This is a genomic window from Erythrobacter sp. SN6-5 (assembly GCF_057364945.1).
Map to the genome: position 1 here is coordinate 1026918 of NZ_CP200282.1, position 56173 is coordinate 1083090.

At 58.7% G+C, this 56173-nt stretch carries 51 protein-coding genes, 2 tRNA genes and 4 pseudogenes (2 of these 57 only partly in view); 29 read left to right on the forward strand and 28 right to left on the reverse strand.

The features are described 5' to 3' along the window. The 4 genes and pseudogenes from AC0V6Z_RS05095 to AC0V6Z_RS05110 form a co-directional block, all read left to right on the forward strand. Positions 1-69 carry the final stretch of an efflux RND transporter periplasmic adaptor subunit gene (locus AC0V6Z_RS05095; protein WP_472640292.1) on the forward strand. The gene continues 1080 nt to the left of window position 1, outside the view, so the window shows 69 of its 1149 coding nt (coding positions 1081-1149); its start codon lies beyond the left edge, outside the window; the stop codon is at positions 67-69. Between the two features lie 49 nt (positions 70-118). Further along, a pseudogene (locus tag AC0V6Z_RS05100) lies at positions 119-3654 on the forward strand (efflux RND transporter permease subunit). A 132-nt stretch (positions 3655-3786) separates the two neighbouring features. Continuing rightward, positions 3787-5010: a DUF445 domain-containing protein gene (locus tag AC0V6Z_RS05105; protein ID WP_472640850.1), complete on the forward strand. Its 1224-nt coding sequence runs from the start codon at positions 3787-3789 to the stop codon at positions 5008-5010. Positions 5011-5088: 78 nt separating this feature from the next. Further along, on the forward strand, positions 5089-5565 hold the full coding sequence (locus tag AC0V6Z_RS05110) for a flagellar biosynthesis repressor FlbT (protein ID WP_472640293.1): 477 nt from the start codon (positions 5089-5091) through the stop codon (positions 5563-5565). Here the strand turns inward: AC0V6Z_RS05110 and AC0V6Z_RS05115 are convergent. The 3 genes from AC0V6Z_RS05115 to AC0V6Z_RS05125 form a co-directional block, all read right to left on the reverse strand. Beyond that, positions 5562-6434, reverse strand: coding sequence for an energy transducer TonB (locus AC0V6Z_RS05115; protein WP_472640294.1), 873 nt, complete (start codon positions 6432-6434; stop codon positions 5562-5564). The genes AC0V6Z_RS05110 and AC0V6Z_RS05115 overlap by 4 nt on opposite strands. 86 nt (positions 6435-6520) lie before the next feature. After that, positions 6521-7456, reverse strand: coding sequence for an electron transfer flavoprotein subunit alpha/FixB family protein (locus AC0V6Z_RS05120; protein ID WP_472640295.1), 936 nt, complete (start codon positions 7454-7456; stop codon positions 6521-6523). Between the two features lie 34 nt (positions 7457-7490). Beyond that, positions 7491-8237 (reverse strand): electron transfer flavoprotein subunit beta/FixA family protein, encoded by a 747-nt coding sequence (locus AC0V6Z_RS05125; protein ID WP_472640296.1) that lies wholly within the window; start codon positions 8235-8237, stop codon positions 7491-7493. A 216-nt stretch (positions 8238-8453) separates the two neighbouring features. On the opposite strand from AC0V6Z_RS05125, the gene AC0V6Z_RS05130 reads away from it, so the two are divergent. After that, a complete protein-coding gene (locus tag AC0V6Z_RS05130) occupies positions 8454-9005 on the forward strand; it encodes a DUF6265 family protein (RefSeq protein ID WP_472640297.1) in 552 nt (183 codons plus the stop codon). Positions 9006-9057: 52 nt separating this feature from the next. On the opposite strand, the gene sucC is transcribed toward AC0V6Z_RS05130, so the two are convergent. After that, positions 9058-10272 (reverse strand): ADP-forming succinate--CoA ligase subunit beta, encoded by a 1215-nt coding sequence (sucC, locus tag AC0V6Z_RS05135; protein ID WP_472640298.1) that lies wholly within the window; start codon positions 10270-10272, stop codon positions 9058-9060. Between the two features lie 110 nt (positions 10273-10382). On the opposite strand from sucC, the gene AC0V6Z_RS05140 reads away from it, so the two are divergent. Then, complete coding sequence (locus tag AC0V6Z_RS05140) at positions 10383-11162, forward strand: 3'(2'),5'-bisphosphate nucleotidase CysQ (RefSeq protein WP_472640299.1); 780 nt, start codon at positions 10383-10385, stop codon at positions 11160-11162. A gap of 210 nt (positions 11163-11372) precedes the next feature. On the opposite strand, the gene AC0V6Z_RS05145 is transcribed toward AC0V6Z_RS05140, so the two are convergent. Then, positions 11373-12071 carry a YiaD family glycine zipper/OmpA-like lipoprotein gene (locus AC0V6Z_RS05145; RefSeq protein ID WP_472640300.1) on the reverse strand — a complete coding sequence of 233 codons (699 nt, stop codon included), beginning with the start codon at positions 12069-12071 and terminating at the stop codon, positions 11373-11375. A 223-nt stretch (positions 12072-12294) separates the two neighbouring features. On the opposite strand from AC0V6Z_RS05145, the gene AC0V6Z_RS05150 reads away from it, so the two are divergent. After that, positions 12295-13614, forward strand: coding sequence for a hemolysin family protein (locus AC0V6Z_RS05150; RefSeq protein WP_472640301.1), 1320 nt, complete (start codon positions 12295-12297; stop codon positions 13612-13614). Here AC0V6Z_RS05150 and AC0V6Z_RS05155 read toward each other — a convergent pair. The 9 genes from AC0V6Z_RS05155 to AC0V6Z_RS05195 form a co-directional block, all read right to left on the reverse strand. Continuing rightward, a complete protein-coding gene (locus tag AC0V6Z_RS05155; RefSeq protein ID WP_472640302.1) occupies positions 13593-14003 on the reverse strand; it encodes a DUF3035 domain-containing protein in 411 nt (136 codons plus the stop codon). The genes AC0V6Z_RS05150 and AC0V6Z_RS05155 overlap by 22 nt on opposite strands. Before the next feature lie 14 nt (positions 14004-14017). Then, positions 14018-14569, reverse strand: coding sequence for a signal peptidase II (gene lspA / locus AC0V6Z_RS05160; RefSeq protein ID WP_472640303.1), 552 nt, complete (start codon positions 14567-14569; stop codon positions 14018-14020). Further along, positions 14566-17658 carry an isoleucine--tRNA ligase gene (locus tag AC0V6Z_RS05165; protein ID WP_472640304.1) on the reverse strand — a complete coding sequence of 1031 codons (3093 nt, stop codon included), beginning with the start codon at positions 17656-17658 and terminating at the stop codon, positions 14566-14568. The genes lspA and AC0V6Z_RS05165 overlap by 4 nt, the downstream gene beginning before the upstream one ends. 137 nt (positions 17659-17795) lie before the next feature. Then, complete coding sequence (locus AC0V6Z_RS05170) at positions 17796-18728, reverse strand: bifunctional riboflavin kinase/FAD synthetase (protein ID WP_472640305.1); 933 nt, start codon at positions 18726-18728, stop codon at positions 17796-17798. Then, positions 18728-19252, reverse strand: a complete 525-nt coding sequence (locus AC0V6Z_RS05175) for a dihydrofolate reductase (protein WP_472640306.1) — start codon at positions 19250-19252, stop codon at positions 18728-18730. The genes AC0V6Z_RS05170 and AC0V6Z_RS05175 overlap by 1 nt, the downstream gene beginning before the upstream one ends. Then, positions 19249-20334 carry a 5-(carboxyamino)imidazole ribonucleotide synthase gene (locus tag AC0V6Z_RS05180; RefSeq protein WP_472640307.1) on the reverse strand — a complete coding sequence of 362 codons (1086 nt, stop codon included), beginning with the start codon at positions 20332-20334 and terminating at the stop codon, positions 19249-19251. Before AC0V6Z_RS05180 ends, AC0V6Z_RS05175 begins: the two co-directional genes overlap by 4 nt. A gap of 9 nt (positions 20335-20343) precedes the next feature. Continuing rightward, entirely contained in the window at positions 20344-20838 is a 495-nt protein-coding gene (gene purE, locus AC0V6Z_RS05185) for a 5-(carboxyamino)imidazole ribonucleotide mutase (RefSeq protein ID WP_472640308.1), read from the reverse strand. Between the two features lie 7 nt (positions 20839-20845). Further along, positions 20846-21532 carry a 2,3-diphosphoglycerate-dependent phosphoglycerate mutase gene (gene gpmA, locus AC0V6Z_RS05190; protein WP_472640851.1) on the reverse strand — a complete coding sequence of 229 codons (687 nt, stop codon included), beginning with the start codon at positions 21530-21532 and terminating at the stop codon, positions 20846-20848. A 142-nt stretch (positions 21533-21674) separates the two neighbouring features. After that, positions 21675-21833, reverse strand: a complete 159-nt coding sequence (locus AC0V6Z_RS05195) for a hypothetical protein (RefSeq protein ID WP_472640309.1) — start codon at positions 21831-21833, stop codon at positions 21675-21677. 90 nt (positions 21834-21923) lie between these two features. On the opposite strand from AC0V6Z_RS05195, the gene AC0V6Z_RS05200 reads away from it, so the two are divergent. Then, a tRNA-Thr gene (locus AC0V6Z_RS05200) sits at positions 21924-21998 on the forward strand. A 48-nt stretch (positions 21999-22046) separates the two neighbouring features. Here the strand turns inward: AC0V6Z_RS05200 and AC0V6Z_RS05205 are convergent. After that, positions 22047-22799 (reverse strand): SDR family NAD(P)-dependent oxidoreductase, encoded by a 753-nt coding sequence (locus tag AC0V6Z_RS05205; protein WP_472640310.1) that lies wholly within the window; start codon positions 22797-22799, stop codon positions 22047-22049. A gap of 267 nt (positions 22800-23066) precedes the next feature. On the opposite strand from AC0V6Z_RS05205, the gene AC0V6Z_RS05210 reads away from it, so the two are divergent. From AC0V6Z_RS05210 to AC0V6Z_RS05220, 3 genes are read left to right on the forward strand one after another with little or no spacing between them, the layout of a single operon-like run. After that, positions 23067-24113, forward strand: a complete 1047-nt coding sequence (locus tag AC0V6Z_RS05210; protein ID WP_472640311.1) for an acyl-CoA dehydrogenase family protein — start codon at positions 23067-23069, stop codon at positions 24111-24113. Between the two features lie 43 nt (positions 24114-24156). Next, positions 24157-24723, forward strand: a complete 567-nt coding sequence (locus AC0V6Z_RS05215) for a PH domain-containing protein (RefSeq protein ID WP_472640312.1) — start codon at positions 24157-24159, stop codon at positions 24721-24723. After that, positions 24720-26324 carry a PH domain-containing protein gene (locus AC0V6Z_RS05220; RefSeq protein ID WP_472640313.1) on the forward strand — a complete coding sequence of 535 codons (1605 nt, stop codon included), beginning with the start codon at positions 24720-24722 and terminating at the stop codon, positions 26322-26324. The genes AC0V6Z_RS05215 and AC0V6Z_RS05220 overlap by 4 nt, the downstream gene beginning before the upstream one ends. Before the next feature lie 76 nt (positions 26325-26400). On the opposite strand, the gene AC0V6Z_RS05225 is transcribed toward AC0V6Z_RS05220, so the two are convergent. Continuing rightward, a complete protein-coding gene (locus AC0V6Z_RS05225; protein ID WP_472640314.1) occupies positions 26401-26706 on the reverse strand; it encodes a GNAT family N-acetyltransferase in 306 nt (101 codons plus the stop codon). Positions 26707-26758: 52 nt separating this feature from the next. Between AC0V6Z_RS05225 and AC0V6Z_RS05230 the strand changes: the two genes are divergently transcribed. Further along, complete coding sequence (locus tag AC0V6Z_RS05230) at positions 26759-27778, forward strand: threonine aldolase family protein (protein ID WP_472640315.1); 1020 nt, start codon at positions 26759-26761, stop codon at positions 27776-27778. Between the two features lie 10 nt (positions 27779-27788). Further along, positions 27789-28781 carry a DMT family transporter gene (locus AC0V6Z_RS05235; RefSeq protein WP_472640316.1) on the forward strand — a complete coding sequence of 331 codons (993 nt, stop codon included), beginning with the start codon at positions 27789-27791 and terminating at the stop codon, positions 28779-28781. A gap of 41 nt (positions 28782-28822) precedes the next feature. Here AC0V6Z_RS05235 and AC0V6Z_RS05240 read toward each other — a convergent pair whose 3' ends face one another. Next, positions 28823-29629, reverse strand: a complete 807-nt coding sequence (locus tag AC0V6Z_RS05240; RefSeq protein ID WP_472640317.1) for an SDR family oxidoreductase — start codon at positions 29627-29629, stop codon at positions 28823-28825. Between the two features lie 52 nt (positions 29630-29681). On the opposite strand from AC0V6Z_RS05240, the pseudogene pepN reads away from it, so the two are divergent. From pepN to AC0V6Z_RS05280, 8 genes and pseudogenes are all read left to right on the forward strand, one after another. Next, a pseudogene (gene pepN / locus AC0V6Z_RS05245) lies at positions 29682-32346 on the forward strand (aminopeptidase N). A gap of 2 nt (positions 32347-32348) precedes the next feature. Then, on the forward strand, positions 32349-33089 hold the full coding sequence (gene pgeF, locus AC0V6Z_RS05250) for a peptidoglycan editing factor PgeF (protein WP_472640318.1): 741 nt from the start codon (positions 32349-32351) through the stop codon (positions 33087-33089). Positions 33090-33323: 234 nt separating this feature from the next. Further along, positions 33324-33869 (forward strand): ubiquinol-cytochrome c reductase iron-sulfur subunit, encoded by a 546-nt coding sequence (petA, locus tag AC0V6Z_RS05255; protein ID WP_472640319.1) that lies wholly within the window; start codon positions 33324-33326, stop codon positions 33867-33869. A gap of 43 nt (positions 33870-33912) precedes the next feature. Continuing rightward, positions 33913-35260 (forward strand): annotated as a pseudogene (locus AC0V6Z_RS05260) (cytochrome b). A 64-nt stretch (positions 35261-35324) separates the two neighbouring features. Then, on the forward strand, positions 35325-36176 hold the full coding sequence (locus tag AC0V6Z_RS05265) for a cytochrome c1 (protein WP_472640320.1): 852 nt from the start codon (positions 35325-35327) through the stop codon (positions 36174-36176). A 117-nt stretch (positions 36177-36293) separates the two neighbouring features. Next, positions 36294-36830, forward strand: coding sequence for an adenine phosphoribosyltransferase (locus AC0V6Z_RS05270; protein ID WP_472640321.1), 537 nt, complete (start codon positions 36294-36296; stop codon positions 36828-36830). A gap of 85 nt (positions 36831-36915) precedes the next feature. Continuing rightward, positions 36916-38825, forward strand: a pseudogene (locus AC0V6Z_RS05275) (cation:proton antiporter). A gap of 30 nt (positions 38826-38855) precedes the next feature. After that, on the forward strand, positions 38856-39452 hold the full coding sequence (locus AC0V6Z_RS05280; RefSeq protein WP_472640322.1) for an OmpA family protein: 597 nt from the start codon (positions 38856-38858) through the stop codon (positions 39450-39452). Here AC0V6Z_RS05280 and AC0V6Z_RS05285 read toward each other — a convergent pair whose 3' ends face one another. The 5 genes from AC0V6Z_RS05285 to panC form a co-directional block, all read right to left on the reverse strand. Further along, on the reverse strand, positions 39453-40190 hold the full coding sequence (locus tag AC0V6Z_RS05285) for a 3'(2'),5'-bisphosphate nucleotidase CysQ (protein ID WP_472640852.1): 738 nt from the start codon (positions 40188-40190) through the stop codon (positions 39453-39455). Positions 40191-40222: 32 nt separating this feature from the next. Further along, positions 40223-42151 (reverse strand): sulfate adenylyltransferase subunit CysN, encoded by a 1929-nt coding sequence (gene cysN, locus AC0V6Z_RS05290; protein WP_472640323.1) that lies wholly within the window; start codon positions 42149-42151, stop codon positions 40223-40225. Next, entirely contained in the window at positions 42151-43053 is a 903-nt protein-coding gene (cysD, locus tag AC0V6Z_RS05295) for a sulfate adenylyltransferase subunit CysD (protein WP_472640324.1), read from the reverse strand. The genes cysN and cysD overlap by 1 nt, the downstream gene beginning before the upstream one ends. 212 nt (positions 43054-43265) lie before the next feature. Next, positions 43266-43339, reverse strand: a tRNA-Gly gene (locus AC0V6Z_RS05300). A 63-nt stretch (positions 43340-43402) separates the two neighbouring features. Next, positions 43403-44293, reverse strand: a complete 891-nt coding sequence (gene panC, locus AC0V6Z_RS05305; RefSeq protein ID WP_472640853.1) for a pantoate--beta-alanine ligase — start codon at positions 44291-44293, stop codon at positions 43403-43405. 106 nt (positions 44294-44399) lie between these two features. Here panC and AC0V6Z_RS05310 point away from each other — a divergent pair, with 106 nt between their 5' ends. From AC0V6Z_RS05310 to AC0V6Z_RS05330, 5 genes are all read left to right on the forward strand, one after another. Further along, a complete protein-coding gene (locus tag AC0V6Z_RS05310) occupies positions 44400-45212 on the forward strand; it encodes a division plane positioning ATPase MipZ (protein WP_472640325.1) in 813 nt (270 codons plus the stop codon). 3 nt (positions 45213-45215) lie between these two features. Further along, complete coding sequence (locus AC0V6Z_RS05315) at positions 45216-45551, forward strand: J domain-containing protein (RefSeq protein WP_472640326.1); 336 nt, start codon at positions 45216-45218, stop codon at positions 45549-45551. 103 nt (positions 45552-45654) lie between these two features. Then, positions 45655-47070 (forward strand): phosphoglucomutase/phosphomannomutase PgmG, encoded by a 1416-nt coding sequence (gene pgmG, locus AC0V6Z_RS05320; protein ID WP_472640327.1) that lies wholly within the window; start codon positions 45655-45657, stop codon positions 47068-47070. A gap of 50 nt (positions 47071-47120) precedes the next feature. Continuing rightward, positions 47121-47963, forward strand: a complete 843-nt coding sequence (locus AC0V6Z_RS05325; protein WP_472640328.1) for a DUF2059 domain-containing protein — start codon at positions 47121-47123, stop codon at positions 47961-47963. A gap of 43 nt (positions 47964-48006) precedes the next feature. Beyond that, complete coding sequence (locus AC0V6Z_RS05330) at positions 48007-50508, forward strand: ligase-associated DNA damage response DEXH box helicase (protein WP_472640329.1); 2502 nt, start codon at positions 48007-48009, stop codon at positions 50506-50508. 67 nt (positions 50509-50575) lie between these two features. Here the strand turns inward: AC0V6Z_RS05330 and AC0V6Z_RS05335 are convergent, their stop codons facing one another. Beyond that, entirely contained in the window at positions 50576-51196 is a 621-nt protein-coding gene (locus AC0V6Z_RS05335; protein WP_472640330.1) for a TetR/AcrR family transcriptional regulator, read from the reverse strand. A gap of 124 nt (positions 51197-51320) precedes the next feature. Between AC0V6Z_RS05335 and AC0V6Z_RS05340 the strand changes: the two genes are divergently transcribed. From AC0V6Z_RS05340 to AC0V6Z_RS05350, 3 genes are all read left to right on the forward strand, one after another. Then, positions 51321-51737 carry a DUF4345 domain-containing protein gene (locus AC0V6Z_RS05340; protein WP_472640331.1) on the forward strand — a complete coding sequence of 139 codons (417 nt, stop codon included), beginning with the start codon at positions 51321-51323 and terminating at the stop codon, positions 51735-51737. Beyond that, positions 51730-52158 carry a hypothetical protein gene (locus AC0V6Z_RS05345; protein WP_472640332.1) on the forward strand — a complete coding sequence of 143 codons (429 nt, stop codon included), beginning with the start codon at positions 51730-51732 and terminating at the stop codon, positions 52156-52158. The genes AC0V6Z_RS05340 and AC0V6Z_RS05345 overlap by 8 nt, the downstream gene beginning before the upstream one ends. A gap of 276 nt (positions 52159-52434) precedes the next feature. Next, positions 52435-52989 (forward strand): GNAT family N-acetyltransferase, encoded by a 555-nt coding sequence (locus tag AC0V6Z_RS05350; RefSeq protein WP_472640333.1) that lies wholly within the window; start codon positions 52435-52437, stop codon positions 52987-52989. On the opposite strand, the gene AC0V6Z_RS05355 is transcribed toward AC0V6Z_RS05350, so the two are convergent. From AC0V6Z_RS05355 to AC0V6Z_RS05375, 5 genes are all read right to left on the reverse strand, one after another. Beyond that, positions 52986-53543: an ExbD/TolR family protein gene (locus AC0V6Z_RS05355; protein WP_472640334.1), complete on the reverse strand. Its 558-nt coding sequence runs from the start codon at positions 53541-53543 to the stop codon at positions 52986-52988. The two genes, AC0V6Z_RS05350 and AC0V6Z_RS05355, sit on opposite strands and share 4 nt — an antisense overlap. After that, positions 53540-53980: an ExbD/TolR family protein gene (locus tag AC0V6Z_RS05360; RefSeq protein WP_472640335.1), complete on the reverse strand. Its 441-nt coding sequence runs from the start codon at positions 53978-53980 to the stop codon at positions 53540-53542. The genes AC0V6Z_RS05355 and AC0V6Z_RS05360 overlap by 4 nt, the downstream gene beginning before the upstream one ends. Before the next feature lie 368 nt (positions 53981-54348). Then, the gene (locus AC0V6Z_RS05365) at positions 54349-54807 is read right to left on the reverse strand and encodes an ExbD/TolR family protein (protein ID WP_472640336.1); all 459 of its coding nucleotides are present in this window, start codon (positions 54805-54807) and stop codon (positions 54349-54351) included. 29 nt (positions 54808-54836) lie between these two features. Beyond that, positions 54837-55364: an ExbD/TolR family protein gene (locus AC0V6Z_RS05370; protein ID WP_472640337.1), complete on the reverse strand. Its 528-nt coding sequence runs from the start codon at positions 55362-55364 to the stop codon at positions 54837-54839. A 136-nt stretch (positions 55365-55500) separates the two neighbouring features. Further along, positions 55501-56173, reverse strand: partial view of a MotA/TolQ/ExbB proton channel family protein gene (locus AC0V6Z_RS05375; protein ID WP_472640338.1) — the 3' portion only. 98 nt of this gene lie beyond the right edge of the window; the window shows 673 of its 771 coding nt (coding positions 99-771); its start codon lies beyond the right edge, outside the window — the gene reads right to left on this strand; its stop codon occupies positions 55501-55503.

A 56173-nucleotide genomic window follows, 5' to 3' on the forward strand; every position in this document is an offset into this window, starting at 1 on the left:
GGCATCGTCGTGACTGAAGGGTTGAATGGCAGCGAGCAGATTGTGCTGCGCGCCGCAGCGGCTTCCTGACCGAAGGCGAAGCGGTCTCGCCCAAAATGCTAGAGGATAGCTAATAGCCATGGGTTTTCGGAACATCTCTGCTTGGTCAATCCGCAATCCAGTGATCCCGCTGGTTGCGTTCACCGCAATGTTCTTGGCGGGCCTGCTCAGCTTCAACAAAATGGATGTGGTGAACAACCCGGATATTGAGTTTCCGGGTGTGAACGTCACCATTTCTCAGCCCGGCGCGGCCCCGACTGAGATCGAAAACCAAATCACCCAGCAAGTCGAATCGGCTGTGCGTTCGCTTAGCGGCGTTCGCAACATTTCTTCGACCGCGCGTGAGGGCAGCTCAAACACTTTTGTCGAGTTTGAGCTAGGCATTGACCCCAATGTGGCCGTTGCTGAGGTTAAAAATGCGGTCGATAGCACGCGCGGGAACCTGCCCGATGGGATTTTAGAACCGCGGGTTAGCAAGGTCGACATTGCCGCGCGGTTTCCTCGGCATTTACGCCGTTGAAGCGGACGATATGACGATTGAACAGCTCAGCTGGTTCATCGATGACACCGTTTCAAAACAATTGCTGTCTGTCGAAGGCATGGCTGAGGCTGGCCGCTGGGGCGGGGTAAACCGCGAAATTGAGGTCATTCTTGATCCGGCGCGGCTGTCCGCGCTCGGCGTCACAGCCAGCCAAATCAACCAAGTGCTACGTCTCGACAATGTTGATGCGGCTGGCGGCATGGCTGAGATTGGCGGCGCGCGGCAATCGGTGCGCGTATTGGGCAATACCGAAAGCGCGTTCGAATTGTCGCAGCGCCAGATCCGTCTGAACAATGGCACGTCGATCAAGCTGGCCGACGTGGCCCGCGTGCGTGATGGCTATTCTGAGCGGACCACGATCAGCAAGGTGCGTGATAAGGAGGTCGTGAACTTCTTCATGTCGCGCGCGAAAGGCGCATCTGACGTCACCGTCTACGAAGAAGCGCTGACCATCATCGATCAGATTGAGGCGGAGAACCCCGGGGTGAAATTCATCCCGCTGTTCAACACCGTCAAATACACGAAGGACCAATACACTAGCTCGATCTCTGCCATGGTGGAGGGGGCTGTACTGGCTGTTGTGGTGGTGTTCTTCTTCCTGCGCGATTGGCGCGCGACGATGATTTCGTCGATCGCGATCCCACTGTCGGCGATCCCAACCTTCTGGTTCATGGATCTGATCGGCTTCAACCTCAACCAAATGTCTTTGTTGGCACTGGGCCTAGTCGCGGGGGTCTTGGTTGATGATGCCATTGTTGAAATTGAAAATATCGTCAGACACATGCGAATGGGCAAATCCGCCTATGAGGCATCAATTGACGCGGCGGATGAAATTGGCCTGCCGGTTGTCGCGACCAGCTTTTGCATTATCGCGGTGTTCTTCCCCGTCGGCTTGATGCCGGGCATTACCGGGCAGTTCTTCAAAAACTTCGGCCTAACGGTCGTGATCGCGGTTTTGATGAGTCTTGCTGTGGCGCGGATGATCACGCCGATGCTTGCTGCCTACTTCCTGCGCGCAGAAGGGCATGCCGCGCATGGCGAAGGCAAGTGGATGGACCGTTATATGCGGGTCCTCAACTGGTCGCTTGATAAGACCAAGATGCTGGAGCGCCGCGAAGGTGTGGATGCTCCGCGTCATCGTTGGCTCTACATTCTATCGTTGCTACTAACGGTCTTTGCGTTGCTTGCTGCGACGGCATTTGGCTTGTTCATGAGCTTTGGCGTTGTTTCGGGCCTCGAAATTCCGGCCAAGGTTGGTGCGCTCGTTTCCAGTGATCCAAACTCATTCGCATTCGGGCTGGTTTCGAAGGTCTTTGAACTGCTGTTCCTTACCCTGGGACTTGCGGTCGGCTTCTTCGCCGGTTGGCTGGTTTTCAAATGCATTCAATTGCTCAGCCGCGTTAGCAGCGGACAGTTCTCGCACAGCGTAAAGTACATGGCTGCGCGCTTCTTTGACCACAGAGTTTGGATGCTCGGTGTTGGATATTTCGCCCTTCTGTTGACGGTTTTGTTGATGCAACAAACACCGTTTCAGGCGTTTCCAGACATTGATGACGAGAACGTTCGGGTTGAGATCGAAATGGTCCCAGGCACCACGCTGGCGGATACCGAACGCGTAACCGACCAGGTTTCCGCCTTGCTTTATGCGCAAGATGATGTGGAGCTGGCGCTAGAACGGGTGCGCGAAGGCGAGGCGACTATGTTCGTCACCCTGAAGGATGATCGCTCAAAAACCTCGGTCGAATTCACCCGCGACCTGGCTCCCGAGCTTGCCCGTATTGCGGATGCGCGTGTGCGTTTCCAAAACGATAATGGGCCCGGTGGCGGCGGCAGCGGCCGCGACTTTACCATTATGTTGGCGGGTTCTGACCCGGCCTTGCTCAATGCCACTGCTGCGCAGGTCGTCGAGGATATGCAAAAGCTCGACTCGGTCGTTGCTCCGCGTATCAGTGCTGACATCCCTCGCCCGGAAATTATCATCCGTCCGCGCCAGGAACTGCTTGCGGATCTAGGTGTATCAACCGTTGCGCTCAGCCAGACCATCCGAATTGCAACGATGGGCGAGATTGAGCAGAACTCCGCGAAGTTCTCACTGTCTGATCGCCAAGTGCCGATTTCGGTTCGATTGCCTAGCCTCTTCCCGCGAAGATTTGACAACACTTGAAAACCTGCCTGTTCCGACAGCGAGCGGCGGATCGGTGCCGCTTGGCACTATTGCTGATATCTCGTTTGGTTCGGGGCCAACCTCTATTCAACGCTACAATCAGAACCGCCGTGTTTTCATCGGCGCTGACTTGGCCTCTGGCTTTCTACGCGGCGATGTGAATGCGCAGATTGAACAGCTGCCAACCCTGCTGGACTTGCCAACTGGCGTCATCCGCGATTCCATTGGCGCAGCAGATGTTGAGAACGAACTCGCTGAGAACTTCAGCACGGCAATCCTCGCGGGCGTTCTGCTTGTCTTTGCGGTTCTGGTATTGCTGTATAAACGTTTGATGAGCCCGCTGGTGAATATGACATCACTGGCCCTTGCGCCATTGGGCGGAATTTTCCTCGTTTGGATCGTGGGTCAGCCGCTCTCTATGCCGGTGATGATCGGTATTCTGCTCTTGCTTGGAATTGTGTCGAAAAACTCGATTCTCTTGATAGACTTTGCGATTGAGGAAATGGCCGACGGCACCGATCAATTCAAAGCGATCATGGAGGCGGGCCATAAGCGTGCGCAGCCGATTGTGATGACGACAGTCGCAATGACCGCTGGCATGGTGCCAACGGCCCTGTCGCTGTCGGGTGATGGCGCATGGCGCCAACCCATGGGCGTTGTGGTGATTGGCGGCCTGATCCTGTCGACGGTCCTGACGCTGCTGATCGTTCCAGCTGGTTTCAGTTTGGCTGATAGCTTTGAGCGGCGCGCTGGGCCTTGGATGCGCCAACGCTTCCTTACCTATCGCCCCGGGGATGAAGATAGCAGCAACACCCAAGCGGTGCCTGAAGCGTCTGATGTCGGCGGCGAGCCTAAGCCTTCGGCTACTCCGGCAACCCGCTTGCCGCCCGGGGCAGAGCCTGCCGAGTGAGTTATCTCGCGCTAATGCCAGCCAATGTCCCGCAAATCCCAGCGGCATGCTAAGCACGCGGCCATGTCTGATGCTCAGCCAATTCCACTAAAGTTCGGCGGTGAAGCGCTGACCGAGGACCGTGCGCGGCGTATGCGCTGGACAGCGACCGGGCTGCTTGCGGCGATGGCGCTGCTGTTTTTTACGACGCATCCCTATGTCGAACTGCATCCGGCATGGGGCTATGTGAATGCCTTTGCTGAGGCTGCAATGGTCGGCGGCTTGGCCGATTGGTTCGCGGTCACCGCTCTGTTTCGCCACCCGTTAGGCCTGCCGATACCTCACACGGCGATTATCCCTGAAAACAAAGATCGCATCGCCGACACTATGGCGCAGTTTCTCCAGGAGAATTTTCTGACTCCGGCGGTTGTGGCGCGGCGCATGGCGGGCATGAATGTCGCGCGCGCGGTGGGCGATTTTCTGGTGGCTCCGGCGCGCACGGAGGACGGCCCTGATCCGCGCTCTCGCATCACTGGCGGTGCGGCGGAATTGCTGGCTGAAGTGCTCGAATCGCTCGATCCCGACCGGCTCGGCAATCAAGTGCGTAGCGGGCTGGGCAACCAATTTGCCAAAATTGATATTTCGCCGCTGGTGGGCCGAATGCTCGAAAGCGCAATCGCCGATGGGCGCCACATGCCTTTGATGGATGGCTTTATCCGATGGGCGGGTCTGACGCTGGAGGATAATGAAGAGACGGTGCGCGAGGTGATCCATGCCCGCGCCAATGCGGTGCTGCGCTGGACCGGCCTTGACGAGCGGATTTCTGGCTCTGTGCTGGACGGCCTCTACAAACTGCTGGCAGAGGTTCTGGTTGACCCGGAACACCCACTGCGCAGTAAGATTGAAGAGGGACTGGCGAAGCTTTCGCAAGACTTGCAGCATGATCCCGACACCCGTGAGCGGGTCGAGAGCATGAAGCGCGACCTCATCGAAAATCCGGCGGTGGCCGAATGGTGGATGGGCGTGTGGGAACGCATCCGCAGGTCACTTATCCGCCGCGCGCGTGAAGCAGACAGCGAACTTGGCAATGAAATGCGTAAAGGCCTGTCCGAGCTTGGCAGCGCGCTTAAACGGGATGAGCGCTTACAACTTCAGATCAATCGTTTCGCGCGGCGCACTCTGGTGGGCGTTGCGACCCGCTATGGCGGTGAAATTGTGACTCTGGTATCTGACACGGTGAAACGTTGGGATGCGACAACGATTACCGGGCGGATCGAAAGCGCGGTCGGGCGCGATCTTCAGTTCATCCGCATCAACGGCACTTTGGTGGGTGGGCTGGTCGGTATGACGATCCATTTCATCATTGGCTTTATGTAAGAAGAACTTTGCCTCCTGCGGGGAATTACGCAGGCCCCTCGCAGTTCTCAGTTTGGCAATAGGCGCTAGCAGCAGTGCATGCCTATCCAAGAACCAGCACCTGCCCCAAAAACGATCTCCCTCGCCGCCGGAGCGCAGGCGGTGATCAATGGCGCTTTGGTGACTGCGCAGCGGGCGTGCCAGCTTGAGGTTGGATCAGGTGCTTATGTGCTCACTGGCCGGGCGCTGTGGCGCAGTCAGCGTGAACGCTCTAGCAGTGCGGATGCGCTGTATTATGCGACGTTAGAGGCTTGCACGACACCGCAAGCCTTTGAGCTTGGGCGTTTCCAGTTGTTTGCCGCCCTTAGCGAGGTTGTAGCGCAGGATCGCACCCACCAGTCGCAGAAAGAATGCGCAGCCTGCGCCGCGGCTCTGGTCGCTGGCGATGCGGAGGCTGCGCTGGCGAGCGCGCGCCGATTGGCCGATGTTACCGCGACCAAAGCGAAGCGCACGCCCGGCTCCCGCAGGGCGCCTGCTAAGCGGCGGGAGCAGATCGTATCGAACGTTACGGTTTAGTTGTTCACTTTGTATGTGATCGAAGTCAGATAGTACGATGCCATCGGCGCACCATTGGCATCTAAGGTCGACTCAAAGCGCGCTTTGGTCATCTCTTTGCATGCGGGGGATTCGAGTGATTTGTTGAGCGTCGTCTCGTTGATGACACAACTGGTTACGCTCCCGCTCCGGTCGACATTTACACGCAGTCGGACAATGCCTTGCTCGCCTTTGCGCAACGCTGTTCTTGGATAATTATCGGCAATTCTCTGAACAACCACATCTTCGTTTATCCATTCAGGGGCCTTTGTAGCGCTCTTATGCTTCTCGACGTCCAGTCCCCATTCGCTTACAAGACTTTGCGTGCACTGGTTGAGCACTTTGAAGACTTCACCGAGTTCGCCCGTTTTGAACATCACGCTTCGGTTACGTTGCTTGAACTCCACGAATTCGACGGAGCTTGCTTTTTCAGTGTTTAACTGTGGGAGGATGCCAAGCATGTAGCCTTGATCTTGGTCTTCAAGTGTCATTGTGGAGTAGATGATAGCGTCGCCCACGCTCTCGATTGTGCCCATGAATGGCTGCGTTTCACGCGGCTCTTGGGCGTTGGAGAATTTCACATCGACAGGCTTATAGGCACGGAAACGATCAAAGCCCGGTCCTGATGCGGTGAAGCCAAAGGTTGCCTTCGGTCCCCATTGCTCAAAGAACAGGACATGGCGGTTCTCCCCATCGCCAAACACGCGGGCAAGGCGGCATTTCTCGGCGGCAAAATCAACATTCCATTTGGAACTTGGCTCAAGCACGACCGGCTCTGCCTTGGCATACGCTGGACTCGCGGCGCCGATACCCAAAGCGGCCGCCACCAACACTTTCAATCCTAACCGCATATATGCCCCCACAAAGCAAAACCTCCGCCCCACAATAACGGGACGGAGGTTAGCTTCAACCTTAAGTCTTTATGCAGGGCGGCTGGTTAGCCGAGCTTTTGCGTCAACTCCGGCACTGCATTGAACAGATCGGCGACCAGACCGATGTCCGCCACCTGGAAGATCGGTGCATCTTCATCTTTGTTGATCGCGATGATCACTTTGGAGTCTTTCATGCCCGCAAGGTGCTGGATCGCGCCGGAGATACCGATCGCGATATAGACCTCTGGAGCGACGATCTTGCCGGTTTGGCCGACTTGATAATCGTTCGGAACATAGCCCGCATCCACCGCAGCGCGTGATGCGCCGATGGCCGCGCCAAGCTTGTCAGCCAGCGGAGTGATGACGCTTTCGAAGGTTTCGCTGTCTTTCAGCGCACGCCCCCCAGAAACGATCACGCCAGCGCTGGCGAGTTCTGGACGGTCGCCGCCATCAGCGATTTCGCTGCTGACAAAGCTGGAGATGCCCGCATCGCCAGGGCCGCTTGCGTCTTCAACCGCGGCTGATCCGCCGCTGGTCTCTGCCTTGTCAAAGGCCGTGCCGCGAACGGTGATCACCAGTTTAGGATCGGCGCTCTCGACAGTGGCGATGGCGTTGCCGGCATAGATCGGACGGGTGAAGGTCTTGCCGCCTTCAACCGAAAGAATGTCGGAAATTTGCATTACATCAAGATGCGCAGCAACGCGCGGAGCGATGTTCTTACCGCTCGTCGTCGCAGGGGCGAGGAAGGCGTCATAGCTTTCCATCAGGCCCGCCACCAATGGTGCAATGTTTTCAGCGAGGCCATTGGCGTAAGCGGCATCATCCGCCTTCAGCACTTTTGAAACGCCAGCAATTTGCGCAGCGCCATCAGCAACGGCGCCGCAATTGTGGCCCGCGACCAGCGCGGTCACATCGCCCAGCTTGCCAGCAGCGGTGACGACAGCCAGTGTGGCGTCATTGACGGATGAATTGTCGTGTTCGACGAGAACCAGAGTGTTCATGGTCTTTGTTCCTTATCCTGCTCAGGCGCGCGCTTCACGCGATACCCAGAGCCTTGATCTTTTCAACCAGCGCATCGACGTCGGCGACCTTTTCACCGGCCTGACGAACGGGAGGCTCAGCGACATTGGTGGTCGTGAGGCGCGGGGTCACATCGACACCGAAATCGGCTGGGGTTTTGCTGTCGAGCGGCTTCTTCTTCGCCTTCATGATGTTCGGTAGCGAAGCGTAGCGCGGCTCGTTGAGACGCAGGTCAGTGGTGACAATTGCTGGCAGCGTCAGCTTGACGGTTTCAAGACCGCCATCGACTTCGCGCTTCACTTCTACGCTGTCGCCATCAACTGCGACGGTGTTCGCAAATGTGCCTTGCGGGCGTCCCATCAGGGCGGCGAGCATTTGGCCGGTTTGGTTCGAATCGTCAGAGATCGATTGCTTGCCAAGCAGCACGAGACCGGGCTGTTCTTCGTCCGCAATCGCTTTCAGAATTTTCGCAACGGCAAGCGGCTCAACTTCTTCATCGGTTTCGACCAGGATCGCGCGGTCTGCGCCCATGGCGAGCGCGGTGCGCAGCGTTTCCTGAGCCTTGGCTGGACCAATCGAGACAGCGACGATCTCTTCGGCTTTGCCTGCCTCTTTGATGCGAATCGCCTCTTCGACAGCGATTTCATCAAATGGGTTCATGCTCATTTTGACATTGGCCAGATCAACGCCTGTGCCGTCGGCCTTAACGCGCGGTTTCACGTTATAATCAATCACCCGTTTGACGGGGACGAGGATTTTCATCGCAGTTCCTTCCTTATGGCGCCCAGGCGCAAATCTACTGAAAACCACCCTAGCTTGCGTTTACGTAAACGTCAAGTTGAGTGGGCGGCCGAATCTTTTTCCATTTATTTGTCGAATTGCGGTCTCGCGCTACGTCTTTATCACGTCAACCCTCTGCTTTGAGGCATGATGCGCTAATGTTGCAGATGGGCGGACGTTCTGGATGGGAGACATGCAATGTTTGCAATTGGACGTGTGATTGGAGCAGTATTAGCGGCGGTCGTGTTGATCTCAACGGCTGCGGCGACGGATTTAGTATCAGAAACGCGTTTGGGCGAGGAGGGATTTATCTCACCTCCCGCCGCATTGGCGCAAATGGATTGGCTAGTCGGGCAATGGCAAGGCGAGGGCATTCAGGGTGCGCCCGCGATGGAGAGCTGGCTTCCCGCAACGGGGCCGACCATGGTCGGAACCTTCGTCCAGCAGACCGGTGAAGGTGACATCATGTTCACCGAGCATCTCTATCTTATGGAGGAAGAAGGCTCTCTGGTTTTGCGGCTGAAGCATTTTAATGCAGACCTCACCAGTTGGGAGGAAAAGGACGATATGCTCACCTTTCGCCTGGTTGCGATGGAGAAGTGTGCAGCGTACTTTCGGGCTCTGACCTTGCGCTGCGCGGATGCTGACAAGCCGGGCGAGGGTCTAGTGGCAGCTGTGCGGATGCAGTCGGGAGCGGAATTGGTGTTTCGGTTTAGCCCCGCGAACAAGGCACGGCGGACGGGGCAATAAAGAAGGCGGGGTTTTGGCCCCGCCTTCGTTGCGATCTTGAAAGATCAAGCGGTTAAGCCGCCTGTTTAACCTCAGCGACGATCTTCTTCGCCGCGTCGCCCAGATCATCCGCAGCCACAATTGGCAGTCCGGAATTGGCAAGAATGTCTTTACCCTGCTGAACATTGGTACCTTCGAGACGGACCACCAGCGGGACAGACAGGTTCACGTCTTTTGCCGCTTGCACGATGCCGTCGGCGATGATGTCGCATTTCATGATCCCGCCGAAGATATTGACGAGGATGCCTTCGACCGCTGGATCCTTCAGGATGATCTTGAAAGCTGCAGTCACTTTCTCGGTGGTTGCGCCGCCGCCTACGTCGAGGAAGTTTGCCGGGAAGGCGCCGTTCAGCTTGATGATATCCATTGTCGCCATGGCAAGGCCCGCGCCATTGACCATGCAGCCGATGTTTCCATCGAGCTTAATATAAGCAAGGTCATATTCTGACGCTTCAACTTCGGCTGGATCTTCCTCGGTTTCGTCGCGCATCGCCTCGATGTCTTTGTGACGATAGAGCGCATTGCCATCAAAACTCATCTTGGTGTCGAGCACGAGCAGGTCGGCCTTGCCCTCGGCGTTCGGCTCGGTCTCAACCAGCGGATTGATTTCCAGCATTTCGCAATCGCTCGCCATAAAGGCGGCATAGAGCTTGGCCGCGAGCTTCTGACACTGCTTGTTGAGATCGCCGGAGAGCTTCAGGGCGAATGCAACGGCGCGGCCATGATGCGGCATAAAGCCTTGCGCGGGGTCGATTGTGATTGTCGTGATCAGTTCCGGCGTGTTGTGCGCCACGTCTTCGATATCCATGCCGCCTTCGGTGGAGGCGACCATCGCGACCTGACCGCTGGCCCGGTCGACCAGCATGGCGAGGTAATATTCGCTTTCGATATCAACGCCGTCGGTCACATAAAGGCGGTTGACCTGTTTGCCCTCGGCCCCGGTTTGAATGGTGACGAGCGTGTTGCCGAGCATTTCCTTCGCGTGGCTCTCCACTTCATCGAGCGAAAATGCCAGGCGTACGCCGCCCTTTGCATCTTCTGGCAGTTCCTTGAACTTGCCCTTGCCGCGTCCACCAGCGTGAATTTGCGCCTTTACGACATAGAGTGGCCCGGGCAGTTGCTTCGCGCCAGCGACGGCTTCTTCCACGCTCATCGCGGCATGGCCTGCTGGCACGGCAATCCCGTGTTCCTTAAGCAATTCCTTGGCCTGATACTCGTGAATGTTCATCGGTGGCTGTCCTTAATTCGTAAATTCGGGGAGATAATGTTGCTACGTGCCTAAGCATGGATTCACCGGCTTGAAAAGTGTGGTTTGTACGGCCACGACTAAACGCTCACATGATTGATCGAACTCGCCTTCAAGAAATCGTCCGCGAAGCGGGCCGGATCGCGCATTCGCGCTGGCCGGGTGATGGCCACGCGCTGAGCACGTGGGAGAAGACGCCGGGCGATCCTGTTAGCGAGGCTGACCTTGAGGTTGATGCCTTTTTAAAGCGAGAGCTGGGCGCGCTTCTGCCCTCGGCGGGCTGGCTGTCAGAGGAAACCGCCGACGATCCGGGTCGGCTCGACAATGATTTGATTTGGCTGGTGGACCCGATTGACGGCACGCGCGATTTCATTCGCGGACGGCCTGGATGGGCGGTGTCCGTGGCCTTGATCAGTGCTGGTCGGCCCTTGATTGGAATGCTCGCTGCCCCTTCACGCGGAGAGGAATGGATCGCGGAGGCGGGCAAAGGCGCGACGCTTAATGACCAAGCGATCACCGCTTCACGGCGGACCGAATTTTCCGGTGCGCGCATTCCGATTGATCAATTGCCTGGTCCCGATTCTGATCTGGTGATTGTCGAGAAGCCCAATTCGATCGCGCTGCGCATTGCGATGGTGGCGGCAGATATGGCGGATTTGGTCGCGACATTGCGCTGGGGCTATGAGTGGGATGTCGGCGCGGCGACGCTGATCGCGCGTGAAGCGGGCGCGCAGGTCTCCGATGCGTTTGGCGTGCCGCTGGGCTATAATAAACGGGATCCGCGCGCCTTTGGCGTGTTGGTCAGCTCACCTGAAATTCACGGCGCAGCGGTTGAGCGGATTGCCGAGCGGGCGGAGTCTCTCTCCAAATAGACTTAGGAAAAAACAACAGCGCAAGCCTAGAAAGTTCGGGTGGCCGAAGGCGCAGCCCGCAAGGGCCTTGCGCCCGCCCGTAGCGATGCGATCTTTGATCGCGTGAGCGAGGATAGCCAAGCGAGCGGATGCGAGCGCTGAGCGCTTGAGACGAAAAAGAAAAAGGGTCAGGTTTCCCCGGCCCTCCTCGTAATATTGAAAGACGAATGTTTATGAGCCAGCGCGGGCCGCGTTCACGTCGTCTTGGCTGATCGGTACGATCTTGATCTCGACCCGGCGGTTCAGCGGCTCGTTGACATTGTCGCCGGTCTTCACGCGCAGATAATCATAGCTTTCACCAAAGCCCTGGGTTGCCATCCGGCTGCGTGCAACACCGCGCGACCCAAGGTAATCGGCAACCACCTGCGCGCGCTGTTCTGACAGGCGCTGGTTCAGTGCATTCGAGCCGGTGGTGTCGGTAAAGCCGTACACATCGACCAGACTGTTGGGATATTTGATCAGGCTGTCGGCCACCGTGTTGAGCGTGTCGTAGAACCCGGGATTGATATCGGCTGATCCGCTGGCGAAGGTGACACCATCTGGCAGGCGCACCAGAATCGCGTCTTGATCGCCGATCTCTTCGACATCAACGCCGCTGCCTGCGGTTTGCTCGTCAAGTTCCTTGATCTGGTCGTCAAATTGCTTGCCGAAAACCGCGCCGGCAGAACCGCCGATGCCTGCGCCAATGATGCGGGCCGTATCGCCGCCGACCACGCCGCCGAGCAAATAGCCCAAAGTGCCGCCCAGAACCGCGCCAATACCGGTCCGCGAGACCTTTTGCTGTCCGGTGTTAGGGTCCGTGACACAGGCGCTGGTGCCGAGCAGCGCGATGGCCGCTGTGCTCGATAGGAAAATTCTTGCTGTTTTCATTGTCGTTGTCCTCCTCGACGGCTCAAAGCTCGCACAGATCGTGCTTCGCGCGCAAGTGTCAGCGCCCAAAGCTGCGCTGATCTGGCGTGCATGTGCCTTGGCCTGCTTTTCGGCAAGCTGAATAAGGTTAATTCTTGTAAACCATAGATCGCGGAAGCGGTTTTTGAGCGCATGGATACGAGACCGGCTGGCAAGGCCGAACAATTGTGCTAGCGGATAGGGTGTGACCCCCTTTCCTTGGCCAGACTTGTTCATCATTTTTGGATTGATCGTGCTCAACGGCGTATTCGCCATGTCAGAGCTTGCGATTGTTTCGGCGAAGACCGCGCGCCTCAAGGCGAAGGCGGAGGACGGATCTTCGGTGGCCAAGACCGCGCTGGAGCTGGCGGCTGATCCGGGCAAATTCTTGTCCACCGTGCAGATCGGCATCACTTTGGTGGCGATTATCACCGGGGCGTATTCCGGAGCCAGCCTGGAGGAGCCTCTGGGTGAGCGTCTGGTCCCAATGGGCGTGCCCGCAGACATGGCCGGTGATGTCGGGTTTGGCATTGCGATTGCGGTGACCACCTATCTCAGCCTGGTGATCGGGGAGTTGGTGCCAAAGCAGCTGGCGCTGCGATCCTCGGTACCAATCGCGCTGGTTATGGCGCGACCCATGGCCTTGATCGCTCAGATCGCCGCCCCGCTGGTCTGGTTGCTGGATAAATCGTCCGCCGGGATCATTCGCCTGTTCGGCATTCGCAAGGGCAGCTCCAATTCGGTGACCGCTGAGGAATTGCAGATGATTTTCGCTGATGCGACTCGGTCCGGCGTGATCGAGGCGGAGCAGCATCAAATTCTGACCGGCGTTGTGCGCCTGGCCGAGCGGCCTGTGCGCGAAATGATGACACCGCGCACAGAGCTCGACTGGATTGATATCGGCGCGGATGAAAAGGCGATTAAGGCCGCGATTGAAGACAGCCCGCACTCGCTGCTGCCGATCGCCGACGGCTCGCCCGACAATGTGCTGGGCGTGGTGAAAGTGCGCGAAGTTCTGGCCAAGATGGTGGCCGGAGAAGAGGTCTCGCTCAAGGATATGATGCGCAAGGCGGAGGTTGTGCCGGATCAGCTTGACGCAATGGATGCCCTGCGGGTTCTTCAGCAGGCGGATATTGCGCTCGCCATGGTGCATGACGAATACGGCCATCTCGACGGCATCGTAACGCCGGTCGACTTGCTCACCGCAATGGCGGGCAATTTTGTGAGCGACAAGGACGAAGGCGATGAGCCTGATCTGATCGAGCGGCCCGATGGCTCTCTGATCATCTCCGGCGCGATCTCAGCGGATGCTTTGGCTGACCGGCTTGGGTTGGACTATGATGACAGCCGCGAATTCGGCACAGCCGCGGGCTATGTCTTGTCAGTGCTCAAACGCCTACCGGTCGCGGGCGACATGTTCAGCGACCAAGGCTGGCGCTTTGAAGTTGTGACAATGCACCGTCGCCGGATCAGCAAGATCCTGGTGCGTAAGGACGCGGAGGCTCAGCCCGGTACAACCGTCTGAGCCGACGCGCCGTCACCCTCTGGCGCAGCGATAATATCCCGCGTCACGCGTCCCTTGGCGACTGTATTGGTGCCTTCATCGCCCACTTGTGAACGGATGCCCGGTGCCGCGGCCCCGGCGCGGTCAAGCGCGCTGGTTTCCACCTGGCTGCGTGCAGCAGGACCGCCAAAGATGGCTTCCAGCGCTTGCTCAGAGGCGGTGCCTTCGGCTGGACGCGGCGCGCCCGGCGCAGGCGGGGCAAGGTTGAAATCTGGCGGAACCACCAATGGTGCCTGGCGCTGAACGGCGAATTCATCAGGCCGATCGCGGTTGAAAATGCCCGAGCCTCCGCACGCGCCCAGCATGGCACTGGTCGAAATCAGAAGGATAGCAGTTTTGTAGGCACGCATTGCAAATCTCCGAGTCAATTCTCAGCTGGCCGCTCAGCGTTAAGCTCGCCGACTGGCTCTTCAGCGGTTTCTGTATCACTCTTATCGCTCGCAAAAAAGCTGCGAATAAGGATTAAGACCACGCCGATGGTGATAGCGGCATCGGCGACGTTGAAAACAAGGAATGGGCGAAACGTGCCGATATGCAAATCGGCATAATCGATCACATAGCCAAATTCATAGCGGTCGCGGATGTTTCCGATGGCTCCGCCCAGGATCATGGCAAGGCCAATGATGTCCCCCATCAGCCTCTCTCGCATGATCCAAACCAGCACGACCAGCGCGATCAGCGCGGTCATCCCGACCAGCGCCCAGCGCATTTCCATACTGTCGGCCTGCAACATCCCGAGCGAGACGCCGCGGTTCTCCACATAGGTGAGGTCGAAAAACGGCAGCAGCTCGATATTGCGCACTTCGCGCAGGGCCAGCGGACCGATCACATACCATTTGATCAACTGATCCACACCCGCGATGATGATCGCCAGCACCAGGCCGATTATTCGGTTGCGGGTGAACAGGCCGCTCATGAGGCCGCATCCAGCTCAGCAATCACATCGTCACAGCGCCCGCACAGCGCGCCTTCCTCAGGCACGTCAGGCAGCAAGCGCCAGCAGCGCCCGCATTTCGCATGAGATGTTTTGACGACGGTCACTTCGTCCCCTTGGCTGCGGCTGACTGTCGCAGTGATGAACAATTCGGCGAGCTGTTCGTCGCTCACGCCTTCCGGCACTGCGCTGGCGGGCACGGTTACCTCGGCCTCCAGGCTGGAGCGGATGGTCTTTTCTCGCCGCAAGGGCTCAATTGCTTCGGTCACGCGCTCGCGCAGAGCTCGTAAGGCCTCCCATTTGCCAGTGTCGGCGGGCACGGTGGGAATGCTCGGCCAGTCGAGCAAATGCACGCTGCCGACATTTCCGTCTTCATCTGGCTCGCCATCTTCGGGATAGCGGCTCTGCCACACTTCCTCAGCAGTGTAGACCAGCACTGGCGCGGCGTAGCGGACGAGCGCATGGAACAGTAGGTCGAGCACTGTGCGATAGGCGGTTCGGCGAGTCGAGTTTTCGCCGTCGCAATAGAGCGTGTCTTTGCGAATATCGAAGAAGAAGGCGGAGAGGTCTTCGTTGCAGAAATCGACCAACAGGCGGGTGTAGCTGTTAAAGTCGTATTCTTCCGCCGCCTTGCGCAGCTTGGCGTCGAGATCACCCAGCAGCGAGAGGACATAGATCTCCAGCTCAGGGATTTCGCCGCCATCCGACATATCGCCGATAAAGCCGTCGAGTGCGCCGAGCATATAGCGGAATGTGTTGCGCAGGCGGCGATATTGGTCGCCGACGCCTTTCAGGATTTCATCGCCAATCCGGTGGTCTTCGGTGAAGTCTACGCTGAGCGCCCACAGCCGGATGATATCTGCGCCATATTGCTCCATGACCTTTAGCGGATCGATGGTGTTTCCGAGCGATTTCGACATTTTCTTGCCGGCCTTGTCCATGGTGAAGCCATGGGTCAGCACTTCGTCGTATGGCGCGCGGCCGCGTGTGGCGCAGCTTTCCAGCAAGGAGGATTGGAACCACCCGCGGTGCTGGTCGCTGCCTTCGAGATAGAGGTTGGCGGGCCATGTGAGGTCCGGCCAGCGGCCCGATTCCAGCACAAATGCATGGGTGCAGCCGCTGTCGAACCACACGTCCAGAATATCGGTGACCATTTCATAGTCATCCGGCTTGTGATCCGGCCCGAGGAATTCGGCCTTGCGGGCCTCTTCCCAGGCATCGACGCCCTCTGCGGTAACGGCGGCGACAATGCGCGCGTTCACTTCCGGGTCTTGCAGATAAGTGCCATCGGGGCGCACGAAGAGCGTGATCGGCACGCCCCAGGCGCGCTGGCGGCTGAGCACCCAGTCGGGGCGTCCCTCGACCATGGAGCCGATGCGGTTCTGGCCCTTGGGCGGGACAAAGTTCACCCGCTCAATTTCCGACATGGCGCGGGCGCGCAAAGTGTCGCCTTCGCCCTTGGGCAGCGCGCTGCCCACGGCTGCGTCCAAGTCTTCCAGAGACGCGGAATGCAGCGAAGACAATGGCTCCAGCGGCTTGTCCATCGGCACAAACCATTGCGGTGTGCAGCGATAGATCACCTTGGCTTTGGAACGCCAGGAATGCGGATAGGAGTGTACGTAATCGGCGGAGGCGCTGAGCAAAGCGCCCGCTTCGCGCAGGTCATTGCAGATCGGGCCATCGGGCGCGTTGAACGGCTTGTTGATGACCGCGCGGCGGCGCGCCTTGCCATCCGCATCGAGGTCATCCGCGCCGAGCCACGGCCAATCATCACGGTACCGGCCATCGTCCATCACCGCGAAAACAGGATTGATGCCATTGGCCTTGCACAGCTCGAAATCATCCTCGCCATGATCGGGCGACATATGGACCAGGCCCGTGCCGCTCTCGGTGGTGACGAAATCGCCTTCGAGGAAGGGGCGCGGGGTGGCGTAGAACCCGCCGAGATGATGCATCGGGTGGCGGGCCTTGGTTCCGGCTAGATCGGAGCCTTTGATCGAGTGAAGCATTCGCTCGAATGGTGCCGAACGTCCTTCACCAAGCCATTCGCCCGAAATCTCGAATATGGCTTTCATGGCACCGAGATCGCTCACATCGACCTTGGCGGCCATCGCATTCAATCTAGCCATGAAATTTGGCACAAGGTCTTTTGCGATCAAAAGCCGCCTGCAATCAAAGGCCAGACCTGCTTCGTCCAACCGCTTCTCTGCTTCGTTTACATCGCCTGCGATTTCGCTGCCGGACTTTCCGTCTTCGATACCGGATAGATCTACTACCAGTGAGAAGACCGAATACTCAACATCCGGCCCATAGGCCAAAGCCTGATTGACCGGGATCGTCCAAGGTGTCGTCGTCCAGATCACCGCATGCGCTCCGACCAGTTCTGGGATGGCGCTCTCGGTGATCTCAAACGCCACATCGATCTGGGGGCTGTCGGTTAGGTCTTCGTACTCAACCTCCGCCTCAGCCAGAGCGGTCTTTTCAACCGGGCTCCACATGATCGGCTTCGACCCGCGATAGAGATTGCCCGCCTCCACAAACTTCATCAGCTCGGCAACAATCGTGCCTTCTGCCTGAGGGTCCATGGTGAGGTAGGGGTTGTCCCAATCGCCCATAATGCCAAGGCGTTTCAGCTGCTCACGCTGGGCATCGACCCATTTTTGCGCATAGGCGCGGCATTCGGCGCGGAATTCCTTTGGTGGAACCTCGTCCTTGTTCTTCTTTTTCTTGCGGTACAGCTCCTCAACCTTCCACTCGATTGGAAGGCCGTGGCAATCCCAGCCCGGCACATAGGGCGCATCCTTGCCCATCAGGTTTTGCGTGCGGCACACCATGTCTTTCAGGATATGGTTCAGCGCATGGCCGATATGCATGTCGCCATTGGCATAGGGCGGGCCATCATGCAGGATGAACTTCTCACGCCCCGCGCGGGTGTCGCGCATGGTGCGGTACAGGTTCGCATCCTGCCAACGCGCGAGAATGCCCGGCTCCTTCTGCGGCAGGCTGGCTTTCATCGGAAACGCGGTCTTCGGCAGGAAGACGGTGTCCTTGTAATCTCGCTGTTCAGTCATCGGCTTTGCATTATTTCCTAGCCAAGACCCGCTCGTGCTGAGCTTGTCGAAGTATGGGCGGGTCGTTCGGTTAACCCTTCGACAGGCTCAGGGCGAACGGCCCGTGGGAATCTCGTGTTGGGCCTCTAGGCAAAAGCTCAACTTGCGGCAAGAAGCCTTCGCGCTTCCTCGCAATCCTTGTCCATCTGAGCGATCAGATCATCTAGGCTGTCAAACTTCGCCTCGCCGCGCAGGAAGTGGTGAAAGGCGATTTCGATTTCCTGGCCATAAAGGTCGCCGGAGAAATCGAAGAAATGCGGCTCCAACAATTCCTTGGGCGGCTCAAACTGAGGGCGAATGCCGATATTGGCGGCACCTTTCAGCTCCTCGCCGGTGGACAGCACTTTGCCGGTCACCGCGTAAATTCCGTATTTGGGGCGCAGATATTTGTCGATCGCCAGGTTCGCGGTGGGATAGCCAATCTCGCGCCCGCGTTTGTCGCCATGTTCGACAATGCCTCGAATTGAGAAAGGTCGGGTGAGCAACTCTGCGGCAAGCTCTGGTTGGCCCTCGCGCAAAGCTTCGCGAATGCGGCTGGAGGAGACAATCGCGCCTTCTCCCTCGACCGGGGATACGACCCGGCTTTTGAGGCCATGCTCGCCGCCAAAGCTGCGTAGCAGATCGACATTGCCCTTCGCGCCCTTGCCAAAGGTAAAGTCCCCGCCGGTCACCACGCCATGCGCGCCAAAGCGCTCAATCAGGATCTCCGTGATGAAGTCCTCTGCGCTGGTGCCGGACAGCTCGGCATCGAAATGAAACACCAGCATAGCGGTCGCGCCCGCGCCTAGGTACAGCTCTTGGCGCTGCTCCAGCGTGGTCAGGCGAAATGGCGGCACGTCTGGCTTGAAAAAGCGCACCGGATGCGGATCGAATGTGGCGATGATCGAGGGACGACCTTCGGCGTGCGCCCAGTCTATCGCCTCACCCGCCACGGCTTGATGCCCGCGATGGAAGCCGTCAAAGTTGCCCAGCGCGATGATCGCACCGCGCAGGGCCTTTGCCACAGGTTCACGGTGATCGAGCCAGCGCATTATGCCTCTGCATCCTGCGTGTCTTTGCGCCCTTGCCGGTGGTAGGTGAGGAAGGAGTAGGCGGGATGGTCGCCCTCGGCGGGGTAGTCTTCGCGGGCGGTGACTTCCCATTCCGCACCAATCGGTTTCATAAAGGTGTCGCCGGAATATTCCGCGTGGATCTCGGTCACTTCGATCCTGTCCGCCAGCGGGCGAAAGACGTCATAGATCGCTGCGCCGCCAACGACCCCGATCTCGCCGGTTTCATTGCCGTCGCGGGCCAGCTCCAGCGCTTCGTCGATCGAATGCACCACCTCTGCGCCGCTGCTGTCCCAGCGATCGCGCCGGGTCAAAACGATGTGGCGGCGGCCAGGCAGCAGGCCAGGCAGGCTCTCAAAGGTCTTGCGCCCCATGATCATCGGGCGGTTCATGGTCAGCGCCTTGAACCGCTTAAGGTCGGCGGGCAGGTGCCAGGGCAGCTTGCCATCCTTGCCAATCGTGCCGTTCCCAGCGCGGGCATAGATCAGGAATATCTCTTCGCTCACGCGCTGGCTTGTCCCGCATCATGGCTCACCCGGGTGACATGGCCCATCTTTCGGCCCTCGCGGGCCTCGGCCTTGCCATAGAGGTGCAAATGCGGCTCCCCCTCTTCGGCCAAGAGGCTGTGCGCCTCCAGCGCGTCTTTGCCGATGATGTTGCGCATTTCGATGCTGGCAAAGCGGGTTTCTGTGCCGCCCAGCGGCAGGCCGCAAATGGCGCGGATGTGGTTTTCAAACTGGCTGGTGGCCGCGCCCTCGATGCTCCAATGGCCGGAATTGTGCACGCGCGGGGCCATCTCGTTGAACACGGGGCCAGCCTTTGTGGCGAAAAATTCGAGCGTCAGGACGCCGACGTAATTCAGCGCATCGGCAACCTGCCCGGCGATGCCGCGCGCGGCCTCAACCTGAGCCTCGACCAGAGGGCCTGCGGGCAGGATAGAGCTGCTCAGCATGCCGCTGTCATGGGTATTGGCGGTGGAATCCCAGAACCGCACTTCGCCATCATATCCGCGCACGAGGATCACCGAAAACTCGGTTTCGAAATCGACCATGCCCTCATAAACGCAGGCGACGCCGGGGAAGCGGATGCCATCCGCGTCATGCGCGGAGGCGACACGCCATTGGCCCTTGCCATCATAGCCATCGCGTGCGGTTTTAAGGATGCCGGGCGCGCCGACCATCTCAAGCGCTCTGGCAAAATCCGCATCATCTTCAACGCGTTTGTATGGGGCTGGTTGTGCGCCTAACCCTTCGACAAATCTCTTTTCATTGAGGCGATCCTGCGCCACCTCGAGCGCCTTTGGGCTGGGGGCCAGCATCGTCTCTGGCAATGCGTGAACCGTGCTGAGCGGGACGTTCTCAAACTCCCACGTTATCACATCGCATTTTTCCGCAAAGGCGGCGAGCGCGGCGGTATCACTCCAATCGTTCTCGAAGAAATCCGTGCAGACATCGCGCGCGATATTGTCGCCTTTGGGCGCGTAGCCAATGCAGCGATAGCCAAGCTGGAGCGCGGCAACCGCCAGCATTCGGCCCAGCTGACCGCCGCCCAAAATGCCAATTGTCGAGCCGGAGGGAAGCGTTCTCATTTCGCCCTTTTAATCCTGCGGTGTTTCAGTGACGGCGGCGCTGCGCGCGGCACGCCAATCTTGCAGCCGCTGCGATAAGCCTTCGTCAGACAGCGCCAGAATGCTGGCGGCAAGCAGGCCAGAATTGGTTGCGCCTGCCTCGCCAATCGCCAGCGTTCCAGTGGGTACACCGGCGGGCATTTGCACGATTGAGAGCAGGCTGTCCCAGCCCGACAGAGCCTTGGACTGAACCGGCACGCCGAGCACCGGCAGATGGGTCATCGCCGCTATCATGCCGGGCAAATGGGCCGCCCCGCCAGCGCCAGCGATAATCACGTCAAAGCCTTCGCCTTCGGCGCCTTTGGCAAAGGCGGCCATCCGGTCAGGTGTGCGGTGGGCCGAGACGATCCGCGCCTCATGCTCCACTTCCAGCTCTTCGAGCACTTCGGCGGCGCGTTTCATGGTCGGCCAGTCAGACTGGCTGCCCATGACGATGGCGACTTTGCCGGTGGTTTCTTTGCCCATACGCCCCTCAGCTGTCCTTCAAATAGTACCGCTCGCCCGGGACCATCGCATCATCAAAGTCATAGATGATCGGCTCACCGGTGGGAATCTCGAGGCCAGTGATGTCCTCATCTGAGATATTCGAAAGATGTTTCACCAGCGCGCGCAGCGAATTGCCATGCGCTGAAATGATCACCGTCTCACCACTGGCCAGCACCGGCAGGATCGCGCTTTCCCAATAGGGTAGCACGCGTTCAATTGTCAGCTTCAGGCTTTCGGTTTGAGGCACATCAATCCCGTCATAGCGTGGGTCTGCGCCGGGATCATATTCACTGCCCGGCTCGATCGGTGGGGGCGGTGTGTCAAAGCTGCGGCGCCAGATATGCACTTGCTCATCGCCATGCTTATCGCGCGTTTCTTGCTTGTTTAGGCCGGTTAGGCCGCCATAATGCCGCTCGTTGAGCTGCCAGTTCTTGGTCACCGGCAGCCACAACAGGCCCGCTTCTTCAAGCGCGAGGTTGAGCGTTTTGATCGCGCGGGTTTGCAGCGAGGTAAAGCAGGTGGTCGGCACCACGCCCTTTTCGCGCATCAGCGCGCCTGCGGCCTTGGCCTCGGCGATGCCTTGCTCGGTCAGGTCAACGTCCCACCATCCGGTGAAACGGTTCTCCAGGTTCCACTGGCTCTGGCCGTGGCGCACGAGAATAAGCTTAGGGATGGTGTTTCTCCGGATTTCCGCTTTGCTGTTCCGAGCCACCCGCTCCCTCCGCCCTTCCACCCGGACACTTTCGGATACGATCCGGGTGGAAGGGCGGAGGGAGCGGGTGGCCCCGGTTGCCCATAAATTTAAGTCAAACGCACTAGCCCCCGGCGTCGTCCTTGGAAACCCTGCTTTCGCCCGATTCGTCCACGCCGCTCGCAAGATCACGGCCTTGCGCTTTGCGGCGGCGCAGATTCTCTCGCAATTTCGCGGCCAAACGCTCCTCGCGCGACAGATTATTGCTTTTGCTGTCATTCATACGAAACGCCTTGCCGATATCGGGCCTCAGGTTCAAGCGCCGCTTGACATTGGCGCTGCACCCAACGATAGGCGCGCGTCTTGAACAGGCGCCGCGGTAGCTCAGTGGTAGAGCGCGTCATTGGTAATGACGAGGCCGAGAGTTCAATTCTCTCTCGTGGCACCATTTTCTTTGATTTGTGTTCCGCATCCCATCCGGGATCCGAGTGCACCCTTACAAACATTGCCCGTCATCCAGCACGAAATCCGCGCCGGTGATAAACTCCGCCGCGTCAGAGCACAGCATCAACATCACGGCATCCAGCCCCTCGGCGCCCATCAGGCGCCTGCGCGGAAAGCCGTTCATCTGCCGCTTGCCAGCTTCGGTCTCAAACCAGTCATTGTTGATATCGGTGCGGATATAGCCGGGCGAGATCGTATTCACGCAAATGCCAGTGCGCGCCCATTCCTTTGCCATGCTGCGTGCGGCCTGGACGACGCCTGCCTTGCTGGCGGCATAGGCGACGAGGCCCGGTGCTGGCTCAAAGGCGGTGATGGAGGCGATCATGACAATTCGGCCATTCATTGTGCCCGCATCAATCATCCGCCGCGCACCTTCACGCGCGGTCAGGATCGCGCCTTTTAGATTGATGTTCAGCGTTCGCTCTATCTCTTCTTCGCTGGTCTCGATCGCCATGCCTTGACCATCAATACCGGCATTGGCGATGACAGTATCAACAGTACCAAACGCGGCCTCCGCCGCGTCGAACCCTGCGACAATGTCCGCCTCTAAGCCGACATCCATCGTTATCGCGGAAGCTGCGTCACCGATTTCGCTGGCCAGGGCCTCGAGCCGGTCCTTGCGCCGCGCGCCGAGCGCAACATTCGCGCCGCTGGCCGCCAATATGTGGCCAAAGCGCATGCCCAAGCCTGAAGAGGCCCCTGTGATCAGCGCATTGCGCCCACTCAAATCTGCAGAAATGCTCATGCAACGGACTATGGCGATGGAAGCGGATGGCCGTCTACAGATTTCTTTAGGGTGGCCGCATGTTTGCAAGGCCCCCTTGCGCAAGGCCCACTCACATGCGCTAGGATGCGGCAAGCAGCGAACACCGCCTTTTGGGGACAGCCATGGATTTTAACCTGACCGATCAGCAGCGCGAGCTGCAGGAAACCGCGCGCAAATTTGCCCGTGCTGAACTGCCAGAACTTGCGCGCGATATGGAGACGAACGACTTTCCAGTGCTTAGCCGATATGCTGCGGACCTATGGCGAGATGGGGTTTCTTGGCGTCAACCTGCCAGAGGAATATGGTGGTCTGGGTCTGGGCCATATTGAGGCGCTGATCGTGCTGGAGGAATTTGCGCAAGTTTCCAACGCGGTCGCCTTTCCTGTGTTTGAGGCGCTGACCGGACCAGTGCGCACCATTGACCGGTTCGGCTCCCCAGAGATGAAAGCGCGCATCCTGCCTGAGGTAATTAAGGGCGAGAAGATTGTGGCCGTCTCAATGTCGGAGCCTGATGCCGGGACAGCTCTGACGGACCTTACGACGAAGGCGGTGGCAGACGGAAGTGACTACATTGTCAATGGTTACAAGCGGTGGACCAGCGGCGGCGGGCATTCTGATTATTACGTCACCTATTGCCGTTTCACCGACGATCCGGGCGCAAAAGGGATCGGTGCGATCCTTCTCGAGAAAGACATGCCGGGCATGCAGTTTGGCAAGCGCGAGGAACTGATGGGCTTTCGCGGCATCCCCACCGCCGACTATGCCATCGAGGATGTGAAAGTGCCGGGCGAGAATGTGATTATCGGCGCTGGCGGGTTCGGTAAGCTGATGAGCGCTTTCGGACTAGAGCGCTGCGGCAATGCGACCCAGAGCCTGGGCGTTGCGGCGGCGGCGCTGGAACAAGCGCTCGCCTACACGCAGGAGCGCGAGGCGTTCAGCAAACCAATCGTCGATTTTCAAGCCGTACAGATGAAGCTGGCTGAGATGGCAATGAAGGTCGATGCGGCGCGTCTGCTGATCCACCGTGCGGCGGTGAATGCGTCCAGCAATCCTGATGGCCTGCCCAGTGTTTATGAGAGCAGTCTCGCCAAATGTTATGCTAATGAAATTGTGCGTGAGGTTGCGGCGCTCGGCATGCAAGTGATGGGCGGTTACGGCTATCACAAGGATTACGGGATGGAACAGCGGCTGCGTGATGCCTATGCTTGGGGGATCGCAGGCGGCGCAATCGATGTGCAGAAGACCAATATCGCCAGCGCAATGGTGGGCCGCCGATTCAACCAAAGGGCGTAATTGGGACTTGTGCGGCGCGGCTGTATTGCGCATCTAAGGCACTATGGACACACCCGAGACAAATCCGACCCCTGCCACGCCTGTAACGGACAGCAAGCCTGCTTCGCCTGCTGCCGCCCACGAGGCCGCTCCGTATGACGATGCGGCGCTGACGCAGCTGCATCCGAATTATGTCCATTCCCTGCGTTTGACCGCAATCCTCACAGCAATTCCCGTTCTGATCGGCGGCCTGGTGTTTGAGGCTGTGATTGTTGAGGAAACGCCAATCCCTGCTGGTCTGGTGATGAGCGTTTTGCTCGTCCTATCGCTTATCTTTATCATTCGCGTGCCGATGCGCCGTTTCAACGCGCGCGGATACAATATGAGTGTAGACCGGCTGCGCGTGGTGCGCGGCATCTTGTGGAACTCCGACACGGTTGTGCCGTTTGGCCGGGTTCAGCACATTGATGTGGATCAAGGCCCGATTGAGCGGTTCTTCGATCTCGCCACTCTTACCGTGCACACGGCGGGCAGTCACAATGCCTCTGTGCATTTGCCGGGTCTCAATAAGGCACTGGCCGACGACATGCGCGAGGATATTCGTGCGCATATCAAGCGGGATACGATGTGAGCATCGAGGTGGGCAACGAGGTGAGCGCTGAGGCCAGCGGAGCTTCTGCGACTGCGCCAAGCGCTGGGCCAGCGGATGCGCAATCTGCCGAGATAGCGCCTCAGCGTACGGCCCCGCTCAGCGTTGCTTTGGGCGTAGTTAGCGGGCTGAAGAACGCCGTCATTCCGGCGGCCTTTGTCGCATTCAGCAGTAGCAGCAATTACGCCATTCTTATCGCGCTCGGGATCGCACTACTCATCTTCGCGGTCAGTTTTGCGCTAGGTTACATCCGCTGGCGCAAGCTGACGTACACCGTTGGCGCGGAGGACATTCGGGTGGAAAGCGGGCTAGTGTCGCGCACCGCGCGCTCGGTCCCGTTTGAGCGTATTCAAGACGTCAGTCTGGAGCAGAGATTGCTGCCCCGCCTGTTTGGCCTGGTCTCGGTCAAGTTTGAAACCGGTGCTGGCGGCGGTGAGGATTTGTCGCTTTCCTTCCTGACCGAAGATGAAGGCGAGCGATTGCGCCAGGTGGTGCGCGAACGCCGCGCCGCTGAAACCGCACAGCCAGCGGTGGAAGGCGCAAGCGAGGTTGTAGCCACGCAAGAGGTCTCACAAGACGAAACCGCTGAAGCGCTCTTCACCATGGGGCCGCGCCGCATTTTCATCTTTGGATTGTTCAGCTTCTCTCTCGCTGTCGTTGCCGTCCTATTCGGTTTGACCCAGCAGTTTGAGTTCTTCCTACCATTTGACCTGTGGGATTTTGAGGCTTGGGAAGAGCGTCTGATCGGCCAAAGCGATGCGCTCTCCAGTCTTGGCCGCAGTGCGCAAATCGTTGGCGGCGTTATCGCAGTGCTTTCTCTGATCATCTTGGGGATTGCGACCGGCCTGATCCGTACGGCCCTGCGCGAATGGGATTTTCGGCTGGAAAAGACGCCTCGCGGGTTTCGCCGTCGGCGCGGTCTGCTGACCAAGACTGACGTCGTGATGCCGGTTCACCGGGTGCAGGGCATCAAGATCGACACGCGCTTCATACGTTATCGGTTCGGCTGGCATGGCCTTAAATTCATCAGTCTCGCGCAGGATGCGGGCGCTTCGAACCATGATGTTGCGCCCTTTGCGCAGATGGACGAGATCGCGCCAATCGTTGAGGCTTCCGGCTTTCATTTGCCGCGCGAAGATGCGGAATGGCACCGGGCCGCGAAGAAATACCGATTTGACGGCGCGCTGATCGATGGCGGTGCATTTCTGCTCATCGCTGTACCGGTGGCGATCTTTGCGCCGCCCTTTTTCGTGGCCATCCCCCTTGCGCTGGCGGCGCTTTTTGCTTTTGCTGCGCTGTATTCTTGGCAGTTTAAGCGCCACGCGCTGGACGCCAGTCAAATCATGTCGGTCAGCGGGCTATTCTCACCCAGCAGCATGATCGCCAACCGTGTGAAATTGCATTCGGTTGAAATCAGCCAAGGCCCGATTGCGCAAAGGCGCGGCTATGCGAGCCTGGATTTCGGATTGGCAGGGGGCAGCTTTTCGATTCCTGGCGTCCCATTGGAACGGGCCCGAGAAGTGCGCGCCGCTGTGCTCGAAACAATCGTCAGCAGAGACTTCTCCCAGCTCGAGAGTGCGTAGTTATTTGGTCCTAGCCACCCGCACCCTCCACCCTTCGACCCGGATGGCTGCGGTTCGCCTTACAACACGCCCAAAACTAAGCGAGTAAGTCGCTCCAATCGGGATTCTTCTCAAATTTTGCGGCGACATAGGAACATTGCGGCACAATCTTGAACCCTTTTGTCCGGGCATCAGCGACCAGGCGCTTCACCAATTCGCCCGCGACACCGCGGCCGCCAATGGCTCGCGGAACAACGGTGTGGGTCGCGATGCGTACGCCCTCTTCGCGCGGTTCCCATTCAAGGTATCCGGTTGCCGTCTCGCCCTCTAGCTCAGCGACATACTTCCCGCCGGTATCTGTATCGTGGTGATTGATGGTGAGAATGTTTGTGATGTCAGTCATTTGCCATGCTCCTTCTTGCCAAGAACGCTGCTCGCACTAAAGCCGCTTTGTAATGACGAGTCCTAAGCCTTTCCTGTCCGACAATGCCGCGCCGGTCCACCCCAATGTGTGGGAGGCGATGCGAGCGGCGGATCAGGCCGATAACCCCTATGATGGCGATGCGCTGTCGGTGCAGCTAGACGAGCGTTTCAGCGACCTGTTTGGGCGCGAATGCTCAGCGGAATGGATCGCGACGGGCACTGCGGCGAATTGCCTGGCGCTTGCCACTATGGTTCAGCCGCATGGCGGCGTTGTATGCCATGAAGAGGCGCATATCGAAGTCGATGAGGGCGGCGCGCCCGGCTTTTACCTCCACGGTGCGAAGTTGATGCTGGCGGCGGGCGAAGGCGCGAAGCTGACGGCGGAGGGCATCGCCGCTTTGATCGATCCGATCCGCGACGATGTCCACCAGGTGCAGGCGCATGCCATCGCGATCACGCAGGCGAGCGAGTATGGCACGACCTATTCCGGCGAAGAACTCGCCGCGCTCAGAGAATTCGCGACGGTGCGCAAGCTCGGCCTGCATATGGACGGCGCGCGCTTTGCCAATGCCGCGGCGAATGCTGGCGGCTCGGCTCGGGAGGCAGCGCGTGCGGCATGCGGCCCGGTTGATAGCCTGGCCTTTGGCTTCATCAAAAATGGCGGCATGGGCGCAGAGGCGGTGGTGCTGTTTGACCAGAGCCAAGCCGATCTGGTGCGCTATCGCCGCAAACGGGCAGGGCATTTGCAATGCAAGGGCCGCTATCTCGCGGCGCAAATTCTCGCGATGCTCGAAGGTGATCTGTGGCTGGCCAATGCGAGCCATGCGAACGCGGCGGCGGCTGAGATTGCCGGTGCTTGCGGTGACCGTTTGATGCACGCGGTTGAGGCCAATGAGCTATTCGTGCACCTAACCAAGGCCGAGCGTGAGACGCTGCGTGCGCAGCACTTTGCCTTTTACGATTGGGGCGCCGATGCGGCTCGGTTTGTGACCGCCTGGAACACACGCGATGAGGATGCGAGCGCGCTGGCCAAGGCGATTGCTGCGCTATGAGCCGATTCCCTTGAGCGCGACCCAAACGCCGATGCTGAGCTGGCGTGTCATCCTACCGTTTGTGCTCACCGGATCGATCTGGGGATCGACCTGGTTTGTGATAACCGGGCAGATCGATGGCGTGCCTGCGGCATGGTCGGTCTTCTACCGCTTTGCTCTGGCAACCCCGGCCTTGTTTCTTGTCGCATTCCTGATGAAACGACGGCTGAAGCTAACCCGGCCAGAACATATGCTGGCCGTGATTGTCGGCATTTTCCAATTCAGTGGCAATTTTCTGTTCGTCTATCACGCCGAGCTTTACGTTACCTCTGGCATTGTCGCGATGATGTTCGGCTTGCTGATGGTGCCCAACGCTTTGTTCGGCAGGTTATTTCTCGGCGAGAAGGTGCAGGTCGGGTTTGTGCTGGGCAGTATGATCGCGATCATCGGCGTCTCCTTCCTGCTCGTGCATGAATGGCGCGCAAATCCTGATGCTGGAGTTGTCGGAGGCAATGTCGGGCTAGGCATTGTGCTGGCTTTATTTGGGATTCTGGCCGCCTCTGTGGCCAATGTGATCCAAGCGAACCCAACCGGCCGCGCGGTGCCAATGGTCAGCCTGCTCGCATGGGCAATGCTTTATGGGACGGTGTTTGATCTTGGCTTTGCCGCGCTAACCTCAGGCCCGCCGCCATTCCCATCAGACACCGGATATTGGCTGGGCATCGTCTATCTGGCGGTGATTGGATCGGTGGTGACTTTCCCGCTGCATTACAATCTGGTGCGCGAGATTGGGGCTGGGCGGGCCGCCTACAATTCGATCCTCACGATCTCGGTCGCGATGCTGATCTCGACTCTGTTCGAGGACTATCAGTGGACGTGGCTGACCGCCGCGCGGAATGGTGCTAGCGGTGGTGGGGATGGTCTTGGCGTTAAGGGCCAAGCAAAAGAAGTAGTTTTCGTCATTGCGAGCCGCAGGCGAAGCAATCCATCGCCTGGCTTTGCGACTTGGTGCGGCGGCGCTTGATGGATTGCCGCGTCGCCCTTCAGGCTCCTCGCAATGACGCGCTAAAGAAGACTTTGGATGCCCTCAACATAGGTTGGATATTGCGGCTGCCAGCCGAGAACGCGCTTGGCCTTGTCATTCGCAACTCGGCGGTTCTCTGTGTAAAATCCGCGCGCCATTTCGGACAGATTTGCTTCCTCCAGCGTTTCCAGTGGCGGAGGCTCGATCCCTAGCAATTGGCAGGCATGCTCGGTCACGGCATTGCCGCTCGCGGGCAGATCATCAGCAAGGTTGTAAGCCCCCGCTGGCGCGTCGCTACTTAGCGCGACAACCACGCCGCTGACGATGTCATCGACATGCACCCGGCTGAAGACTTGATCCGGCATATCAATCCGGCGCGCGCGGCCATCACGCACGCGGTCGAGTGCGCTGCGACCCGGCCCATAGATGCCGGGCAAGCGGAACACCCGCGCGCCCAGCTTCACCCATAGAGCGTCAGCCTCTGCTCGCGCATTGCGGCGGCCTGCGCCCGTTTCGGCAATAGTGGGCGTGCTTTCATCGACCCATGCGCCCCGCTGATCGCCGTAAACGCCGGTGGATGAAAGATAGCCGTACCATCGTTGACTTGGGGCCTTACTAAAATTGCGGCCATAGGTGTCCAGCACAGGATCAAGCCCGGCCTTGCGATCCGGCGGGACGGAGGACAGCACATGGCTCGCGCGTCCTAGCGCCTCAGTCACAGCGTCGTAGTTGGCAAAATCCACATTGCCAGCGCTGCCTGTGGCGTCCACTTGCCAGCCGCGTGCTCGCATGTCCTCAGCGATGCGTTTCGCGGTGTAGCCAAGCCCAAAGATCAGCAAATTTGTCATGCGCGCCACCTAATCGCTGGACGCTGAGGCAAATCAACCTAAATCTGAGCGCATGGATATTGCAACGCCCCCCTCGACCCCGGATGGCAACCCTCAACTGGCGGATGCGCCGCCGGTCCCGGCCGAACCGCCGGTGATCTTGCGCGAGGACTATCAGCCGTTCGCCTGGCTTGTGCCGGAGACGCAGCTGAGTTTTGAATTGGGCCTTGAAAAGACACGGGTGCTGGCCAGCTTTAAGGTGGAGCGCAATCCTGCTGCCGAGGCCTCCAACGAGCTGCGGCTCAATGGTGACAGCCTGACACCAGCGCGCGTTACCGTCGATGATGTGACGGTCGACAATTTTGTGATGGACGGGTCGGACCTGATCCTGACGCTATCGGGAGACAGCCACACAATCATGATCGAGACCGAAATCGATCCAAGCGCGAACACGACCCTGATGGGCCTCTACGCCTCAAACGGCATGCTGTGCACTCAATGCGAGGCAGAGGGCTTTCGCCGGATCACTTTCTTCCCGGATCGGCCCGATGTCCTTTCGACTTACCGCGTCCATATGAGCGGGCCGAAAGACCTGTTTCCGGTTCTGCTATGCAACGGCAATAAGGTCGCCGAGGGCGGGGGCAACGGCCAGCACTTTGCTGAATGGCACGATCCATGGCCTAAGCCGAGCTATCTCTTCGCTCTTGTTGCGGGCGATCTGGTCGCCAATTCTGCGCCGTTCACCACGATGTCTGGCCGTGAGGTTGAGTGCAACATTTGGGTCCGCGCAGAGGATCTAAGCCGCACGGACCATGCGCTCGCATCGCTTCACCATTCGATGAAATGGGACGAGGAGACCTTTGGCCGCGAGTATGATCTCGACCTCTACAACATCGTTGCCGTGTCAGATTTCAACATGGGCGCGATGGAGAACAAGGGCCTCAACGTCTTCAACACCAAATATGTGCTGGCCGATCCCGACACCGCAACCGATGCCGATTATGACGGCGTTGAGGGTGTGATCGCGCACGAATATTTCCACAATTGGTCGGGCAATCGCATCACCTGCCGCGATTGGTTCCAGCTTTCCTTGAAAGAGGGCTTTACCGTACTGCGCGACCAGTTGTTCAGCCAGGATATGCGCGGAGAAGCGGTGAAGCGGATCGAAGATGTGCGGATCCTGCGCGCGGCGCAATTTCCGGAGGATGCAGGGCCACTCGCGCATCCGATCCGCCCGGACAGTTACCGCGAAATCAGCAATTTCTACACCGCCACCGTCTATAACAAAGGCGCCGAAGTCATCCGGATGATGCGCAGCATGGCTGGGCTAGAGCGGTTCCGCGCAGGCACCGACCTGTACTTTGATCGCCATGATGGCGAGGCGGCGACCTGCGAGGATTTCATCAAATCCGTCGAAGACGGCGCGGGCCTTGACCTTGAGCAGTTCCGCTTGTGGTACCGTCAAGCTGGCACGCCGCGCGTAAAAGTTCGCCAAGAGGTGGCAAGCGATGGCCTGACCCTGACGCTCTCTCAAACCGTGCCGCCTACGCCGGGCCAGCCGGACAAGCAGGCGATGCCGATTCCGCTGCGGATCGCTGTGCACAGCCGCAGGGCAGGTCAGCTCGGCGAGGAGCAGTTGATCGTGCTTACCGAGGGTGAGCAGAGTTTCACTTTGCCAATGGCCGGGCCAGACCCTGTGGTTTCGATTAATCGCGGCTACACCGCGCCGGTGGTGATAGAGCATGAGGTGCCGCTCGAAGACCTCGGTTTTCTTGCCGCGCATGATGATGATCCCTTTGCGCGGTATGAGGCGATGCAGCAGCTCAGCGTGGGCTATTTGGTCGCGGCGGCCTCTGGCGAGCTGGACGAGGCGCAGCGCGCAGCGGGCAAGGCCGCGATTGGCGATGCGCTGGCCGCGATCCTGACTGATGATGCGCTGGACGACAATATGCGCGGCGAGCTGATGATGTTGCCGAGTGAGACCTATCTGTTTGAGCAAATGGCAAGCGGCACTCGTTTGGCCGATCCGGGCGCGATCCATGCTGAGCGTGAGGCGCTGAAGGCCGCGCTGGGTACCGTGCTCAAACGGGAGCTTGAAGGGCTCTACACGCGCACGGCCTCGATTGGCTTTGACGATCCTGCTGGGCGCGGTGCGCGTAAAGTGAAGACTCAGGTCCTCGCGCTACTGGCAGCGAGCGATCCAGAGCAAGCGGCGGAAACGGCGGCGCAGCAATTTGATGCGGCGGACAATATGACCGACCGCCAAGGCGCGCTGATGGTGCTATGTGGTCTTGAAAGCCTAGCAACGCGCCGATGCGCTTAAGGCTTTCTATGATCGCTACACCGGCAATGATCTGGTGATCGACAAGTGGTTCACGCTGCAGGCGCTCGCGCCGCACAAGGATGTGATCGAGCATGTAAAAGAGCTCGCCAAACATCCCGATTTTACTATCAAGAACCCGAACCGCGTTCGCTCGCTCTACATGGCCTTTGCTGGCAATCCCTCGGCGTTCCACGCGGCCGATGGTTCCGGCTATGGCCTGATCACGGACCTCATTTTGGCGCTTGACCCGATCAACCCGCAAACAGCGGCGCGGTTTGTCTCGCCGCTGGGCAAATGGCGGCGGATTGAAGCTGGACGAGCAGCCATGATGAAGGCCGAGCTGGAGCGCATTGCCGCGGCATCCGGCCTGTCACGCGACACATCCGAGCAGGTCACGCGCAGTCTGGAGGGCTGAGCGTGGGCGCGTTCGACATCACCCGGGCTGATGCGCTTGGGCGCATTCCGCACGGCTTTTTCGGACATGCAAATGGCGCGCATCAATTCGGCTATGGCGGGGAGGGTGATAGCGCATTGATCGCGCGGGACCGTCAGGAAGCGGCGCAAGCTCTGGTGGAGGGCGGCAAGCTCGCCGCCCCGCATCAAGTCCATTCGCCTGATGTTGTAACCGTGGGCCAAGCCTGGGCTGACGATCCCACTGGACGCCCAGTGGGTGATGCTGTCGTGACGTCAACGCCTGGCATCGTGCTTGGCATTGTGACGGCGGATTGTGCGCCGGTCCTGTTTGCGGACCGGCAGGCGGGGGTTGTTGGCGCGGCCCATGCGGGATGGCGCGGCGCGGTAGGCGGCGTGCTCGAAAACACGCTCACCGCGATGGAGGCTCTGGGCGCAGCGCTTCAGAATATCGCCGCCGCCATCGGACCCACGATTTCCCAGGCGAGTTACGAGGTGGATGCGCCCTTTAAGGCCAATTTCACGCATGAGGATGAGCGCCATTTTTCCGTGGGTCGCGACGAGCATTGGCAGTTTGATTTGCCCGGCTTTGTCGCCGCGCGGCTCGCCAAATCTGGGTTGAAGACGGTCCAATTGCTCGATCTGGATACTTTTTCGCTATCGCAGCGTTATTATTCCTATCGCCGTGCGTCCGGGCGCGGGCAGGCGAATTATGGGCGTCAAATCAGTATGATCGCAGCTCCCTGATGTGGTTTGGCCATAGGCTTGCAGGAAAGCGAACAGGCAATGCTGAAAACAGTGTTGGAATCCCCGGCCATTGGGGCTAGGAGCGCGCACGAGTTGTAATCCGGCATGGGGTGAATGCAGGTTTGGGCTTTTGCCGACTGCGTAAATTCCCGCTGGACTGGCTAGACAAACAATCAACGTTGCCGCCGCATGGGCACATATCCAGAGCGGCAAAGAAGACAGGGTTTTTGAACGATGGCTGATGCAAACGAAGCAAATGAGGGCGTACGGCGGCGTGATTTCATTCACGTGGCAGCACTCTCGACCGCTGGCGTTGGTGCCGCGGCCAGCGCGCTGCCGCTGGTTTCCCAAATGGCTCCATCGGCCGATGTGCTCGCTGAAAGCACCACCGATGTGGACGTATCCGCAATCGAAGCGGGCCAGAGCATCAAGACGATCTTTCGCAAGCAGCCGCTGTTTGTAAAGCGCCTCACCGCGGAAGAAATTGCCGCCGCGAATGAAGTCGATGTGGCCAGCCTGCGGGATCAGCAAACGCTTGCTGAGCGTTTGGGCGAAGGCAATGAAGACATTCTCGTTACGATGGGCGTTTGCACCCATTTGGGCTGTGTGCCTCTGGGCGCGGCTGAGGGTGAGAATAAAGGGGAATATGGTGGCTATTTCTGCCCGTGCCATGGTTCCCACTACGATACCGCTGGCCGGATCCGTAAAGGCCCTGCGCCAACCAATATGATCGTGCCAGAATTTTCATTTACGTCTGAATCGGTCATCCGCGTCGGATAATCGATCTAGACAGATTACTGTTGAACACTCACGAGAGAACGCCATGAGCTTCGCCTGGGCAAAACAATACGAACCGAAGAACGACTTCACCAAATGGATTGATGAAAAGCTGCCATTGCCGCGGTTGGTCTACAATGCAGTTGGTGCGGGCTATCCGGTGCCGCGCAACCTCAACTATATGTGGAATTTTGGTGTTCTCGCCGGATTCTGTTTGATGATCCAGATCATCACCGGCGTGATTTTGGCAATGCACTATGCGGCCAATGCCGAAGTGGCCTTTGCCACGACAGAGCACATCATGCGCAACGTCAATTCCGGTTGGCTGATGCGTTATGCGCACGCCAACGGCGCGAGCTTCTTCTTCATCGTGATCTATCTGCATATCTTCCGCGGGTTCTACTATTCTTCTTACAAAGCGCCGCGTGAGATGATCTGGCTGCTGGGGGTGGTCATCTTCCTGTTGATGATGGCGACTGCCTTTATGGGGTATGTGTTGCCGTGGGGCCAAATGAGCTTCTGGGGCGCGAAAGTGATTACCGGCCTGTTTGGTGCAATCCCGCTGGTCGGGGAATCGCTTCAAACCTGGCTTCTGGGCGGATTTGCGCCTGATAATGCTGCGCTGAACCGTTTCTTCTCGCTGCACTTCCTGCTGCCATTTGTGATTGCAGGCGTTGTTATCCTGCATATCTGGGCGCTTCACATTCCTGGCTCGTCGAACCCAACCGGGATCGAAGTGAAGAAGGAAAGCGACACCGTGCCGTTCCACCCGTATTACACGGCTAAGGACGGCTTTGGCCTGGGCATCTTCCTGCTGGCGTTCACTTTCATGGTGTTCTTCCTTCCGAACACGCTGGGTCACCCGGATAACTATATCGAGGCGAACCCGCTTTCGACACCTGCTCTGATCGTTCCGGAATGGTACTTCCTGCCGTTCTACGCGATCCTGCGCGCATTCACCTCCGATCTGACGATCCCGTTCACCGGCATCATTCTGGTCCCGGCGAAACTGCTCGGTGTGATCGCGATGTTCGGCTCAATCCTGATCTGGTTCATTCTGCCATGGCTCGATAAAAGCCCGGTTCGCTCCGGCCATTATCGTCCGATGTTCAAGAAGTTCTTCTGGTTCGGCCTCATCCCTTGCATGGCTTTGCTGACCTATTGCGGAGGTGCGCTTAGCAGAGGAGCCTTACGTGCTGCTAAGCCAGATCGCGACGGCCTATTACTTCCTGCACTTCCTGGTGATCCTGCCGATCGTCAGTCAGATCGAAGTGCCAAAACCGCTGCCTTATTCGATCACCGAATCGGTGCTTGGATCGGATGATGCGGCTCCTGAAAACTCCGCAAGTTCGGATGCAAAGGGTGCTGGCGAAGCCAGCTCCTTGCAGCTCTAGCCGAATAGTCCGCCATTGGCAACGCCGCCCGTTTGGCCCAAGTTTAAGTTGAAAGTCTAAGCGTATGAGCATTCGTCTCGGAGCGATCATTGCAGGTTTAGGGATCGTGGGGATCCTGTTTTTCTGGTCCCTGCTGCCAGGCGCGATCAATTATGCACCCGCTGAAAAACCTGACTATTATGCCTTCAAGGAAAAGCCCATCGCGCCTGAAGGTGGGTTCTCGTTTGAGGGTCCGTTCGGCAAATGGGACAATGCTCAGCTGCAGCGCGGCTATCAGGTCTATAAAGAGGTCTGTGCGGCCTGCCACGGTCTGAAATTTGTCGCATTCCGTAATTTGAGCGAGCTTGGCTATTCCGAAGCAGAAGTGCAGGCCGAGGCAGCCAATTGGATCGTTCCGGGTATCGATCCCAACACCGGTGAGGCGACCACGCGTCCGGGCAAGCCGACCGATCAGTTCCCATCACCGTTCGCAAACGATGTTGCGGCCGCTGCGGCCAACAACAATGCGATCCCACCTGATCTCTCACTGATGACCAAGGCGCGCAAAGACGGCACAAATTACGTCTACTCGCTGCTTGCTGGTTACGGCGAACCAGATCCAGAGATCGCCGCGAGTGTGTCAGAGTTTGAGACCCCGACCGGCCTGTATTTCAACAAGTACTTCGCCAATGTGAACATTGCGATGGCTCCGCCTATCGCGGCCGACGGCCAAGTCACCTATGCAGACGGAACCGAAGCGACGGTCGATCAGATGTCTGCTGATGTTGCCGCGTTCCTGACCTGGACCGCTGAGCCAACTTTGGTGAAGCGCAAGCAAACCGGTTGGCCAGTGCTTGGCTTCCTGCTGTTCGCAACGATCCTTGCTTATCTCTCGAAGAAGCAGATTTGGGCCGGGCTTAAGCCGAAGAAGAAATAAGCAGACGGGCATCTGCCCAATGTTTGAAACAGCGCCTCTCCATCCACATGCGATGGCGGGGCGCTTTTCGTTTGAGGCCTATGCCAAGTGGGCGCGGTACGAGATGAGGAACTGGATATGACCCCTGAAGAACTGCGCGCGCTGATCCGTACGGTCCCAGACTTTCCCAAGCCAGGTATCCAGTTTCGCGACATCACGACATTGATCGGCCATCCTCAGGGCCTGGCGGCCAGCGTTCGCCATCTGGCCGAAATGGCGCGTGCCTGCGGCGCTCAGAAAATCGCCGGGATGGAGGCGCGCGGTTTTATCTTTGGCGCGGCGGTGGCGGTTGAACTGGGCATTGGCTTTGTGCCGGTGCGCAAGCCGGGCAAGCTGCCAATTGAGACCATCGGCGTCGACTACGCACTCGAATATGGCACCGACCGGTTGGAGATGGACCCTGCCGCCGTCAGCGATGGCGAGCATGTGGTGATCGTCGATGATCTGATCGCCACCGGCGGTACGGCCATTGCCGCGGCAGAGCTGCTGCGTATGGCCGGCGCGCGGATTGATCACGCGCTGTTCGTGATCGATTTGCCTGACCTTGGCGGAGCGGCGAAACTGACCTCGGCGGGCCTAGAAGTGCGTACATTGCTGGACTTTGAGGGCGATTGAGGCCGCTGCCCGCAAGCTCGCGGCGCTGTAAACGATTGTCTTAAGCCTTGATTTCGCCCCCGTAAGCGCGCACCCGAACGCGGGTATGGACTCGCAAGCTCTTGTAATCGCCACGGTCGGCGTGCTGGGTATCGGCGCGCAATGGGTCGCTTGGCGAACCGGTTGGCCTGCGATTGTCCTGATGCTGGCGGCGGGCTTTATCGCTGGCCCGATTACCGGACTGATCGATCCCGAGGCAGCCTTTGGCGATTTGCTCGATCCTATGGTCAGCATTGGTGTTGCGCTGATCCTGTTCGAAGGGGGCTTAGCCTCGACTACCGAGAGCTTAGGCATTCCGGTCAAGCGGTGATCCGCCTCGCCACCATTGGCGTGTTTATTGGTTGGGCGCTGGGCGCGGCGGCAGGGTATTATATTGCCGGTCTCGTGTGGCCGGTCGCGGTGCTGTTTGGCGGTATTTTGATCGTCACCGGGCCAACGGTTGTCATCCCCCTGCTGAGGCAATCCAAGATCCAGACGCGGCCCGCCTCGATCCTCAAATGGGAGGGGATTGTAAACGACCCCACTGGCGCGCTGTGCGCGGTGATCGCGTATGAATATTTTCGCAAGGTCGCCGATAGCCCTGGCGCATCCCTGATCGAAGTGGTGCCGCCGCTAATCATCGCTGCGATTATGGCGGGACTGATCGGCTATGCCGCTGCGCGCCTGATTGCCTTCCTGTTCCCGCGCGGCGCGATCCCGGAATATCTAAAAGTCCCCGTGCTGTTCAGCGCGGTGATCGGCGTGTTCGTCCTGTCGAATAATATCGAGCACGAAGCAGGTCTGGTCGCGGTTACGGTGATGGGCATCACGCTCGCCAACCTTGGCGTCTCTAGCCTGCGCTCGATCCACCCGTTCAAAGAGAATATTGCGGTGCTGCTCGTCTCGGGCATCTTTATCCTGCTTTCTGCCTCGCTGAAGTGGGAAGAACTAACCTATCTGCAGACGAGCTGGCGCCCGCTCGCATTCTTGGTCGCGCTGCTGTTCCTCGTGCGCCCGGCCACTGTTTTGCTCAGCCTGCTTGGCACTGCCGTGCCGTGGAATGAGCGTCTGTTCATTGCCTGGATTGCGCCGCGCGGCATTGTGCTGGTGGCGATCTCTGGTCTGTTTGCGCTGCGGCTTGATGAGCTTGGGATTGAAGGCGGGCAATTGCTCACCGGTCTCAGCTTTGCCGTTGTGGTTATCACCGTCATTGCCCACGGCTTTACGGTCGAATGGGCGGCCAAATTGCTGGGCGTGAAAGGCGAATCGCGACCCGGCTTGCTGATCGTTGGGGCGACCCCGTGGACTATTGCGCTCGCGCGCGAGATGCAGGCGCTCAAAACTCCGGTGATGATCGTCGATCCCAGTTGGCAGCGGCTTGGCGCGGCGCGGCGCGAAGGCTTGCCGTTCTACCACGGCGAGATCTTGAACGAGGCGACTGAGCACAATCTCGACCTTACCCCATTCCAGGTGCTGGTCGCGGCCACTGATAACGAGGCTTACAATGCACTCGTCTGTAATGAATTTGCGCATGAGGTGGGGCGCGATTCCGTCTATCAACTAGGCGAAAGCGCGGATGAGGACGATAAGCACGCGCTGCCAGAGAGCATCCGGGGGCGCGCATTGTTCGAATCGGGTTTTGGCGTGTCCGACACCAATGAGCGCCAGGAGCAAGGCTGGGTATTCCGCAAGACCAAGCTGTCTGACGAGTTCAATTTTGAAGACGCGCAGGAGATCCTGCCGCAAACCGCAAATATGCTGATGCTGGTGCGCAAGAGCGGCACGCTGAGGTTCTTCACCCATGCCGCCCGGCCAGAACCGCGCGCGGGCGATACGATCATTTCCTTCACCCCGCCTTCATTGAAGAGCGCGGAAGATCACGCGGCAAAGCGCGCCAATAAAGAGAGCGGAAAAGAGCGGGCGAAGGAAAACTCCAAACCCAGCGGCGAGGGCGACACAGGCCCGCAAACGGCCTGATCGAGGCGGGCAAAGGTAAACGAGGAAGTGATGAGAACGACGACAGTCTTGATCGCAGCATCATTGATGATGGGCCTATCCGCCTGCAGTGCCGAGCGCGATGCTGTGGATGCGGGCGAGGACGTCAGCATTGCGGATGGCGCCGATGGCGAGAATGCCGAAGACGGGGCGAGCGAAGAAGAAACCGTCTCAATCCTGCGCAGCGATATTGAGCAACCCGAAGTGGAGGCTCCGCTGGAGCCGCTTAACGCCACGATTGGTTTTCCCGATGGCGGATCGGAGCTTAGCGGAGAAGCCTTGACGGCGCTCAAAGAAGTGCTCGCCTCAGAACAGGTGGCGCGTGGCCTGCCGATTGTCCTGCGCGCTCACAGCGATGCTGGTGGCAGCGATGCGGTGAATGCGCGAGCGTCCGAGGCGCGCGGTCTGGCGGTCGCCGCTTGGCTGATCGAGAACGGTATTGCTGATGACCGCATTCGTGTGATCGTTTTCGGGGAGCAAAACCCGATAGAGCCCAACGCTCTGCCCAATGGCGCGCCGAATGACGCAGGGCGGGCGGCGAACCGCCGGGTGGAGGTGCTGGTCGGCTCCGCGCGGCCTGCGCCATCGCAAGATGCCGCCGCAGACTGATCAGTCGAGGCTAGCGACTAGCTCAAGCGCGGACTGCGCATATTCCGGGCGGCAGATCAGCAGGTCGGGCAAGTATGTGTCCGCTTGGTTATAGACCATTGGTGAGCCATCGATCCGGCTGCAATGCAGGCCGTGGGCCGCCGCTACCGCAATCGGTGCGCAGCTATCCCATTCATATTGCCCGCCGGAATGCAGGTAAATCTCAGCCTCGCCGCGCACGATTGCCATGGCCTTTGCGCCCGCGCTGCCCATGGGCAGCAATTCGCCGCCAATCGCGTCAGCTAATGCGACCGCTTCCTTAGCGGGCCGAGTGCGGCTGACGACCAGAAGCGGTTTTGCCGTCGGTTCGGGCAGGGCGACCGGCTGATCAGAGCGCAGCACGATGCCGCCATTCAGACCGGGCAGAGCGACCGCGCCGACACTGGCTGCGCCATCCACTGACAGGCCGACATGCACTGCCCAATCGCTGCGCTCCTCGCCATATTCGCGCGTGCCATCCACCGGATCGACGATCCAGACGCGGCTCATGGAGCAGCGGGCGGTGTCGTCCTTCTCCTCTTCAGATAGCAGGCCATCGTCAGGCCGCGCGGCGCGGATCGCATGGCACAGGAATTGGTTCGCCGTGGCATCGCCTGCCGCGCCCAGCGCCTTGCCAGTGAACATACCGCTGCTGCGGACATCCAGTAGGATGCGCCCTGCGACCTCTGCCAGATGTGCGGCCAATTCCGCATCGGACATTGCGGCCGGATCGGCGCTTAGTACTTCGCCTGTCATTTCAGCGGCAGGATCGCGGCAATGATGTGGTCGGCGGCTTCTTCAATCGTCATCTCCACCGTGTTTACGCGGATTTCCGGGTTCTCTGGCTCTTCATAGGGGCTGTCGATCCCGGTGAAGTTCTTAAGCTCTCCATCGCGCGCCTTTTTGTAAAGGCCCTTCACATCGCGTTGTTCGGCGACTTCCAATGGCGTGTCTACGAAGATCTCGATGAACTCACCTTCCGGCATCATTTCGCGCACCATTTGGCGCTCAGCCCGGAATGGCGAGATAAACGCGGTCATCACGATCAGCCCGGCATCCGTCATCAGCTTCGCCACCTCGCCAATGCGGCGAATGTTCTCAATCCGGTCTGCCTCGGTAAAGCCCAGATCCTTGTTCAGCCCGTGGCGCACATTGTCCCCGTCGAGCAGGAAGGTGTGGCGGTTCATCAGCGCGAGGCGCTTCTCCACTTCATTAGCGATGGTCGATTTGCCCGAGCCAGAAAGCCCGGTGAACCACAGCACGCGCGGGCGCTGGTTCTTCAGGCCAGAATGATCATCGCGGGTAATCGTGGTCGGTTGCCAATGCACGTTTTGCGCGCGTCGCAGGCTGAAATGCAGCATCCCGGCGCCCACAGTCGCATTGGTGAACTTGTCGATCAGGATGAACCCGCCAAGCGCGCGGCTGGTTTCATAGGATTCGAATGTGATCGGCCGATCCGTGCGCAGCTCCGCCACGCCGATGCCGTTGAGCTCCAGCGTTTTTGCCGCCAGATGCTCAAACCGGTTGATGCAGATCTCATATTTCGGTTCAGCGATGGTCGCGCTGACCATCTGGCTGCCGATTTTGAGCCAATAGGCGCGGCCAGGTTTGAGCGCCGCCTCGTCCATCCACACGAGCGTGGTTTCAAACTGGTCTGAGGCTTCAGGTGGATTGTCCGCCGCCGCGATCACATCGCCTCGGCTGCAATCAACTTCATCCGCCAAAGTGATGGTGACCGATTGACCGGCGACGGCCTCATTCAGCTCTCCATCGAAGGTCAGGATAGATTTGACGGTGCTGGTCTTGCCCGCGGGAACAATGCGCACCTTATCGCCGGGTTTGATCGTGCCGCTCGCGATCAGGCCGGTAAACCCGCGAAAATCCAAGTTGGGCCGGTTCACCCATTGCACGGGCATGCGGAAACTGCGCTCCTGCGCGGCGGTGTTGGCCAGCTCAACCGTTTCCAGATGCTGGATTAGGGAGGGGCCGCCATACCACGGCGTGTTAGCTGAAGGGGCGCCATCGGCTCTTGGGGTGATGTTGTCGCCCTTAAAGCCGGAGATCGGGATCGCGGTGAAGCCTTCTATGCCGATCTGCCCGGCAAACTGGCTGTAATCGGCCAGGATTTCCTCAAATCGGGCCTGATCGTAATCGACCAGATCCATCTTATTCACTGCCAGCACCAAATGCTTGATGCCCAGCAGGTGGACGAGGAAGGAATGCCGCCGCGTTTGTTCAAGCACACCTTTGCGCGCATCCACCAGGATCACCGCCAGATCGGCGGTTGAGGCCCCGGTGACCATATTGCGGGTGTATTGCTCGTGCCCCGGTGTGTCGGCGACGATGAATTTGCGTTTCTCGGTGGTGAAGAACCGGTAGGCAACATCGATGGTGATGCCCTGTTCGCGTTCCGCCGCTAGGCCATCGACCAACAGCGCAAAGTCAATCTCATCGCCTTGCGTGCCAACCTTTTTGCTGTCGCTTTCCAGCGCGGTCAGCTGATCTTCGAAGATCATCTTGGAGTCGTACAGCAGTCGCCCGATCAGGGTCGATTTGCCATCATCCACGCTGCCGCAGGTGATGAACCGCAGCAGGCTCTTATGCTGATGCTGGTCGAGATAGGCGTCGATATCCTCCGCGATCAGTGCATCGGTTTGGAAGCTGGAGTCCTGCGTGTTCATCAGAAATACCCCTCTTGCTTCTTGTCTTCCATCGATGCGGATTGCCCCTTGTCGATCGCGCGGCCTTGCCGTTCAGATCCGGTGGCGAGCAGCATTTCCTGAATGATCAGGTTCATATCGGTCGCATCGCTCTCCGTCGCGCCAGTCAGCGGATAGCATCCCAGCGTGCGGAAACGGACGGACCGCTCAACCGGCTCTTCGCCCGGCTCTAGGCGGAAACGGTCGTCATCCACGACCAGCAGCATCCCGTCACGCTCCACCGTGGGGCGCTTTTGGGACATATAAAGCGGCACGATATCGATCTTTTCCAGCGCGATGTATTGCCAGATGTCGAGCTCGGTCCAATTGCTGATCGGGAACACGCGAATGCTCTCATCATCGGCCTTTTTGGTGTTGTAGAGGTTCCACAGCTCGGGCCGCTGGTTTTTGGGGTCCCAGCGGTGCGATGCGGTGCGGAAAGAAAACACGCGCTCTTTCGCGCGGGCCTTTTCCTCATCGCGCCGCCCGCCGCCAAAGGCCGCGTCGAACCCGTGCTTGGTCAGTGCTGCCTTCAAGGGGTCGGTCAGCTGCGCCTGGGAATAGAGCGCGCTGCCGGTGTCGAACGGGTTGATGCCTTGTTCCTCGGCATGCTCGTTCTCAGCCACGATCAGGTCGAGATCATATTCCTTCACCGTCTTGTCACGGTGATCCAGCAGCGCCTGAAAGTCCCATCCAGACGCCACATGCAGCATCGGGAAGGGCGGCGGCGCTGGGTAGAACGCCTTTCGCGCAAGGTGCAGCATGACCGAGGAATCCTTGCCGACCGAATACAGCATAACCGGCTTTTCAGTCTCGGCCACGACTTCGCGGAAGATATGGATGCTTTCGGCTTCGAGCCGCTCAAGATGGGTAAGGCTTTTCATGGTTCTGGGCAGCTAATAGCTGAAAGCGCCGCATCAAACCTAGAAAAGCTATGGCGCGGGGAAATTTTGTTGTGCGCGCTGCGAGTTTTGTAACGGTCTGGGCCACCCGCTCCCTCCACCCTTCCACCCGGATCATACTCCGGTGTGACAATCCGGGTGGAAGGGTGGAGGGAGCGGGTGGCTTGGGAATGAGCGTGAACGAACAAAAAATCTGGAGCGGGTAAGGGGAATCGAACCCCTCTAGCTAGCTTGGAAGGCTAGAGCATTACCACTATGCTATACCCGCCCACGTTTTTGCCGTTGGGCGCAGCGCCATTGCCACGGTAGATGCGTGTCCGTCAAATAAAACCTAATCCACTGGCATATTGTCGATCAACCGCGTGCCGCCAATTCGCGCGGCCACCAGCAGGCGGGCGGGCCCGCTGTCTAGGGCAGTGATCTCTGCCAACGTGCTCGCGTCCGCCAGCGACGCGTAATCCACGCTGGAGAAGCCGGCACCCAGCAGTGCGGATTTGAGCGCGCTGAGTGCCGCGTTAACAGGCGCGCCGCTCTCGATCTCTGCAATCGCTGTCTTCATTGCCGCAGGCAGGGTCGCGGCCGCTGCTCGGTCACTGGGTGAGAGATAGCGGTTGCGGCTGCTCATCGCGAGGCCATCTGCCTCTCGCACGGTTGGCACGCCGATGATCTGCTCTGCAGGCGGCTGGGTCAGATCAAGGTCGCGGGCCATGGTGCGGATCACCGCAAGTTGTTGAAAATCCTTCTCGCCGAAGAACGCCATATCGGGTTGGACTTGATTGAAGAGTTTGCACACGACCGTGGCGACCCCGTCAAAATGACCCGGCCTGTCCGCGCCGCAAAGGCCTTCGCTCACCCCGCGTACGGAAATACTGCTGGCAAAATTTCGCGGCCCGCCGGGATACATAGCCTCGACTGTTGGTGCCCACAGCAGTGACACCCCGACGCTTTCCAGCATGGCGGAATCCTCGGCCAATTGCCGGGGATAAGCGTCCAAGTCTTCACCTTCGCCAAATTGGGTCGGGTTGACGAAGATCGAGGCTACCACATGGTCGCATTGATCACGCGCAGCCCGCATCAAAGTGAGATGCCCCTCGTGCAGCGCGCCCATGGTCGGGACCAGGCCAATGCTGGCGGGTGCGCTGATGCTACCCTCTGCCACCGGTTCCCGGCGCAGCGCCGCGATGGATTTTCTCAACATCTCGAGTGTGCTTACGGTTTGCAGTGGTTTGCCCTTTCGGTATGCGCTGTAACTCATCTTTAGCCGCGCTGGGCGAGCGGAGACAAGATCGCCCCGTTCGCACCGACGTTCGCAATGAAGGACACGGCCCATGGCCCAGAAAAGCGCGCACCGCATCGTCTTTGCGAATGAAAAAGGCGGTACGGGCAAATCCACTACCGCGGTGCATATTGCGGTTGCGCTGTCCTATCTGGGCGCGCGGGTGGTGGCGATTGACCTTGATCCGCGTCAGCGCACGATGGACCGCTATATGGAAAACCGCGCAGCCACCGCAGAGCGGCGCGGGATCAACCTGCCCACGCCCCAGTGCCAGGTTTTCAGAGGGCGCAGCGATTCCGCACTGCTGGTGGCGATAGATCGGTTGGAGAAGGACGCCGATTTCCTGATCATAGACAATCCTGGGCGTGACGATCCTTTGGCCCGTACGGCGGCGGAAAACGCCGACACTTTGGTCACACCTATGAATGACAGCTTCGTCGATTTCGATTTGATCGGCCAGGTTGATTCGGAGACCTTTAAGGTCAAGAAATTGTCCTTCTTCGCAGAGCTGATCTGGGAGGCTCGGGTGAAGCGCAGCCGTGCCACTCTGGCTGACAAGCGTCCTGAGATGGATTGGATCGTGGTGCGCAACCGGACCGGCCACGTTGAGGCGCGCAATATGGCCCGGATTGAGCAGGCGCTTAATGAAATGTCGAAGCGCGTCGGTTTTCGGGTCGCCCACGGTCTTTCCGAGCGGGTGATTTATCGGGAACTGTTTCCCTCCGGGCTCACTTTGCTTGATAAGGGGCACTTGGGTGAGCTGGGCACCAGCCATCTGATCGCGCGGCAAGAGCTGCGTTCGCTTTTAAAGGCCCTCAACCTGCCCGATTTTGAACGCGGGCAATCGCAGATGGAGCTCGCCTGAGCCATGCTAAAGATCGCGGTTATTCTTGTGCTGATATGCGTCCTGTTCCGCTGGGCGCTGGGCAAATGGCCGTGGGATATGGCGAAGGGCCCCTCAAGCAGGAACCAGGAGCTGACGAAGGCGCGGCAATTGCTGCGCGTACCTCAAGATGCAGATTACGCAGAGATTGCGGCGGCGCATAAGCGCCTGATTGCAGTCGTGCATCCCGATAAAGGCGGCTCGGCTGAGCAAGTGTATGAGGCGAATGCGGCGCGCGATCTGCTGTATGAAGAATTGCCCGGCCCCGCACCGGCGAAGGCGCGCGATGATGATGACAATGCAGGCGCTCCGCCTGAGTGATGCGGGCTATGATGGAGCCGCATATTAGGACGATAGGCTTTGGCGTGCGTCGCGGCCTTCGATTCAATCAACCACCCCAAACCCCATTCAGGATGATCTTATCATGAGCCACCAATTTCACTCCACGGTCCTGCGTGAATATGACATTCGCGGGGTCATTGGTGAGACGCTGGGCGCGGATGATGCGCGGGCCATCGGGCGCAGTTTTGGCACCATGCTGCGTGAGGCAGGTGGCAAGACGGTGGCGGTAGGCTACGATGGTAGGGTCAGCTCACCCATGCTCGAACACGCCCTTTCCGAAGGGCTCACAGCCAGCGGCTGCGACGTCGTAAAGATCGGGATGAGCGCCACCCCAATGCTTTACTATGCTGAGGCGTCATCCGAACAGATTGATGGCGGCATACAGATAACTGGCAGCCACAATCCCGCCAATTACAATGGCTTCAAAATGGTATTTCAAGGGCGTCCGTTCTTTGGAAAGGACATCCTGGCGATCGGCGAAATGGCCGCCGCTGGCCGGTGGGCCGACGGCAACGGGGAGGTCAGCGAGCGCGATATCCTGAGTGAGTATGTCGAGCGCTTGCTCAAGGCTCTCACCGGGATTGAGGGGGAAGCTCTCGCCGACCTCAAGGTCGGATGGGACGCTGGCAATGGCGCAGCTGGACCTGCTTTGGAGGCGTTGGCCGCGCGGCTGCCCGGGGAACATCATCTGCTGTTTACTGACGTTGATGGACATTTTCCCAATCATCACCCTGATCCGACTGTGGAAGCCAATCTGACTGATCTTCGCGCGCTGGTCGCGGAGAAGAACCTCGACTTTGGTGTGGCTTTCGATGGTGATGGGGATCGGATCGGCGCGATCGATGGTTCGGGCCGGGTGATTTGGGGCGATCAATTGCTGATGATCTATGCTGAGGATGTCCTCAAAACCCACCAAAACGCGACGATTATTGCCGATGTGAAGGCCAGCCGCGCTTTGTTTGATCACGTCGCGGAGCATGGCGGACAGCCGCTGATGTGGAAGACCGGGCACAGCTTGATTAAGTCCAAAATGAAGGAGACGGGCTCTCCCTTGGCCGGTGAAATGAGCGGCCATGTGTTCTTTGCTGACACATATTACGGCTTTGATGACGCTCTGTATGCTGGATTGCGGCTGATCGCGGCCTCTGCGCGACTCGGCAAATCGGTGACGGAGCTGCGCGGGGCGATGCCCGACATGCTGAATACGCCAGAGATGCGGTTCCAAGTCGATGAAGTGCGCAAATTTCCGGCTATGGCCGAAATCAGCGAGCGGATGACGACCAATCCTGGCCCCGGCGTCGAAGAGGTCAATGCGACCGACGGCGTGCGGGTGAACACCGCCGATGGCTGGTGGCTGCTGCGGGCTTCAAACACGCAGGACGTGCTGGTCGCGCGCGCAGAAAGCGATACCGCTGAAGGGCTGGAGCGCTTGATCGCACAAATTGACGAGCAATTGGCCCTGTCCGGCCTTGAGCGCGGCGAAAGCGTGGGGCACTAGAACTAAGAGCACACGAATTTGCATCCGAATAATCGCACAAGGACAAAGAGATGAAGCGTCCGTTTAAGCACATTGCTCTCTCACTCAGCGCGGCCGCCTTGGCGTTTTCCGCGCCGCTTGCGGCTCAGGATTCTGCCTCGTCAGAGCCGACGGCCGAAGAGCTGGAGCAGGTCATGGGCGCGCTAACGGGCATGTTCCAGGCAGAGCCGCTGACGGCGGAGCAAGAGGCGCGTCTGCCCGCGGCTGAGGCGATTGTTGCGACGATGATGCCGGAGGGTTTCTACGCCGAGCTCATGGGCGATATGATGGGCGATACCTTCACCCCGATTATGGCGATGTTTTCTGGTGAGACGGGTGCGCAAATGATGCTGTCCACTCGGCTGGCGACCGATCCGGCTAAAGTTGAGGCCTTGAGCGCCGAGGAACGCAGCGAGCTGGTGGCCTTGCTCGATCCTGGATTTGAGCAGCGCGGTGAGGCGATGGGCGGCGTGTTTGGCGAGATGATGACCGAGGTTGCCACCTTGATTGAGCCGGGCTTTCGCCAAGGCATGGCGCGCGCTTACGCAGTGCGCTTCACCGCAGAGCAACTGACCGATATCTCGGCCTTTTATGCAACACCAACTGGCGAGATTTATGCGCAGCAGACCATGGCATTGTTCACTGATCCGCAAGTGATGTCCGCTAGTATGGAGGCGATGCCGGCGATGATGGGACAGTTTGCCGACATGGAAACGCGCGTATCTGAAAAAATGGCGGAGCTGCCGGCGGAGCGCGCCTTTGAAGATTTGAGCGCGGATGAGCGTGCGCACATGGCACAATTGCTCGGCCTGTCCGAAGGGGAGCTAGCGGATATTGTTCAACCTCCAAGCGGAGGCGGCGGTTCACCGTTCTGATCTGCGCTTGCGAGAGGCTGCGCCGATCTCCATTGTGTGAGGCGTGACAGCCAGCGCGCCTTCCCCAAATCTTCCATCTGAGATCCAGGCGTGGTTCGATGCGCGCGGCTGGCGCGTGCGGCGGCATCAGCTCGACATGCTGGCTCAGGCCGAGGCGGGCAATCACGCGCTGCTGGTGGCGGATACTGGCGCGGGCAAGACGCTGGCCGGGTTTTTGCCGACATTGGCCGCCTTCGCGCCCTCGACCCTGCAAGGTGCAAAGCCGCCAGAGGGCCTGCACACGCTCTATGTTTCGCCGTTAAAGGCGCTGGCCCATGATGTGCAGCGTAATCTGCTGACCCCGGTGGAGGAGATTGGCCTTGATATTCAGATTGAGACGCGCAGCGGCGACACCTCCTCTGACAAGAAGAAGCGCCAGCGAACCAAGCCACCACATGTGATGCTGACCACGCCAGAGAGCCTATCTCTGCTGTTGTGCTATCCGGAAAGTCTGGAGCTGTTTCGCGGCTTAAAGCGGGTGGTGATTGACGAGGTCCATGCCTTCGCCACGGGCAAGCGCGGAGACCTGCTCGCATTGGCGCTCGCGCGGCTTCAGAAGCTTGCGCCCGATATGCAGCGGGTCGCTTTGTCAGCAACGCTCGCCAACCCGCTGGCCTTTCGCGAATGGCTGGCCCCGCAGGCCGATGATGGCACGGGCGAGATTGCGGCGGCGGAGCTGGTGCTGGGCGAGGATGGCGCACCGGCGGAGGTTGAGATCCTGCTGCCGATTGATGCGCGTGTGCCGTGGGGCGGGCATGCCGGGCGCTGGGCGGTGGATCAACTTTATGAGCAGATCAAAGCCAATAAGACGACGCTGGTCTTCACCAACACCCGCTTTCTGGCGGAGTTCATTTTCCAATGCCTGTGGGATGTGAACGAGGACAATCTGCCCATCGGCGTCCACCACGGCAGCCTGTCGAAAGAGGCGCGGCGCAAGGTCGAGGATGCGATGGCACAGGGGCGTCTGCGCGGCCTCGTATGCACCGCCAGCCTCGATCTGGGCGTCGACTGGGGCGATATTGACTGCGTGGTGCAAATGGGCGCGCCCAAGGGTAGCTCTCGTCTGCTGCAACGGATTGGCCGCGCCAATCACCGGCTGGATGCACCCAGCCGTGCGATCCTGGTCCCCGGTAATCGCTTTGAATTTCTGGAGGCGACCGCCGCCAAGGATGCGGTGGATGAGGGGCAGCGTGATGGCGAGGATTTTCGTAGCGGCGGCCTCGATGTGCTGGCTCAGCATGTGATGGCCTGCGCCTGTGCGGGCGATTTTTGCGAAGCCGAATTGCTGGCTGAGATTCGCAGTGGCCTGGCCTATGCCTGGGTCGACGAGGCTGCATTCCAGCGTGTGCTGAGCTTTGTCGAAAATGGCGGCTATGCGCTCAAAGCCTATGACAAGTTCAAGCGGATCACGCGCGATCGGCCGCTTGCGAAATTGCCCTTTGGCAAGGGCATATGGCGGCTCACCCATCCCAGCCACGCGCAGCGCCACCGGATGAACGCCGGGATCATTGTCGATAGTGAAATGCTGATGGTGCGGTTCAAGAATGGCCGCAAGCTGGGCAAAGTGGAGGAACGCTTCGCCGCTCAGCTCTCGCCCGGCGACACGTTCTTCTTTGCGGGCATCAGCCTGGAGGTGGAGAGCCTCAAGGATATGGATGTGATCGTCCGCGCGGCGAAAAAATCGGCGACCATCCCGAGCTATGGAGGGCTGCGCCTGCCGCTCACCACCCATTTGGCGAGCCGGGTGCAGCACATGCTGAGCGACCGGCTCAGCTGGGCGCGTTTTCCCGATGATGTGCGCGAATGGCTGGAGGTGCAGGATTGGCGCAGCGAAATGCCGGGGCCGGGCAAGCTGCTGGTCGAGAGCTTCCCCCACGCGAAGAAGCATTACAGCGTCTATTATACGTTTGAGGGATGGAACGCGAACCAGAGCCTGGGCATGTTGATCACGCGGCGGATGGAGGATCTGGGCCTCGCGCCGGGCGGATTTGTGGCGAATGATTATTCGCTCGGCGTGTGGGGATTAAAGCCGGTTGCGAACCCAGTGCCGCTGCTCTCGCCCGATATTTTGAATGATGAGTTCGTGGATTGGGTGCAGGAATCCCACCTGCTGCGCCGTGCCTTTCGCGAGGTTGCCGTGATCAGCGGGCTGGTGGAGCGGCAGCATCCCGGCAAGCGCAAGACCGGCAAACAGGTCACGTTCTCGACCGACCTCATTTACGATGTGCTGAAGAAATACGAGCCAGACCATGTGCTGCTGGAGGCGGCCTGGGCCGATGTCCGCGCGCGGATGACGGATGTCGGGCGTCTCGCTGATTTGCTGGAGCGCTCAGAACGAGAATTGGTGCATGTCGAGCTCGACCGGGTCAGCCCGCTGGCCGTGCCAGTGATGACGATGATCGGGCGCGAGGCTGTGCCGCAAGGCGCGGTGGATGATGAACTGCTGCTGGAGGCAGAGACGCTGGCAGGTGAAGCGATGCGGGTGGATGAGCCGCTGGAGGATTAGGGAGCGGCGGGGCAGGGGCAAAGGCGGACCGTCCGATAGCGACCCACAAGCAATCGTTGATGGTGGACTAGAACAAGCGCTCTAAAAGCAGATCTATTGTATCGTTTGCGTCCGACCATGGATATGCGCTGATAGTGATCTTGTTATGCGCAATGCCATGAAGCGCTCCCAGAATTAGGTCCGTATTTAGTTGGAGCGATTCCTCGGCAATACCGCCCGCAGCTAGGGCGATTGCCTGCGGAAATAGTTCAAAGTCAGCCAAAATCTCAGGGTTGTCGACGAACAGGCTGACGTCTGACTGAGTCACTCCGTCCGCCATAAATACGAGACGATAGTGTTCCGGGTTTGTCAGCCAGTATCCAACATAGAGCTTGCAAGCGAGCCGAAGCCGCTCTTTGGGATCAGTGACTGACTCCAATCTCGCTCTAATCTCACCAAACACCGCTCGGAACACGACCGTCCATAGCGTCTGGAGTATTGCGAGTTTGCTGTCGTAGTATTTGTAAAGCGTCATCGGAGAGCAGCCGACCTCGTTCGCCAATCGGCGGATCGAGACGTTGGCATAGCCTTCTTCCTGGAAAAGGCTCTCCGCGGTTTTCGCAATCAACTGCCGCGTCGCTTCGTTCTGGCCAGGCGTCTTGGACGGCCTTCCTCGTGGGCGGCGTTGGCTGCTCGGCAACTTAGTCATTGCCACGTTAGACCCCATTGACACGGCAAATGCAACTATATAATTATAACGCGTATAATTAAATATCGCCCGATATGTTTTCTGCTCTCACTTGGGTGCAGATGCCAACGACGAGGATGCCGAAATGACGAACCTACTACGAATTGTCCTGGCGCTGTGCGGGATCGGAATTGTCGCGCTTGGCCTGAACGTCAGTCTTGGCGGAATTGTGACGATGGGTTGGCAGGGTTCGACCGACTTCATCTCGGTCACGGACGCTGCTGCTTTTAGGGTTCAAGACAACCATGTTCGCTTTATCGCTGGCGTTTGGACCGGAGTGGGATTGCTGTTCCTTGCAGGATCGGTTGCACTTGAGCGAATGCGATCAGTGCTGCTCGCTTGCATCGCGATGATCGTAATCGGCGCTTTTGCTCGGCTTGGTTCAGGTGATTGGGATCTTGTCGCAAGCGCAGCGATCCTGCCCTCCTTGCTGGCTGAGCTACTCGTTTTCCCAGCGATTGGCCTTTGGATTGTGCGCAACGGGAGGACATCGAATGCTTGAAACTTTGCACATTCTCACAGTCATTTCGCTTGGCATTTTTTCTGGCGCGCAATTGGCCGAAGCTTGTATCCTAGTACCGTTCTGGCGCCGAATACCGGCAACTGAATTTTTTAGTCTGCATCACGCTATGGGACCGCATCTGTTTCGGTTCTTCGCACCGATCACCGCCGTTGCCGTACTGCTTGCGCTAGCATCTGCCTTAATCAGTAACAGTGATCCATGGCCAATCTCTGCAGGAGCGCTCTCGCTCATCGCGGTTGCGATGTTCTTCGCCTACTTTAAGGCCGCGAATGCCGCCTTCGCTGCACGTTCGATCACCGATGAGCGGCTACCTATCGAATTGATGCGCTGGGCCAGATGGCATCAGGCCCGAACTGTGATCGTCATAGGTGCTTTCGTCAGCAGCGTGCTCGCCTTGTAGCCGTTCGCTCGACTCCCAGTATCGACCTATGAGTTGAAGGTCCGCTCCCACCCCCATTCTCCGACGGAGTCCCAATGCTGCTCACCGCACAAAGTCCTTGTGCCTTTCATTGCCGACAAAGGCGAATTTGGTCGCACCGCTATCCTTGATGAGCGCAATCGTGCGCGAGGATTGATCTTCGTGGGCCAGTGAGGCCATGCGCGTGGATGAGACGCTGGAGGGGGATTAAGGGCTTAGCGGTTGCAGCCTCATTTCATGTGAGACTATGTCGAGGCGATGACTGAGACCGCACTTAGAACAGCTCGCCTCTTGCTGAGGCGATGGCGCCATGACGATGTCAACGCTTTCGCGGCCATGTGCAGCGACCCTGAAGTGATGCAATATATCGGGGCAGGAAACATGCGGAGCCATCAAGAGGTGGAAAAATCAGTCCAAGCCTTCGAACGAGAATGGGATGAAAAGGGCTTTGGCCTATTTGCAGTGGAGCTCTCGGAGACCAATTCCTTCATTGGCTTCACGGGCCTGTCACAACCCACATTTCTGCCTGAAATCATGCCGTCGGTCGAGATCGGTTGGCGGCTGGCGCGCGAACACTGGGGACAAGGATACGCAACTGAAGCGGCGCAGGCGGCGCTCCAATTCGGTTTTGAGCAGCTTGACTTGCCATCGGTCGTCTGCATCTTTCAGATCGAGAACAAGGGGTCGCACCGCGTTGCCAAAAAGCTCGGGATGCACTTTGATCGTCAAACCACTGATCCGTCCTGCGGCCGAGCTGGTCGAGGTATATCGAAAAACGCGCTAATTCGGCGATATGATGCGCTGCTGGATTAGGAAATAGGTAGAAGTTCACAAGTTGTTGGGAGGTGATCTGTCTCAGGTTTGTCGATCACAAGAGCGTTTTCCAGTCTGCGGTAACGAAAATTGCCATGGAATCTGAAGCAATCGCTCAAACGACCAGACCCTTGCACGATCCCAAGGACCTCCAGTACGCGGACATATGGCGTCTCAGCAGACGGCTCAAACACCAAGAGAACTCGCGCTTCTGTGCCTTCATTGTCGATCAATCTCTTACGCAGAGTTTCATCGCTGACTTGCACGCCATCTAGGAATAGCAATCCGCCAGAGTCGATTTCGAGATGTTGCCGAACCGGTAAGAGGACTTCTTGAGCGGACGTAATGAGCGGCGCCGGTAGGTGCACAAGTAGTGTATGGGTCCGTGTTTGACTCGCCAGTAAGATGCCAAGTAGCGCAAGCAACATCGCAACAACTGCCATTGGTCGTGTATCAATTCGGCTGATCGGCGTCCCATGGTCATAGCGCTTCGTTCGGCGGGAGCGCCGTCTTTGCTGTAATGTTTGCAATTGCTGCCCCCCAATGCCGCTCACCGCACAAAGTCCTTGTGCCTTTCATTGCCGACAAAGGCGAATTTGGTCGCACCGCTATCCTTGATAAGCGCAATCGTGCGTGAGGATTGATCATAGCTCGCATAGGCATCCGGATCGAAGCGCAGCTGCGGTTCCTCGGGCATAGTGTTCGCCAGCTCCAGCGATGCTCGCAGCCTCTTGCGGTCGACCGCCTGACCATTCCAGAACAATTGGTCCGATGCGTCGATATGGACGATGTTGATCCTGGGATCGGCGGTGCATTCCACACATGGCCCCGCTGGCAGATCGACCTCGGTGGTGTTGGTCTGAATGGGGATCGCCAGCATCAGCATGATGAGCAAGACCAAGAGCACATCGATGAAGGGAGTGACGTTCATCTCGCCCATGGTTTCCTTGCGGCTCGCAAATCCATTCGGGCGTCGCAGTGTCATAGGCATGGTCCAGTCTCCTTCGTGATGATGCTTGGTTGTGATGCGTGCGTTGCAGAGGGTGCTTTCCGGTAAATGTTGGCGTTATCTTTAAAACTATATATCATAACAATTAAGTTGCCAAATGCATACCTTATTTTGGGGAGTGGAGCGCGGATTTGAGTCTCCATACCTGTACGCCAGCACATTTTGGGATTGTCGCAACTGGCTCAGCGTGTGCCGCGCATTTTGGTATTTCTAGCCGCAAACTCAGGTCGCTGAAGGGCGGCGCGTGCGATATATTCGCCGCACCAGCCAAAGAAGCGCGGTCCAAGAGAAAAGGGCGGGTCCGCATATGCAGCCCGCCCTCTTCGAGTTTCTGTATGATCGTTTGACCGTTACTGAGATCCACCAACCGGCGGTCCGCCGGTGCCAAATGTGCGGTATTTCTCGTTGCCGACAAAACCGAATTTGGTGATCCCTGAACCTTTGATGATCTGCAGCACGCGAGCCGTCAGGTCATAGCCTGCAAGCGGTTCTGGTTCGAACTGCAATTCAGGCTCTACCGCAAAAGTCAGCGATTGCTGCAGATTGGATACCAATTCGCCTTGCGAGATCGGAATCGCATTCCAAAGAATTTCGCCGCCCTGGGTAAGGACCAGCTTGTTCTTCACCGGGTCGACCGGCGGCGGGGTATCGTTCTCAGAAGGTTGCGGCAGATCGATATCAACCGAGTGGGTCGCCACCGGAATGGTGATGATGAACATAATCAGCAGCACGAGCAAAACGTCGATAAGCGGCGTCATGTTCATTGCGATCATCGGTTCGCCGTCGTCTGCGCCTCCAGACAATGCCATAGGTTTTCTCCTAGTTCTTTCTGGTCAGCTTAGCCGTTTGGATCGACCGGGTTCGAGATGAAGCCGACCGTTGGGTAACCAGCAGCCTGCACGTTATAGATCGCCCCTGCGATACAGCGCCAAGGTGCATTCACGTCACCGCGAATGTGAACCTGCGGGATCTGATCCGGGTCTTCCATGATCGCTTCCACGCCGCCAGCGCGCTGGACGATGGCATCGAGGCGTTCAAACGCCCGGTCGTACAGCTCTTCTGAGGTCACTGGAGTGATGTTGTTGAAATAGACCCGGCACTCACCCTGACGGGCAGCGCCTTCAAATCCAGGCTCACCTGCACTGTTGCCAGCGCCATCGGTCGTGCTGACCGTCAGCAGCAGGTTTTCCACCTTGTCATCGGATTCGAGCGACTCGAAAACTGGAATTTCGAGTTTTTCGATCGTCTGAATCGCCACTGGAACCGCGATAAGGAAGATGATCAGAAGAACCAGCATCACGTCCACGAGGGGCGTGGTGTTGATCTCTGACATGGGGGTCTCACCCCCTCCCATCGAAATCGCCATTGTGTATTCCTATCCTAAACTTCGCCCGAAAATCCGGGCTGGTAATCGTATTGTGCCCTTAAGCAGAGCGGTTAGCGCGGGGCGGCCCATTGCTGGCGTATGGGCCAGTAGCAAGGCCGCCCGTCACGCAATACGATTAGGACCGGGCAGCGGCAGGCTTCGCAGCAGGCTTAGCCGCAGCAGCAGGCTTCTTAGCAGCCGGTGCGACACTTGGCTTAACCGCACCATCTGAGCTGATGTAGGCCAGAATGTCGGTTGAGAAGCTGTTGAGCAGCTCAGCAATGCGGCGGTTACGGCTCTGCAGCCAGTTAAACGCAAGCACGGCAGGCACAGCCACAAGCAGACCAATCGCGGTCATGATCAGGGCTTCACCAACCGGACCAGCAACCTTATCGATCGATGCCGAACCGGCGATGCCGATGTTGATCAGTGCGCGGTAAATACCGATCACCGTACCAAGCAGACCGATGAATGGTGCGGTTGCACCAACGGATGCGAGGAATGGCAGGCCGCCAGCAAGCTTCGAGTTGATCGAATCTTCCGAGCGCTGAAGCGAACCGTGCATGTAATCATGCGCTTCAAGGCTGTCGGTCATTTTGGCGTGCTTTTCTTCAGCGGTGATCGCATCATCTGCAACCTGGCGCCATGCACTGTTCTTCTCAAGCTTAGTCGCGCCTTCTTTCAGCGAGTTGGTGCGCCAGAAGTTTTGCAGGCCTTTGGCTTGCTTCATCACCTTGTTCTGCTCCAGCAGCTTGGTGATGAGGATGTAAAATGAGCCAACGCTCATGATGATCATGACAGTCAGAATG

Coding starts and splice junctions, on each gene's coding strand:
- purE (WP_472640308.1), bottom strand. CDS start 20,838: ATGGGCAAAGAAACCACCGGCAAAGTCGCCATCGTCATGGGCAGCCAG.
- lspA (WP_472640303.1), bottom strand. CDS start 14,569: ATGAGCGGCCTGTTCACCCGCAACCGAATAATCGGCCTGGTGCTGGCG.
- AC0V6Z_RS05325 (WP_472640328.1), top strand. CDS start 47,121: ATGAAGCGTCCGTTTAAGCACATTGCTCTCTCACTCAGCGCGGCCGCC.
- AC0V6Z_RS05195 (WP_472640309.1), bottom strand. CDS start 21,833: ATGAATGACAGCAAAAGCAATAATCTGTCGCGCGAGGAGCGTTTGGCC.
- AC0V6Z_RS05165 (WP_472640304.1), bottom strand. CDS start 17,658: ATGACTGAACAGCGAGATTACAAGGACACCGTCTTCCTGCCGAAGACC.
- AC0V6Z_RS05360 (WP_472640335.1), bottom strand. CDS start 53,980: ATGCCTATGACACTGCGACGCCCGAATGGATTTGCGAGCCGCAAGGAA.
- AC0V6Z_RS05205 (WP_472640310.1), bottom strand. CDS start 22,799: ATGAGCATTTCTGCAGATTTGAGTGGGCGCAATGCGCTGATCACAGGG.
- AC0V6Z_RS05125 (WP_472640296.1), bottom strand. CDS start 8,237: ATGAAAATCCTCGTCCCCGTCAAACGGGTGATTGATTATAACGTGAAA.
- pgmG (WP_472640327.1), top strand. CDS start 45,655: ATGAGCCACCAATTTCACTCCACGGTCCTGCGTGAATATGACATTCGC.
- cysD (WP_472640324.1), bottom strand. CDS start 43,053: ATGAAAAGCCTTACCCATCTTGAGCGGCTCGAAGCCGAAAGCATCCAT.
- cysN (WP_472640323.1), bottom strand. CDS start 42,151: ATGAACACGCAGGACTCCAGCTTCCAAACCGATGCACTGATCGCGGAG.
- AC0V6Z_RS05230 (WP_472640315.1), top strand. CDS start 26,759: ATGACGAGTCCTAAGCCTTTCCTGTCCGACAATGCCGCGCCGGTCCAC.
- AC0V6Z_RS05140 (WP_472640299.1), top strand. CDS start 10,383: ATGATTGATCGAACTCGCCTTCAAGAAATCGTCCGCGAAGCGGGCCGG.
- sucC (WP_472640298.1), bottom strand. CDS start 10,272: ATGAACATTCACGAGTATCAGGCCAAGGAATTGCTTAAGGAACACGGG.
- AC0V6Z_RS05240 (WP_472640317.1), bottom strand. CDS start 29,629: ATGACAAATTTGCTGATCTTTGGGCTTGGCTACACCGCGAAACGCATC.
- AC0V6Z_RS05340 (WP_472640331.1), top strand. CDS start 51,321: ATGACGAACCTACTACGAATTGTCCTGGCGCTGTGCGGGATCGGAATT.
- AC0V6Z_RS05285 (WP_472640852.1), bottom strand. CDS start 40,190: ATGTCCGATGCGGAATTGGCCGCACATCTGGCAGAGGTCGCAGGGCGC.
- petA (WP_472640319.1), top strand. CDS start 33,324: ATGGCTGATGCAAACGAAGCAAATGAGGGCGTACGGCGGCGTGATTTC.
- AC0V6Z_RS05350 (WP_472640333.1), top strand. CDS start 52,435: ATGACTGAGACCGCACTTAGAACAGCTCGCCTCTTGCTGAGGCGATGG.
- AC0V6Z_RS05115 (WP_472640294.1), bottom strand. CDS start 6,434: ATGCGGTTAGGATTGAAAGTGTTGGTGGCGGCCGCTTTGGGTATCGGC.
- AC0V6Z_RS05335 (WP_472640330.1), bottom strand. CDS start 51,196: ATGACTAAGTTGCCGAGCAGCCAACGCCGCCCACGAGGAAGGCCGTCC.
- AC0V6Z_RS05120 (WP_472640295.1), bottom strand. CDS start 7,456: ATGAACACTCTGGTTCTCGTCGAACACGACAATTCATCCGTCAATGAC.
- AC0V6Z_RS05225 (WP_472640314.1), bottom strand. CDS start 26,706: ATGACTGACATCACAAACATTCTCACCATCAATCACCACGATACAGAT.
- AC0V6Z_RS05145 (WP_472640300.1), bottom strand. CDS start 12,071: ATGAAAACAGCAAGAATTTTCCTATCGAGCACAGCGGCCATCGCGCTG.
- AC0V6Z_RS05365 (WP_472640336.1), bottom strand. CDS start 54,807: ATGGCATTGTCTGGAGGCGCAGACGACGGCGAACCGATGATCGCAATG.
- AC0V6Z_RS05310 (WP_472640325.1), top strand. CDS start 44,400: ATGGCCCAGAAAAGCGCGCACCGCATCGTCTTTGCGAATGAAAAAGGC.
- AC0V6Z_RS05155 (WP_472640302.1), bottom strand. CDS start 14,003: ATGCGTGCCTACAAAACTGCTATCCTTCTGATTTCGACCAGTGCCATG.
- AC0V6Z_RS05210 (WP_472640311.1), top strand. CDS start 23,067: ATGCTGCGGACCTATGGCGAGATGGGGTTTCTTGGCGTCAACCTGCCA.
- AC0V6Z_RS05170 (WP_472640305.1), bottom strand. CDS start 18,728: ATGCGCTGGCTCGATCACCGTGAACCTGTGGCAAAGGCCCTGCGCGGT.
- AC0V6Z_RS05180 (WP_472640307.1), bottom strand. CDS start 20,334: ATGAGAACGCTTCCCTCCGGCTCGACAATTGGCATTTTGGGCGGCGGT.
- AC0V6Z_RS05215 (WP_472640312.1), top strand. CDS start 24,157: ATGGACACACCCGAGACAAATCCGACCCCTGCCACGCCTGTAACGGAC.
- AC0V6Z_RS05280 (WP_472640322.1), top strand. CDS start 38,856: ATGAGAACGACGACAGTCTTGATCGCAGCATCATTGATGATGGGCCTA.
- AC0V6Z_RS05270 (WP_472640321.1), top strand. CDS start 36,294: ATGACCCCTGAAGAACTGCGCGCGCTGATCCGTACGGTCCCAGACTTT.
- AC0V6Z_RS05315 (WP_472640326.1), top strand. CDS start 45,216: ATGCTAAAGATCGCGGTTATTCTTGTGCTGATATGCGTCCTGTTCCGC.
- AC0V6Z_RS05105 (WP_472640850.1), top strand. CDS start 3,787: ATGCGCTGGACAGCGACCGGGCTGCTTGCGGCGATGGCGCTGCTGTTT.
- AC0V6Z_RS05370 (WP_472640337.1), bottom strand. CDS start 55,364: ATGGCGATTTCGATGGGAGGGGGTGAGACCCCCATGTCAGAGATCAAC.
- AC0V6Z_RS05265 (WP_472640320.1), top strand. CDS start 35,325: ATGAGCATTCGTCTCGGAGCGATCATTGCAGGTTTAGGGATCGTGGGG.
- AC0V6Z_RS05130 (WP_472640297.1), top strand. CDS start 8,454: ATGTTTGCAATTGGACGTGTGATTGGAGCAGTATTAGCGGCGGTCGTG.
- AC0V6Z_RS05345 (WP_472640332.1), top strand. CDS start 51,730: ATGCTTGAAACTTTGCACATTCTCACAGTCATTTCGCTTGGCATTTTT.
- AC0V6Z_RS05110 (WP_472640293.1), top strand. CDS start 5,089: ATGCCTATCCAAGAACCAGCACCTGCCCCAAAAACGATCTCCCTCGCC.